64 protein-coding genes (2 of these 64 cut by a window edge) are annotated in these 53,324 nt (G+C 63.7%); 31 read left to right on the forward strand and 33 right to left on the reverse strand.

The genetic code is table 11. From position 1 onward, the window contains the following. From DS839_RS05685 to DS839_RS05705, 5 genes are all read right to left on the reverse strand, one after another. On the reverse strand, positions 1-247 hold the 5' portion of the coding sequence (locus DS839_RS05685) for an ArsR/SmtB family transcription factor (protein WP_119269298.1). It extends 83 nt beyond the left edge of the window; only the first 247 of its 330 coding nucleotides appear in the window; the start codon lies at positions 245-247; the stop codon falls past the left edge of the window. Positions 248-333: 86 nt separating this feature from the next. After that, positions 334-1,143, reverse strand: coding sequence for a DUF2182 domain-containing protein (locus tag DS839_RS05690; RefSeq protein WP_119269299.1), 810 nt, complete (start codon positions 1,141-1,143; stop codon positions 334-336). Then, entirely contained in the window at positions 1,140-1,928 is a 789-nt protein-coding gene (locus DS839_RS05695; protein ID WP_119269300.1) for a DUF899 domain-containing protein, read from the reverse strand. The genes DS839_RS05690 and DS839_RS05695 overlap by 4 nt, the downstream gene beginning before the upstream one ends. 110 nt (positions 1,929-2,038) lie before the next feature. Then, the gene (locus tag DS839_RS05700; RefSeq protein ID WP_119269301.1) at positions 2,039-2,782 is read right to left on the reverse strand and encodes a hypothetical protein; all 744 of its coding nucleotides are present in this window, start codon (positions 2,780-2,782) and stop codon (positions 2,039-2,041) included. Positions 2,783-2,817: 35 nt separating this feature from the next. Beyond that, entirely contained in the window at positions 2,818-3,351 is a 534-nt protein-coding gene (locus tag DS839_RS05705; protein WP_119269302.1) for an SRPBCC family protein, read from the reverse strand. Positions 3,352-3,442: 91 nt separating this feature from the next. On the opposite strand from DS839_RS05705, the gene DS839_RS05710 reads away from it, so the two are divergent. Both DS839_RS05710 and DS839_RS05715 read left to right on the forward strand, forming a co-directional pair. Next, positions 3,443-4,663 (forward strand): winged helix-turn-helix domain-containing protein, encoded by a 1,221-nt coding sequence (locus DS839_RS05710; RefSeq protein WP_119269303.1) that lies wholly within the window; start codon positions 3,443-3,445, stop codon positions 4,661-4,663. A gap of 10 nt (positions 4,664-4,673) precedes the next feature. After that, the gene (locus DS839_RS05715) at positions 4,674-5,330 is read left to right on the forward strand and encodes a Vgb family protein (protein WP_119269404.1); all 657 of its coding nucleotides are present in this window, start codon (positions 4,674-4,676) and stop codon (positions 5,328-5,330) included. Between the two features lie 111 nt (positions 5,331-5,441). Here the strand turns inward: DS839_RS05715 and DS839_RS05720 are convergent, their stop codons facing one another. After that, a complete protein-coding gene (locus DS839_RS05720) occupies positions 5,442-6,689 on the reverse strand; it encodes a flavin-dependent oxidoreductase (RefSeq protein ID WP_119269304.1) in 1,248 nt (415 codons plus the stop codon). 86 nt (positions 6,690-6,775) lie between these two features. Beyond that, positions 6,776-7,696, reverse strand: coding sequence for a LysR family transcriptional regulator (locus tag DS839_RS05725; RefSeq protein ID WP_119269305.1), 921 nt, complete (start codon positions 7,694-7,696; stop codon positions 6,776-6,778). Positions 7,697-7,843: 147 nt separating this feature from the next. On the opposite strand from DS839_RS05725, the gene DS839_RS05730 reads away from it, so the two are divergent. From DS839_RS05730 to DS839_RS05740, 3 genes are all read left to right on the forward strand, one after another. Next, positions 7,844-8,563 carry a GNAT family N-acetyltransferase gene (locus DS839_RS05730; protein ID WP_162918322.1) on the forward strand — a complete coding sequence of 240 codons (720 nt, stop codon included), beginning with the start codon at positions 7,844-7,846 and terminating at the stop codon, positions 8,561-8,563. Positions 8,564-8,610: 47 nt separating this feature from the next. Next, positions 8,611-9,534, forward strand: coding sequence for a cyclase family protein (locus DS839_RS05735; RefSeq protein ID WP_119269307.1), 924 nt, complete (start codon positions 8,611-8,613; stop codon positions 9,532-9,534). Positions 9,535-9,619: 85 nt separating this feature from the next. Further along, positions 9,620-10,843: a cytochrome P450 gene (locus DS839_RS05740; RefSeq protein WP_119269308.1), complete on the forward strand. Its 1,224-nt coding sequence runs from the start codon at positions 9,620-9,622 to the stop codon at positions 10,841-10,843. A 17-nt stretch (positions 10,844-10,860) separates the two neighbouring features. Here DS839_RS05740 and DS839_RS05745 read toward each other — a convergent pair whose 3' ends face one another. After that, entirely contained in the window at positions 10,861-11,199 is a 339-nt protein-coding gene (locus DS839_RS05745) for a winged helix-turn-helix transcriptional regulator (protein ID WP_119269309.1), read from the reverse strand. 46 nt (positions 11,200-11,245) lie between these two features. On the opposite strand from DS839_RS05745, the gene DS839_RS05750 reads away from it, so the two are divergent. Further along, complete coding sequence (locus tag DS839_RS05750) at positions 11,246-12,181, forward strand: NAD(P)-dependent oxidoreductase (protein WP_368911225.1); 936 nt, start codon at positions 11,246-11,248, stop codon at positions 12,179-12,181. A 93-nt stretch (positions 12,182-12,274) separates the two neighbouring features. After that, complete coding sequence (locus DS839_RS05755; protein WP_119269406.1) at positions 12,275-12,853, forward strand: hypothetical protein; 579 nt, start codon at positions 12,275-12,277, stop codon at positions 12,851-12,853. A 5-nt stretch (positions 12,854-12,858) separates the two neighbouring features. On the opposite strand, the gene DS839_RS05760 is transcribed toward DS839_RS05755, so the two are convergent. Then, positions 12,859-14,379, reverse strand: coding sequence for an MFS transporter (locus DS839_RS05760; RefSeq protein WP_119269310.1), 1,521 nt, complete (start codon positions 14,377-14,379; stop codon positions 12,859-12,861). A gap of 164 nt (positions 14,380-14,543) precedes the next feature. On the opposite strand from DS839_RS05760, the gene DS839_RS05765 reads away from it, so the two are divergent. Next, complete coding sequence (locus DS839_RS05765; protein WP_162918323.1) at positions 14,544-15,434, forward strand: LysR family transcriptional regulator; 891 nt, start codon at positions 14,544-14,546, stop codon at positions 15,432-15,434. A gap of 17 nt (positions 15,435-15,451) precedes the next feature. On the opposite strand, the gene DS839_RS05770 is transcribed toward DS839_RS05765, so the two are convergent. Beyond that, on the reverse strand, positions 15,452-15,736 hold the full coding sequence (locus DS839_RS05770; RefSeq protein ID WP_119269312.1) for a putative quinol monooxygenase: 285 nt from the start codon (positions 15,734-15,736) through the stop codon (positions 15,452-15,454). A 118-nt stretch (positions 15,737-15,854) separates the two neighbouring features. On the opposite strand from DS839_RS05770, the gene recQ reads away from it, so the two are divergent. Continuing rightward, entirely contained in the window at positions 15,855-17,651 is a 1,797-nt protein-coding gene (gene recQ / locus DS839_RS05775) for a DNA helicase RecQ (RefSeq protein WP_119269313.1), read from the forward strand. A 50-nt stretch (positions 17,652-17,701) separates the two neighbouring features. Next, the gene (locus DS839_RS05780) at positions 17,702-17,956 is read left to right on the forward strand and encodes a type II toxin-antitoxin system prevent-host-death family antitoxin (RefSeq protein ID WP_119269314.1); all 255 of its coding nucleotides are present in this window, start codon (positions 17,702-17,704) and stop codon (positions 17,954-17,956) included. A 75-nt stretch (positions 17,957-18,031) separates the two neighbouring features. Here DS839_RS05780 and DS839_RS05785 read toward each other — a convergent pair whose 3' ends face one another. Then, the gene (locus DS839_RS05785; protein ID WP_119269315.1) at positions 18,032-18,397 is read right to left on the reverse strand and encodes an MmcQ/YjbR family DNA-binding protein; all 366 of its coding nucleotides are present in this window, start codon (positions 18,395-18,397) and stop codon (positions 18,032-18,034) included. Further along, the gene (locus tag DS839_RS05790; protein ID WP_119269316.1) at positions 18,394-18,861 is read right to left on the reverse strand and encodes a MarR family winged helix-turn-helix transcriptional regulator; all 468 of its coding nucleotides are present in this window, start codon (positions 18,859-18,861) and stop codon (positions 18,394-18,396) included. The genes DS839_RS05785 and DS839_RS05790 overlap by 4 nt, the downstream gene beginning before the upstream one ends. A gap of 150 nt (positions 18,862-19,011) precedes the next feature. Between DS839_RS05790 and DS839_RS05795 the strand changes: the two genes are divergently transcribed. The 3 genes from DS839_RS05795 to DS839_RS05805 all read left to right on the forward strand — a co-directional run bounded on the left by DS839_RS05795 (position 19,012) and on the right by DS839_RS05805 (position 22,333). Next, positions 19,012-19,440, forward strand: a complete 429-nt coding sequence (locus tag DS839_RS05795) for an Ohr family peroxiredoxin (RefSeq protein WP_119269317.1) — start codon at positions 19,012-19,014, stop codon at positions 19,438-19,440. A gap of 222 nt (positions 19,441-19,662) precedes the next feature. After that, positions 19,663-20,664 (forward strand): glutaminase A, encoded by a 1,002-nt coding sequence (glsA, locus tag DS839_RS05800; protein ID WP_119269318.1) that lies wholly within the window; start codon positions 19,663-19,665, stop codon positions 20,662-20,664. A gap of 97 nt (positions 20,665-20,761) precedes the next feature. Continuing rightward, positions 20,762-22,333 carry an MFS transporter gene (locus DS839_RS05805; RefSeq protein WP_119269319.1) on the forward strand — a complete coding sequence of 524 codons (1,572 nt, stop codon included), beginning with the start codon at positions 20,762-20,764 and terminating at the stop codon, positions 22,331-22,333. 22 nt (positions 22,334-22,355) lie between these two features. Here the strand turns inward: DS839_RS05805 and DS839_RS05810 are convergent, their stop codons facing one another. Beyond that, positions 22,356-23,387 (reverse strand): AI-2E family transporter, encoded by a 1,032-nt coding sequence (locus DS839_RS05810; protein ID WP_119269320.1) that lies wholly within the window; start codon positions 23,385-23,387, stop codon positions 22,356-22,358. Positions 23,388-23,499: 112 nt separating this feature from the next. Between DS839_RS05810 and DS839_RS05815 the strand changes: the two genes are divergently transcribed. Then, complete coding sequence (locus DS839_RS05815) at positions 23,500-25,149, forward strand: alpha/beta hydrolase (protein ID WP_119269321.1); 1,650 nt, start codon at positions 23,500-23,502, stop codon at positions 25,147-25,149. 26 nt (positions 25,150-25,175) lie between these two features. Here DS839_RS05815 and DS839_RS05820 read toward each other — a convergent pair whose 3' ends face one another. Beyond that, entirely contained in the window at positions 25,176-26,327 is a 1,152-nt protein-coding gene (locus DS839_RS05820) for a lytic murein transglycosylase (protein WP_368911227.1), read from the reverse strand. 280 nt (positions 26,328-26,607) lie between these two features. Between DS839_RS05820 and DS839_RS05825 the strand changes: the two genes are divergently transcribed. Then, the gene (locus tag DS839_RS05825; protein WP_119269323.1) at positions 26,608-27,063 is read left to right on the forward strand and encodes a VOC family protein; all 456 of its coding nucleotides are present in this window, start codon (positions 26,608-26,610) and stop codon (positions 27,061-27,063) included. 94 nt (positions 27,064-27,157) lie between these two features. Then, entirely contained in the window at positions 27,158-28,501 is a 1,344-nt protein-coding gene (locus DS839_RS05830; RefSeq protein ID WP_162918324.1) for an MFS transporter, read from the forward strand. 2 nt (positions 28,502-28,503) lie between these two features. Here the strand turns inward: DS839_RS05830 and DS839_RS05835 are convergent, their stop codons facing one another. Both DS839_RS05835 and DS839_RS05840 read right to left on the reverse strand, forming a co-directional pair. Continuing rightward, entirely contained in the window at positions 28,504-29,523 is a 1,020-nt protein-coding gene (locus DS839_RS05835; protein WP_119269325.1) for an LLM class flavin-dependent oxidoreductase, read from the reverse strand. A gap of 56 nt (positions 29,524-29,579) precedes the next feature. Continuing rightward, positions 29,580-30,956 carry an FAD-containing oxidoreductase gene (locus DS839_RS05840; protein WP_119269326.1) on the reverse strand — a complete coding sequence of 459 codons (1,377 nt, stop codon included), beginning with the start codon at positions 30,954-30,956 and terminating at the stop codon, positions 29,580-29,582. A gap of 119 nt (positions 30,957-31,075) precedes the next feature. Here DS839_RS05840 and DS839_RS05845 point away from each other — a divergent pair, with 119 nt between their 5' ends. Continuing rightward, positions 31,076-31,636 (forward strand): dihydrofolate reductase family protein, encoded by a 561-nt coding sequence (locus DS839_RS05845; protein WP_162918325.1) that lies wholly within the window; start codon positions 31,076-31,078, stop codon positions 31,634-31,636. Here the strand turns inward: DS839_RS05845 and DS839_RS05850 are convergent. Then, positions 31,612-32,022 (reverse strand): GFA family protein, encoded by a 411-nt coding sequence (locus tag DS839_RS05850; RefSeq protein ID WP_119269328.1) that lies wholly within the window; start codon positions 32,020-32,022, stop codon positions 31,612-31,614. The genes DS839_RS05845 and DS839_RS05850 overlap by 25 nt on opposite strands. Before the next feature lie 85 nt (positions 32,023-32,107). Here DS839_RS05850 and DS839_RS05855 point away from each other — a divergent pair, with 85 nt between their 5' ends. The 5 genes from DS839_RS05855 (at position 32,108) to DS839_RS05875 (ending at position 35,248) form a co-directional block, all read left to right on the forward strand. Then, on the forward strand, positions 32,108-32,767 hold the full coding sequence (locus DS839_RS05855) for an antibiotic biosynthesis monooxygenase family protein (RefSeq protein ID WP_119269329.1): 660 nt from the start codon (positions 32,108-32,110) through the stop codon (positions 32,765-32,767). A gap of 139 nt (positions 32,768-32,906) precedes the next feature. Next, complete coding sequence (locus DS839_RS05860; RefSeq protein ID WP_119269330.1) at positions 32,907-33,911, forward strand: bestrophin family protein; 1,005 nt, start codon at positions 32,907-32,909, stop codon at positions 33,909-33,911. A 105-nt stretch (positions 33,912-34,016) separates the two neighbouring features. Further along, a complete protein-coding gene (locus DS839_RS05865) occupies positions 34,017-34,460 on the forward strand; it encodes a YybH family protein (RefSeq protein ID WP_119269331.1) in 444 nt (147 codons plus the stop codon). A gap of 141 nt (positions 34,461-34,601) precedes the next feature. After that, a complete protein-coding gene (locus DS839_RS05870) occupies positions 34,602-34,820 on the forward strand; it encodes a hypothetical protein (protein ID WP_368911229.1) in 219 nt (72 codons plus the stop codon). Beyond that, positions 34,817-35,248 carry a type II toxin-antitoxin system VapC family toxin gene (locus tag DS839_RS05875; RefSeq protein WP_119269333.1) on the forward strand — a complete coding sequence of 144 codons (432 nt, stop codon included), beginning with the start codon at positions 34,817-34,819 and terminating at the stop codon, positions 35,246-35,248. Before DS839_RS05870 ends, DS839_RS05875 begins: the two co-directional genes overlap by 4 nt. Positions 35,249-35,325: 77 nt before the next feature. On the opposite strand, the gene DS839_RS05880 is transcribed toward DS839_RS05875, so the two are convergent. Further along, complete coding sequence (locus DS839_RS05880) at positions 35,326-35,706, reverse strand: carboxymuconolactone decarboxylase family protein (protein WP_119269334.1); 381 nt, start codon at positions 35,704-35,706, stop codon at positions 35,326-35,328. Between the two features lie 150 nt (positions 35,707-35,856). Between DS839_RS05880 and DS839_RS05885 the strand changes: the two genes are divergently transcribed. From DS839_RS05885 to DS839_RS05900, 4 genes are all read left to right on the forward strand, one after another. Next, entirely contained in the window at positions 35,857-36,531 is a 675-nt protein-coding gene (locus DS839_RS05885) for a protein-L-isoaspartate(D-aspartate) O-methyltransferase (RefSeq protein ID WP_119269335.1), read from the forward strand. Positions 36,532-36,700: 169 nt separating this feature from the next. Further along, the gene (locus tag DS839_RS05890) at positions 36,701-37,474 is read left to right on the forward strand and encodes an alpha/beta fold hydrolase (protein WP_119269336.1); all 774 of its coding nucleotides are present in this window, start codon (positions 36,701-36,703) and stop codon (positions 37,472-37,474) included. Between the two features lie 3 nt (positions 37,475-37,477). Next, positions 37,478-38,203: an alpha/beta fold hydrolase gene (locus tag DS839_RS05895; protein ID WP_119269337.1), complete on the forward strand. Its 726-nt coding sequence runs from the start codon at positions 37,478-37,480 to the stop codon at positions 38,201-38,203. A 117-nt stretch (positions 38,204-38,320) separates the two neighbouring features. Beyond that, entirely contained in the window at positions 38,321-38,806 is a 486-nt protein-coding gene (locus DS839_RS05900; RefSeq protein ID WP_119269338.1) for a DUF6130 family protein, read from the forward strand. Positions 38,807-38,874: 68 nt separating this feature from the next. Here DS839_RS05900 and DS839_RS05905 read toward each other — a convergent pair whose 3' ends face one another. Both DS839_RS05905 and DS839_RS05910 read right to left on the reverse strand, forming a co-directional pair. Then, positions 38,875-39,276, reverse strand: coding sequence for a cupin domain-containing protein (locus tag DS839_RS05905; RefSeq protein ID WP_162918326.1), 402 nt, complete (start codon positions 39,274-39,276; stop codon positions 38,875-38,877). 32 nt (positions 39,277-39,308) lie between these two features. After that, the gene (locus DS839_RS05910) at positions 39,309-40,166 is read right to left on the reverse strand and encodes a LysR substrate-binding domain-containing protein (RefSeq protein WP_119269340.1); all 858 of its coding nucleotides are present in this window, start codon (positions 40,164-40,166) and stop codon (positions 39,309-39,311) included. Positions 40,167-40,258: 92 nt separating this feature from the next. On the opposite strand from DS839_RS05910, the gene DS839_RS05915 reads away from it, so the two are divergent. Next, entirely contained in the window at positions 40,259-40,717 is a 459-nt protein-coding gene (locus DS839_RS05915) for a DUF3237 domain-containing protein (RefSeq protein WP_119269341.1), read from the forward strand. Further along, a complete protein-coding gene (locus tag DS839_RS05920) occupies positions 40,717-40,905 on the forward strand; it encodes a YjiS-like domain-containing protein (RefSeq protein ID WP_119269342.1) in 189 nt (62 codons plus the stop codon). Before DS839_RS05915 ends, DS839_RS05920 begins: the two co-directional genes overlap by 1 nt. 13 nt (positions 40,906-40,918) lie before the next feature. On the opposite strand, the gene DS839_RS05925 is transcribed toward DS839_RS05920, so the two are convergent. The 3 genes from DS839_RS05925 to DS839_RS05935 form a co-directional block, all read right to left on the reverse strand. Further along, positions 40,919-41,899, reverse strand: coding sequence for an NAD-dependent epimerase/dehydratase family protein (locus DS839_RS05925; protein WP_119269343.1), 981 nt, complete (start codon positions 41,897-41,899; stop codon positions 40,919-40,921). A gap of 118 nt (positions 41,900-42,017) precedes the next feature. After that, positions 42,018-42,473, reverse strand: coding sequence for a carboxymuconolactone decarboxylase family protein (locus DS839_RS05930; protein ID WP_119269344.1), 456 nt, complete (start codon positions 42,471-42,473; stop codon positions 42,018-42,020). 23 nt (positions 42,474-42,496) lie between these two features. Further along, positions 42,497-42,907, reverse strand: a complete 411-nt coding sequence (locus tag DS839_RS05935; protein ID WP_119269345.1) for a cupin domain-containing protein — start codon at positions 42,905-42,907, stop codon at positions 42,497-42,499. An 87-nt stretch (positions 42,908-42,994) separates the two neighbouring features. Between DS839_RS05935 and pdxR the strand changes: the two genes are divergently transcribed. After that, on the forward strand, positions 42,995-44,407 hold the full coding sequence (gene pdxR / locus DS839_RS05940; RefSeq protein WP_119269346.1) for a MocR-like pyridoxine biosynthesis transcription factor PdxR: 1,413 nt from the start codon (positions 42,995-42,997) through the stop codon (positions 44,405-44,407). An 18-nt stretch (positions 44,408-44,425) separates the two neighbouring features. Here pdxR and DS839_RS05945 read toward each other — a convergent pair whose 3' ends face one another. The 7 genes from DS839_RS05945 to DS839_RS05975 form a co-directional block, all read right to left on the reverse strand. After that, positions 44,426-45,028: a L,D-transpeptidase gene (locus DS839_RS05945; RefSeq protein WP_162918327.1), complete on the reverse strand. Its 603-nt coding sequence runs from the start codon at positions 45,026-45,028 to the stop codon at positions 44,426-44,428. A 126-nt stretch (positions 45,029-45,154) separates the two neighbouring features. Further along, a complete protein-coding gene (locus DS839_RS05950; RefSeq protein ID WP_119269348.1) occupies positions 45,155-46,300 on the reverse strand; it encodes a fructose-1,6-bisphosphatase in 1,146 nt (381 codons plus the stop codon). 189 nt (positions 46,301-46,489) lie between these two features. Then, the gene (locus tag DS839_RS05955; protein ID WP_368911232.1) at positions 46,490-46,612 is read right to left on the reverse strand and encodes an SRPBCC family protein; all 123 of its coding nucleotides are present in this window, start codon (positions 46,610-46,612) and stop codon (positions 46,490-46,492) included. Beyond that, on the reverse strand, positions 46,609-46,872 hold the full coding sequence (locus tag DS839_RS05960) for an ArsR/SmtB family transcription factor (RefSeq protein ID WP_119269349.1): 264 nt from the start codon (positions 46,870-46,872) through the stop codon (positions 46,609-46,611). The genes DS839_RS05955 and DS839_RS05960 overlap by 4 nt, the downstream gene beginning before the upstream one ends. A gap of 43 nt (positions 46,873-46,915) precedes the next feature. Next, on the reverse strand, positions 46,916-47,677 hold the full coding sequence (locus tag DS839_RS05965; protein ID WP_368911233.1) for an alpha/beta fold hydrolase: 762 nt from the start codon (positions 47,675-47,677) through the stop codon (positions 46,916-46,918). Between the two features lie 22 nt (positions 47,678-47,699). Next, positions 47,700-48,440 (reverse strand): DUF899 domain-containing protein, encoded by a 741-nt coding sequence (locus DS839_RS05970; protein WP_438816498.1) that lies wholly within the window; start codon positions 48,438-48,440, stop codon positions 47,700-47,702. Positions 48,441-48,542: 102 nt separating this feature from the next. After that, the gene (locus DS839_RS05975) at positions 48,543-49,028 is read right to left on the reverse strand and encodes a cupin domain-containing protein (RefSeq protein WP_119269352.1); all 486 of its coding nucleotides are present in this window, start codon (positions 49,026-49,028) and stop codon (positions 48,543-48,545) included. 85 nt (positions 49,029-49,113) lie between these two features. Between DS839_RS05975 and DS839_RS05980 the strand changes: the two genes are divergently transcribed. Together DS839_RS05980 and DS839_RS05985 are read left to right on the forward strand one after the other, a co-directional pair. Then, a complete protein-coding gene (locus DS839_RS05980) occupies positions 49,114-49,899 on the forward strand; it encodes a class I SAM-dependent methyltransferase (RefSeq protein ID WP_119269353.1) in 786 nt (261 codons plus the stop codon). Positions 49,900-49,902: 3 nt separating this feature from the next. Next, positions 49,903-50,343, forward strand: a complete 441-nt coding sequence (locus tag DS839_RS05985; RefSeq protein WP_119269354.1) for a GFA family protein — start codon at positions 49,903-49,905, stop codon at positions 50,341-50,343. A gap of 3 nt (positions 50,344-50,346) precedes the next feature. Here the strand turns inward: DS839_RS05985 and DS839_RS05990 are convergent, their stop codons facing one another. The 3 genes from DS839_RS05990 to DS839_RS06000 all read right to left on the reverse strand — a co-directional run. Then, on the reverse strand, positions 50,347-51,957 hold the full coding sequence (locus tag DS839_RS05990; protein WP_119269355.1) for an FAD-dependent monooxygenase: 1,611 nt from the start codon (positions 51,955-51,957) through the stop codon (positions 50,347-50,349). A 66-nt stretch (positions 51,958-52,023) separates the two neighbouring features. Further along, the gene (locus DS839_RS05995) at positions 52,024-52,956 is read right to left on the reverse strand and encodes a YVTN family beta-propeller repeat protein (protein WP_162918328.1); all 933 of its coding nucleotides are present in this window, start codon (positions 52,954-52,956) and stop codon (positions 52,024-52,026) included. Between the two features lie 82 nt (positions 52,957-53,038). Then, positions 53,039-53,324 carry the 3' portion of a DUF8737 domain-containing protein gene (locus DS839_RS06000; RefSeq protein WP_119269357.1) on the reverse strand. It continues 212 nt past the right edge of the window, so the window shows 286 of its 498 coding nt (coding positions 213-498); the start codon falls outside the window, past its right edge — the gene reads right to left on this strand; the stop codon is at positions 53,039-53,041.

Raw genomic sequence — 53,324 nt, forward strand, 5'->3', positions numbered from 1 at the left:
CGAGCGGCGCCAGACCCTCGGGCTTGGCGTGGTAATAGACGTTGCGGCCCTGGGCGCGTTCGGCGACGAGGCCCGCCTGCTTCAACGACTTGAGATGCTGGGAGATGGCGCCTTGCGTCACCCCGCTGCCCCGCGTCAGCTCGACCACGGTGATCTCCTCAGCACTCGCCACCCGCTCGAACACGGCCCGCCGCGTTGGATCGGCAAGGGCGCGCATGACGGCATCGATGGCGACAGCTTCAAGCATGTAAATATATTAGTCATTGCTAATCAATTAGTCAATACTAATTTATTATCCTGACTTTATATACGACTGCACGCGGCTGCTCCCGCCTAACCCCATCCGGCGGCGCGCGCGATCAGCAACAGCCCTGCCCCGATAGTGACGATGCCGATGGCTCGCGCGGCACGCGCACCATCGGGTGCGAGACGTTCGAGCGTGATGCCCGCCGTCACCATCGCCATCGCGAAGAGATCCATCATCCCCAACACCAGGAGGATCGCCATCAGATTGGCGCAGCAGCCGGCACAGTGGAGACCGAGGCGCAGGCCGTGTCGCACCGCCGTGGCGCCGTCCGCCGCTATCGTGCGGCTGCCCGGTTCCTCGCGGCAGCAGGCCAGGTGACGGGCCTTCCAGCGCGTGAACTGGGCGGCGCCGGCGATGAGCACGATCACACCCGCCGCGATCGGAACGGCACGTGCAACTCCGTCCGCGCGCATCGTCACGTCCGCCAAGATCGTGCCCACGGGAAAGACCGCAAGACCAAACACGACCCATGGAGTGAAATAGCCAGCCCCGACGAGCATGGTCAGTCGGTCGAGGCGCACGCCGCCATTGCTGCCAATGGCCTGGCGGTAGCGTCGCAGCATCGGCAGCAGAGAAGGCAGCATCATCGCCACCATCATCACCGTCCACATGACGAGAAACGACATTGCGGCTTCATGCCAGGCCTGTCCCGGCATCCGCATCCACATCATCGACATCGTCCAGCCGCCGGGCATCGGCATCCCGTCCATCGCCGACATGGACACGCACCAGACGATGGTCGTGGTAACGCTTGCCGCGAAGAAGAGCGCCGCGACAACAAAAAAGGCATGCTCGGAGGCGCGCCCGGCTGGCGTGACCCCGTCACCGCTTGTCATGCCTGGCGCTCATATTCGTCGTGGCGGCGCCACCATGTGCCGCTCTCGTTGCGGCCCAGCGGCGCCCGGTCGAGCCACTGATACATGCCCCAGAGGCCGTCGAGGCCCCGCGCAAAAGCGGAATAGGTATGGTAGACGACACCATCCTCGCGCACGAACGCGCTCATGCCAGGCCTTTCACGCGTATAGGTGGCGACGTCCGTACCGGTCATGTCTGCATTCTCGGCGACAGGGCCTTCGCCGCGTTTCGTCATCGTGTCGCCGATGCCCTGTGCTGTCCACGCCGGCTCGCGCTGGTAGTTGTATTCGATGCCGCCGTCGCGCTGCTGCGCTTCGGTGAAGGAGACGTTGAAGTCGAAATTGAAATCGCCGCCCGACGAGGAGGCCCAGGGAAAGGTCCAGCCCATCCGCTTCTTGTAGGCCTGGATTTTCGCAAGCGGCGCCCGCGATACCGCCGAAAGCATCACACCGTGATGGGCGAGGTGGACGGCGAAGCCGTTGAAGCCGTCGGCGATCGTCGAGCAGGTGGCGCAGCCCGCCGTATAGTCGGGGCCGAACATGTAGTGATAGACGAGGAGCTGCGAGCGCCCGCGGAACAGGTCGGCGAGCGTCGCCGGCCCATCCTCGGTCTCGAAGCGATAGGCCTTGTCGACCTTGACCCAAGGCAGCGCCTGGCGCCTTTGCGCCATCTCGTCGCTGCGCCGGGTCAGCTCCTTTTCCGCCTTGAGCAAATCGAGGCGGGCTTTCAGCCAATCTTCGCGTGTTCCGGTCGGATGTGTGGTCATCGCTCTCTCCTCGCAGTTGTCGGTGGTCATGAGACAAGATTTAGCGCCGGTCGATGGAACGGCGAGAGTGACAACTATGTCGGGATTCCGATCTCCGCCGTTGCGTCAGCTCAGTGCGCATGCGCTAGGCAGAGAACATCGCGATAGGCGCAGAGTTCCTCGATCAGCGCCTTCTCCTCGGCGAGGATTCTCGCCTTCTCCGCTGCGCCGATGAGCTGGATCATATAGCTCTGCTCGGCATTGCCCTGCTTGTCGATGAAGGGATTGAGCAGGCTCTCAGGATTGTCGAGATCGGGCACGGCGCCGATGTCTTCATTGGTGGTGTAAGGCGCATAGAACATCAGATGCGGCATGGCCATGGTATGGACCTGCATGTCGGGAGGCCCGATCGTGCGCATGACCGGCCCGACCATGTAGGACAGGCCGGGCTTTTCCGGCACCTTGTAGGTCTTGTCCTTGTAGCGCTTCTCGATCTCGGCCTTGAGCGCTGCGGGGCTCAAGCCTTGCGCGCGCAAGGTCGCCGCATCCATGATGTATTTCAAGTAGGTTTGCGTGCCTTGAGCGTCATAGCAGAGCGGAATGTAGATATCGTCGCGAAAGTCGGCGAGCTCCCAGGCGGTGCGCTGGACGATGCAGGCGACACCGTTCGTTCCCTGCCGGTGCAGCGTGTAGCCGCTCCCCGGATCGAGAAGATAGACACTCGCCTGGTCGCGCAAGGCCTTGGGCGCCGCGCTCAAGGCAAAGCGGGCTTCGAGCTCGGACGGCATCGGTGCCAGCGTCGTGTCGCTCGCCTTTACCGGGATAATGCCCGCAAGGCTCAAGGCGATGAGGGCCGTGACCCATTTGATGTTCATAGGTTTCTCCAGTTTGCGAGGGGTGTGTCGTTCGTTCATGCAGGGATGCGCCGTTCGTATTCCTGCCTGAGGCGGCTCCAGCCGTCCCAGAACGGTTCCGGCTCGCCGCCACTGGCGCGAGTGACCAGGATGTCGAGATGCATGTGCCAGCCGGCCGAGATCGCGAGCATGGTCTGGCGATCGCTTAGGCCGCGATGGGTGACGGTCAGCAGCACCTTGTGGTCATGGGGCGTCAGCGCGAAAGTCGCATCGCCGGTGCCGTCCCAGGCGATCGAGAGCCGGCGCGGCGGATCGAGCTCGGTGATGCGGCTCCTCATCCTGATCTCCTCCGGAAATCCGGCGGGGCGGCGCGGCGATGGCCCGGAAAGCTCGTCATTGCGCCAGACGAATTCGAAAGGCGCGTCGAGCTTCATCGCCATGGCACCCGCCGCCAGCCAGTGCCGGCGCAGGTCACTGTCGATGAGAACGGCCCAGGCGCGCTCGATGGGTCCCGGCAACAAGCGCTCTATGGTGAGCGTCGCGGGCGCGGTCAGCATGCCATAGGCATTGCAAGGCGTGAGATCGTTCATGGGTCGTCTCCTTCCAGAGGCCGGGTGGTTGCCAGAAAGGATAACGGCGGCTATCGAACCTCAGGGAGTGACAAGTGTGGCGGCATTTTAGATGGACTCACTGATCACGGCTGCTGGGCGCGCCCTCGCCGCAGGTGATCCCCTGGGCGCGTTGAAGCGGGTCGCGCTGCGCGACGATGCGCCGGCGCTGGCGCTGCGCGGCATCGCGATGGCGCAACTCGGCGATCTCGATCGCGCCAAGGCGCTGCTCAAGCGGGCGGCACGCGCCTTCAGCCCGAAAGAGGCGGTGGCCCGCGCGCGCTGCATCCTCGCCGAGGCCGAGATCGCTCTCGCCGCGCGCGACCTCACCTGGGCACCCCAAGCGCTCGGCGGTGCGCGGGCGACGCTCGAGGCGCATGGCGATAGAGTGAACGCCGCGCATGCGCGCTATATCGAGGTCCGGCGCCTCCTCTTGCTGGGACGGCTCGATGAGGCCGAGCGCCGGCTCGCGCTCCTCGATCCGGCGCCCTTCCCGCCCGCTCTCTTGACTGCACATGAGCTGGTGGTCGCAGGCCTTGCGATGCGGCGTCTCAAGATAAAGACGGCGCGCGCGGCCCTCGCCCGGGCCCAAAGCGCCGCGCTGAAGGCGCGGATCCCGGCGCTCGCGGCAGAGGTCGAAAGCGCTGCGCGTCACATCGACACGCCCGCGGCACGTCTCATCACCAAAGGCAAGGAACGGTTTCTCCGCCTCGATGAGGTGGAGGCGCTCTTCGCATCCAACGCGCTCGTCGTCGATGCCTGCCGGCATGCAGTGCGGGACGCCAACACGGTGGTCTCGCTCGCGCGGCGTCCGGTGCTGTTCGCGCTCGCCCGGGCACTCGCCGAAGCGTGGCCCGAGGGTGCCCCGCGGGACAGGCTCATCGCCCGCGCCTTCGGCGGCAAGCATGCGGATGAATCGCATCGCGCGCGTTTGCGGGTCGAGATCGGAAGGCTGCGCCAAAAGCTGCGCAAGCTCGCAGAGGTGAGCGCCACGCCGCAAGGCTTTGCCCTCGTGCCACACATGACGCCTGAGGTCGTCGTGCTGGCGAGGCCGGTCGAGGAGCGGCATGCCGCGGTGCTCGCGTTCCTCGCCGATGGCGAATCCTGGTCGAGCTCGGCCCTGGCCCTGGCGCTGGGGGCCAGCCAGCGCAGCGTGCAGCGGGCGCTCGACCAGCTAGCGGAGGGCGGCAAGGTGCAGTTCTATGGCCATGGCCGGGCGCGCCGGTGGATGACCCCGCCGCTCCCCGGCTTCACGACAACCTTGTTACTCCCCGCCCCTCTGCCGAGCGACTAAAATGGCCCCCATGAAACGATCAACTGCCGAAATCATTCGTGAATATGGCCCCTTTCCGGGTGTCGACGAGGTGCATGGCGTGACCTTCGATGGCGAGCATGTCTGGTTCGCGGTCGGCGAGACGCTGAATGCCCTCGACCCCGAGAGCGGCAAGACGGTGCGCTCGCTCGATGTCGCCGCGCATGCCGGAACCGCCTTCGACGGGCGCTACCTCTATCAGATCGCCGAGGACCGCATCCAGAAGATCGATCCCAAGACCGGCAAGGTGATGGCGACGATCCCGGCGCCGGGTGCGGGCGGCGATTCGGGGCTCGCCTGGGCCGAAGGCACGCTCTGGGTCGGCCAGTATCGCGACCGCAAGATCCATCAGATCGAACCCGAGACGGGCAAGATCCTGCGCACCATCGAGACCAACCGCTTCGTCACCGGCGTCAGCTGGATCGACGGCGAGCTCTGGCACGGCACCTGGGAAGGTGACGAAAGCGATGTCCGGCGAATCGATCCCGAGACCGGCGAAGTGCTGGAACGCATCGACATGCCGCGCGGTACCGTCGTGTCTGGGCTCGAATCCGATGGCGGCGACCGCTTCTTCTGTGGCGGCGGTCCGAGCGGGAAGCTGCGCGCCATACGCCGGCTCAAGCGCGGCGCCAAGCTCAAGAAAAAATAGCCCTCATCACCTAGCGCATGATCCGGAAAAGTGGATACCGGTTTTCCGAAAAGATCATGCGCAAACAAAAGGATAAAGCGCGATGGCGACTCGATGTAAAGCCATCGCGCTTTAGCGCCGGTTGACCTGCTCGCGACTGTAGCCCGCCATCGACGCATAGCCCTTCACGATCGCCTCGCGTTCGGCATGGCTTGCGACGGTTTCGATATCGTCGAAACCGTGCGGCGCGCGGGCCTCGACCAGGTCGATGACGCCTTCCGGTCCGCCGCGGCGGTTGTTGCGCACGATGTCGGCGGTCATCGGCCGGCGCTCGGCATCATAGGCGGTGAAGGCCGCCGCCACCTCCGGCGTCGCGGTCAGATGGCGCGTAAGGGCGGCGGCATCGAGGATGGCCTGGCTCGCGCCATTGCTGCCGACCGGATACATGGGATGCGCCGCATCGCCCAAGAGCGTCACCCGGCCAAAGGACCAGCAGGACACCGGATCGCGGTCGCAATTGGGGTATTCATAGAAGGTCCCGGTCGCCGTGATGATCTCGGCCGGGTCGACGAAGCCCAGCCTGAAACTGCCTTCGACGAAAGCGCGTGCATCTTCCAGCCGCCCGAGCGAATTCCAGTCCTCGCGGCGCGGCGGCGGTCCCTCATTGTCGGTGATGCGCGCCATCACCGCCCAGTTGGTCAGGCGCTGATCGGGGCGCGTCTTATCGAAATGGATCGGATAGAAGACGAATTTTGCCGCATTGCCGCCGGCGATCACCATGGTGCGGCCATCCTCATGCACCGGCCAGTTGAGCGCGCCGCGCCACAGCATGATGCCGCTCCAGCGCGGCGGTCCTTCGTCCGGATAGAAGAAGCCGCGCACGCGCGAATGGATGCCGTCGGCGCCGATCAGCCCGTCGCCTGTGGCGGTGAAGCGCCCGCCTGCTGCGCGGCTTTCGAATTTTGCCGTGACGCGGCCGTCACGCTCTTCGACGTCGACCAGCCGGCGATCGGTATGAAGACGCGACGGACCGAGCCGCTCCATGACGGCGCGCAAGAGGACGCCGTGCAGCTTGCCGCGGTGGATGCTGAGCTGCGGCACTTCATAGCCCGCATCGAGGCCGCGCAATTCACGCCACACCGCCTGGCCATGCCGGTTCAGATAGATCAGCTCGCGGGTGCGGATACCGGCTTCGTCGAGCGCCGGCAAAAGATCGAGCCCCGCCAACTCCTTCACCGCATGCGGCAGCAGGTTGATGCCGACGCCAAGCTCGCGCAGCTCCTGCGACTGCTCGAAGACCTCGATATCGATGCCGGCCCGGTTGAGCGAGAGCGCCGTCGTGAGGCCGCCAATGCCGCCGCCGATAATCAGGAGCTTCATCCATATCTCCCTGGTTGGAGAATGTCCCGTGCCGTGGCCCTTGCCGATTGTACAGGGATGGACATCGATCTCAAGCTGACGGGCCGTCACCTGGCGCTCGTTCGTCCCCGCGGGCCGGTCGAGCGTTTGAGGAAGTCGACGAAGGCGCGCACGCTCGGCGCGGTGTAGCGCTGTTTTGGATAGCACAGGTACCAGCCGGGAAAGTTCCCGCACCACTCTTCGAGGAGCGGGACAAGCTTGCCCTGATCGATCAGTGAGCGCAGAAGCCCCTCCGCCCGGAATGCGAGTCCGACACCCTGGACCGCGGCGGTAACGGCCATGGCGCGATGCGAGACGATGAGCGGTCCGTCGACGGTGACGGAAAACCATCGGCCGTTCTTCACGAACTGCCATTTGTACAGGCCGGGACTTCCCGGCTGACGCCAATTGATGCAGCGGTGGCGGAGCAGATCGGCCGGCTCGCGCGGGCGTCCATGGCGAGCGATGTAGTCCGGAGAGCCGACGACGATTTCACGCTGATCGCCGCCGAGCTTGACGGCGACCATGTCGGCTTCGAGAGATTCACCGAGCCGAACGCCGACGTCATAGCCAGCCTCGACAATGTTGGGGACGGAATCATCGACCGTCACATCGAGAACAACATCCGGATATGCCGCATGAAACTTGCCGAGAACCGGCTCGAGAAAGGCGGCGGCAGGAGCATTGGGCACATGCACCCGCAACATTCCGGCCGGCCTGTCGCGCGAACTCACGGCATCCTGAACCGCTGCCTCCATCTCCATCATCGCCGGCTTGAAGCGCGCGTGGAGGCGCTCGCCGGCGTCGGTCAAGGAGAGGCTGCGCGTCGTGCGATTCAACAGACGCATGCCTAGGCGTTTTTCCAGCTCGCCGATCGTACGGCTGAGCGCCGATGCCGAAATGCCGAGTTCCGCCGCGGCCCGGGCGAAATTGCCATGCCCGACCACCGTCACGAATGCTTTCAGCTCGGCGTAATCGCTACCGCGCATTGTGCCTCGGAATCACAGGAATGTATTTGAATTGTACATCATTGTCTCCACAATGTGCGGGCGCCAATCTACGGGGGCATTCAGCGGAAGTGAAACGAAATGCGCTGTTTCTCCCGCGCGAAGGCAGATCTGAGACAGGAGCCAGCCATGCGTGAAGCCGCGCGTTTCATTGCCAGCCAGACTGAGCCCGCGCAAGATGGAACCCTGCTGCGCTTCGTCTATGCCGCCCTCGGTTCCCGGCCCGGCAAGCGGGCCGGATCCAATGACGATCTGCTCTGGCACGTCTCTGCGACGTGTCCGCGGCGGCTGGCTTCGACAGTTCCCATCCCCTTCCCTCAGGCGCGTTTCAGGCAATCCGAAATCGCGACCCTGATCGATGCGGCGCCTATTGCCGATCTCGTAAACGCAGCCTATCGGGGCGCCGGCGGCCGCCTCGGATGGATCCACGAGGCAAAGTTGCTCGCCGGTGACCGCGCCAGTTTGCGAGATGTTGTGGCCATGATCGACGACGTCTCGACAACCGTGTTGGTCCGACGTGGCGGCAGATCATCGGCATTGCTCGGCTGTGTCGCCATCCAGATGGATGGCGCGGATCGTTGCGTGATCTCGATGCTGGCCGTCGATCCGGAACTTCAGTCCGCCGGACTTGGTCGCGCCCTGCTCGCCGATGCCGAGCAGTTCGCAGCAAGCAACGGCGCGCGAAGCGCCGTGATGACGGTGATACGGCAACGGCAATCGCTCATCGCCTGGTATGAGCGTTGTGGCTACCACCGAACCGGTGCCGTTGCTTTTCCCTATGGCGCCAGCAAGGTCGGCACGCCGCTGCGCGACGATCTTGACTTCGTCATCCTCGAAATGGCTCTGTGAAGCCACGCCGGCGACGTCCCGCAGGCGACCAACCGAAAGGAGAAGTCATGAACAAGAACTTCGCGACTATCGTTTTTGCCCTCGGCCTGTCGGCATCGGGAGCGCACGCTCAGGACGGCAAAGGACTGTGGAGCGTCTATGACGCATCGCTCAAGGGCGCCAAATACATCGACCTGACGCATGTAATCGCGCCCGACATTCCCGTGTGGTACGGCTTCGGCCCGTCGAAATTCGCGCGCAGCAAGGCCGGCGGCGACATCGAGGGCTTCGCCAAGAAAGGCGATGAGTTCACCTATGAGAAGCACGGCTTCGAGGCGACGCATTATGACCTCGCGACCGATCAGCTCGGGACGCAGCTCGATCCCCCGGCGCATTGGGCGCCGGAATATCCCTCGATCGACGAGTTGCCGCCGACCTATTCCTTGCGCCCGCTGGCGGTGATCTCGATCGTCGACAAGGTGGCCAGCAATGCCGGATATCACCTGCAGGTCGCTGACATAGGGGCTTTTGAGAAGGAGCACGGCCGGATTCCGGAAGGCGCGGTCGTCTTCGTGCGCTCCGACTGGTCGAAGGACTGGCCCAAGCCTGAGCTCGCCACGCGCAAGCCCTTCCCCGGCGTGTCGCTCGACGCGCTGAAATTCCTGCACGAGCAGCGCCATATCCTGCTCCACGGCCACGAGCCGCTCGACACGGATACGACGCCCACGCTCGAGGGCGAGGCGTGGCTCATGCACAATGGCTACACACAGGCCGAGGGCGTCGCCAATCTCGACGGCGTGCCGGCGACGGGCTGTCTGGTAACCATCGGCTTTCCCCGATTCAAGGGCGGCACGGGCGGCTATGCCCGCTATGTGGCCGTTTGCCCGCCCGACACGCCGGTCGGCACGACCATCGGCGCGAGTGATGCGCCGCTGCCGAAATCCGAAAAGCCGCTCCATTGGGACGCGGCGGCAGGGACACGCGTCCGCTAGCATCGGCGAGCGCTGAAACATGCTGCGCCGGGAACGCGATCACCGCGACCCTCGCGCCCCTCGCGCAGCTTGTCGAGGAGGGAACATGGAAATTCACGAAGGTCATATCGCCATTGCACCGCCGCCCGGCGTGACGGCATGGGACGTCGACCCCTATGATGCGGAAATCCTCGCCGATCCGGTCGAATATTACCGGGAGCTCCGCGCCAAAGGCGCTTTTGCCTACATACCGAAATACGCCATTCTCGCCTGCGGGCGTTATGCCGAGACCAGGGAAGTCTTCGCCGACAATGAGCGCTTCGTTTCCTCGCGCGGCGTCGGCCTGCAGGATTTTCAATTGCAGGAGCCCTGGCGGCCGCCGAGCATCATTCTCGAGGCCGATCCGCCCTATCATACGAAGACCAGGACCGTCATGGCCCGGGCGCTGTCCGCTGGCGCCATCGCCGGCCTCAAGGATCAGTTCGAGCGCGCGGCCGAAACGCTCGTCGACGAGCTCCTGGAGAAAGGATCCTTCGAAGCCGTCACGGAACTCGCGGAGGCCTTCCCCGCACGGGTCTTCCCGCCAGCCGTCGGGCTTGCGGAGACCGATCGCCGGCGGCTTCTCGACTATGCAGCGATGGTCTTCAATGCGGTGGGTCCGGACAATGAGCTCCGCCGCGCCGCGATGGCGAAGGCCGCGGATGTCGTTCCGTGGATCACGGAGCATTGCAAGCGCTACAGGCTCAAGCCTGGCGGCTTCGGCAGAGCCATTTATGAGGCGGCCGATGCCGGTGAGGTAACGGAGACCGAAGCGGGCATGCTGGTGCGCTCGTTATTGTCGGCAGGCCTCGACACCACCGTGGCGGGGATCGGCAACGCTTTGTGGTGCCTGGCCTCGAACCCGAAGGAATATGAGGCGCTGAAGCGTGATCCGGCACTTGTCCGCGCCGCCTTCGAAGAGACGCTTCGATTTACGTCTCCCGTGCACTCCTTCTGCCGTACGGCCCAACACGGCACGACGGTCGCCGCCATTCCGATTCCCGCAGGAGCAAAGATACTTTGCGTGCTGGGCGCCGCGAATCTCGATGAAAGCCACTGGCCCGACGCCGATCGGTTCAAGGTTGCCCGAAGGACCGCCGGCCACCTCGCCTTCGGCACCGGCATTCACGGATGCGTCGGCCAGCAGCTGGCGCGCGCCGAGATCGAGGCGCTGCTCAAGGCGATCGTGGCCAAAGTCGGTCACATCGAATTCAACGGTGATCCAGTCTGGCGTCCGAATAATGCGATCCATGCGCTGGACAAGCTGCCGCTCGTCTTTCGGGCGGATTAGGCATCGCCGCTCCTGCCTTAGACCGCCGCAGGCGTCAGCTCCCGGGAAGCAAGAGCCTGGCGCTGGTACATTTCTCCCCACTGGCAAAGGCTTTCGACGCCGCCGGTGAGCGCCACGCCGTGATCGGTCAGGGAATAGACCACTTTGGGCGGGGAGACATCGTGAACCTGGCGATGGACAAGGCCATCCGCCTCCATCTCGCGCAGCTGCTGCGCCAGCATCTTCTCGCTGATCCCGGGAATCAGTTGCCGCAAACGGCCGAAACGGCGCGGCGCCGAATTGAGCGCGCAGAGAATATCGACCTTCCACTTCCCGCCGATGATCCTGACGGCTGTCGTGAAACCGCAGTCATCCATCACTGTTCTCCTTACCCAATGGTGAGCACTAACCTCGTGCTCCGTATTGCCGCCGCCCTGCCCCCGCACCAGCTACCGCAGATCAACGAAATGTAGGAGGCGGATCGTGAAAACACCAGTCAGCGTGATCGGCACCGGGCGGATGGGATCGGCGCTTGCGCGAGCCTTTATCAAAAACGGGCATCCGACCACGGTCTGGAACCGCACGCCGCACAAGGCAGAGCCTTTGGCAGCGCTGGGGGCCACTGTGGCGGAAAGCGTCGACCGGGCTATATCGGCCTCCGGCATCGTGGTCGTCAATGTGAGCGATTACGACGCCTCGGCGGCGCTTCTGCATAGGGCGGCCGGCACGCTGCGGGGCAAGCTGATTGTCGAGCTCACCTCCGGCACGCCGCAAGGGGCACGTGGTGCGGCTGAATGGGCGAAGGCGCAAGGTGCCGATTATCTCGACGGCGCGATCCTGGCGACGCCCAATCTGATCGGCAGCGCGCAAGGCGTGATCCTGGTCTCAGGTCCCCTTGCCGCCTTCACTGCGCATAAGGATACGCTTCTTTCACTCGGCAATGTTCGCCATGTCGGTGAAGATCCGGGGACGGCCAGCACGCTCGACAGCGCCGCGCTCAGCCAGATGTGGGGCGGGTTGTTCGGCACGCTCCATGCCATCGCTCTATGCGAGGCCGAGAAGGTCGACCTCGCCGCACTGGCGCAGCAGTGGACGGAGACCGCTCCCGTCATCGAAGGCCTCATCTCCGATCTGATCGCGCGGACGAAAGCCAAGCGCTTCGCCGGCGACGAGCAGACGCTGTCCTCGATCTCGGCGCATCACGGCGCCCTGCAGCATCTGATCGAGATCACCCAGATGCGCAATCTCGACCGCGGCCTGGTCGATGCCTATGACACGGTCTTCAGGCGGGCGGTCGCGGCCGGCCATCTGGAGGACGATTTCGCGGCGATGACGCGTTTCATGGAGAAGTCCGCATAAGCAAGGAACCCACCGCCGCGGTCCGTGTTGGTAACCAGCACCCTTCAGATTGTTCCCAAAAATCTACTGAGCTGGTGCGGAAAGGAGGCCGTCATGGCCGTGACATCGCTCCGTTCGATCGACCCTGGCGAACTATCCTTTGCGCATGTGCTCCACGCCGCCGGCCCTGATCGGGAACGTGCCGAGAAGCTTGCGCTCTTCGCATGGCTCGTGGGCGATTGGGAAATGGCCGTGACCACCTTCCCGGAAGACGGGCAAAGGCACGAAGGCCAGGGGGAGATTCATGCCGGCTGGATCCTGGAGGGGCGCGCAATTCAGGACGTGTGGATGATACCGCTCCTTCACAACCGCAAGCCCGGCATCGGTCAACTGCCCGGCGCGGGCAATTGGTATGGCACGACGTTACGCATCTACGATCCGGCCCTCGATGCCTGGCGTATCTTGTGGAATGACCCGGCGACCGGCTTCTTTACACAGCAGATTGGCCGGGCGCGGGGCGAGGATATCGTCCAGACGGGTCCCGACCCCCGAGGCGGCACGATGCGCTGGACTTTCACCGAAATCGATCGGGACACGAAGAGCGCGCCGGCCTCGTTTCACTGGATGGCCGAACGCAGCTTGGACGACGAGAATTGGCGCAAGGAAGTTGATATCCGGGCACGCCGTCGCTGATAGGCTCACTCTCCGAATTGAACTTTCGCCGGACGAACGACCTTCGCGTTGAAGATGAGGAAACTCAGGGCCGCCATGATCCAGACCCCTATTCCGGCATAGAGCATCACCCAGCCGAAGCCCTGCGCCAGCGCCGCATGGACGACCTCGCCGGAGAGGCCTCCAACCGACACGGCATTGCCGGCGGCGATCTTCTCGGCAACAAGACGCAATTCCGCATCGGGCAAGCCCAGAGACGACGCGCTTCTCAGATAGGCCAGCACGCCGCTCGCCAGGATGAAGCCCATCACCGCGATATTGATCGCCAGCGACACCATGCGCGCGCTGATGTCGATGCCGGACGCCATGCCGGCGCGGTCGCTCGACACCGCGCCCGTCGTGGTGTTGGTGACCGGCGTATTGGTGAGGCCGAGGCCGATGCCGGCGATGAGGCAGCCGGGCAGCATGGTGAGCCAGCTCGCTTGCGCCGCGGCGCTGCCGAATTTCATCAGGATGAAGCCGAGACCGATGGTGAAGAGGCCAACGGGAATGACGAGACCCGGCCTGAAGCGCAGCGACAGTCTTTCGCCCAGGGGCGGCATCACCAGCGTCGGCAGCGTATAGGCGAGCAGAGCGAGGCCGGCGGTGACACCGTCATAGCCGAGCCCGGCCTGGAACCAGATCGGCAGATAGATCATGAACGGCCAGAAGCTGATATTCATCGCCGCCGAGCCCAGGATCGCGCCCGAAAACTTTCGGATACGGAAGACCGAGAAGTCGAACATCGGTCGTGGGCTCACCTTCTCGGCGATCACGAAGGCGATGAGGCTCGCTAAGGCGACGCCGAGGAAGGCGAGCGCCATTCCACTGGCGAAGCCCAGATCCGGCCCCTGGGTGATGTAGAAAGCGAGGCAGAAGACCGAAAGCGACAGCGTCAGCATGCCGGGCCAGTCGAGATGGCTCGCCCCGGGATCCTTCGATTCATGCACGCCCGTCTCCGTGAGGACGAGCGCCAGCACGGCGAACAGCACGTGGATGAGGAACACCCACGCCCAGCCCAGGAAGGCCGCGATCGCGCCACCGATGATCGGGCCGAAGCCGAGACCGATGCCGAAGACGATGCCCCACCAGCCGAAGGCGATGGCGCGCTCGCGTCCGCCCTGGAATTCATGCGAGAGCACGGCGATCTGGCAGATCAGCATCGCGCCGCCGGAAAGGCCCTGGAGAAAGCGCGCCGCGATCAGCGCCGGGACATTCTCGGTCACGCCGCACATCAGCGAGGTGACGCCGAAGGCCAGGATCGCGATCATGAAGATGCGCTTGCGGCCATAGCGGTCGGCCAATGTCCCGGTCGCCATCAGCACGCTGGTCACGGCGATCGTATAGGCGTTCATGATCCACTGCAGCTGCTTGAAGTCGGCATGGAGCAGCTTTTCCAGGGTCGGCAGGATCGCCGGGATCGAGGAGATCTCCAGGCCGAACATGAGGCAGGAGAGGCAGATGGCGCAGAGGACGATGACGTTACGGCGTGTCACGGCGGCAGGCATGGTTCGGCCTTTCGACAAATCGGGTCGATGGAAGAGGATTCCAGGAATGATGAGCGCGCGCGGGGTCGCCCCGCATGTCGCTTATGCGGGAACGTAGTCGCCGCTTGATCATTTTATAACTGGATGATTGAATATATCAGAGACAACGATTTTGGATGAATAACATGACCACCTTGGATGTCGATGCGGTCCAGGCCTTCGTGGCGATCGCCGATCACCAGAGTTTTACCCGCGCGGCGGAAGTGCTGGGCACCACGCAAGGCGCCATCAGCGTGAAGCTGAAGCGGCTCGAAGACCGGCTCGGCCAGAAACTGATCGAGCGCACGCCGCGGCTGGTGCGCCTTTCGGCGCAGGGTGCGGTGTTCATCGAGTCGGCCCGCGATTTCCTCGCCGCCCATGACCGCGCCATCGCCGGACTGTCCTCGACCCGCCGCCACTTCGCTCTCGGCATCGCCAATCATGTGGTGGGGCCGGAGATCCCCACCTTGCTGGCGCGGCTCAATGCCCATGATCCGGCACTCACCATCGAGGTCAGGCTCGATAATTCGCGCGACCTGCTCGATGCTTTCGACCGCGGCGAGATCGATGCGGCGATCATCCGCCGCGAAGACGACCGCCGCGACGGCGAGGTGCTGGCGCCGGAGCATTTCGGCTGGTACGCCACGCCGGACTTCGTGCATCGGAAGGACGAGCCCTTGCGCCTCGCGGCATCATCGCCTTCCTGTCGCATCCGCGAACTCGCCACGCAGGCGCTCGATGCCAAGGGCATAAAGTGGCGAGAGGTCTTCCTCGGCTGCGGTTCCTTCGTCATTGCCGATGCGGTCGCGGCCGGCCTCGCCACCGCGGCCTTCCCAACCCGGATCGCGCCGGCCGGCACGGTCGAGGTCAGCAAGCGCTTCGGGCTCCCTGCCCTTCCTTCATCCGAGATCGTGCTGCTCACGACACTATCGGACGCGCGCTCCCGCGCGGCGCTCCGGACGCTGGCGGCGGCCTTCCGCGAGCATCCATCACCCGCCCGCCGTGTTTCAATTGAAAGCAAACACCCGGCGACCTGAAATGCGGGTCCGGCGCTCTAAAAGCCATCCATCAGGATGAAGGTTCCCGGCTTGCGCTGATGCGCATTGATGAGCGGCACCAGGCGGGTGAAATGCGGCGTGGCGCAATGGATATCGAGCGCCGCGCGATCCGGCCACTCCTCGATGAAGATGAAATGCCCGGGATCCTTCTGGTCGACGAAGAGATCATAAGCGATGCAGAGCGCTTCGCGGCGGGTCATGTCCACGAGTTCGCGATAGAGCGGACGCACGATCGTCACCGCCTCCGGCTTGATGAAATCCTCCGCGATCACTTTCAGCATGGGGCCTCCTGCACCGACTCGGGGAAAACCGCCCTTATAGTCCTTTCAGCCGCGATGGCGCATGGAAACCCGGTCCGGCATGGTCTAAAGAGTCGTTCTTCCCAGATTGATCCTCTCCATGCCGACCGACCCGCTCTCCATCCTGAACACCATCTATGGCTATGACAGCTTCCGCGGGCGGCAGCGCGACATCATCGAGCATGTGCTCGCGGGAAATCATGCTTTCGTCCTGATGCCGACGGGCGGCGGCAAATCGCTCTGCTACCAGATCCCGGCGCTCATCCGTCAAGGCCTGGGCCTCGTCGTATCGCCCCTCATCGCGCTGATGGAAGACCAGGTGGCGGCTTTGCGTCAGGCCGGCGTCAAGGCGGCGGCGCTCAATTCAAGGCTATGGGGCGCCGAAAAGGAACTTTTGTGGCGCGATGTCGAACAAGGCGAGCTCGACCTCCTCTATATGGCGCCTGAAACGCTCTTGCGGTCCGAGACTCTCGACCGGCTGAAGTCCCTCGACCTCGCGCTCATCGCCATCGACGAAGCCCACTGTCTGTCGCAATGGGGCCATGATTTCCGGCCCGAATACCGCGCCCTCGACTGCCTTGCGGACCTCTTCCCCAAAGTGCCGCGCATCGCGCTGACCGCCACGGCGGATGAACCGACGCGGGCCGAGATCGTCGCCCATCTCGACATCGGCGATCACAACAGCTTCGTCTCCGGCTTCGACCGCCCCAATATCCGCTATGGCGCCACCGAGAAGACGAACACGACGCAGCAGATCCTCCGATTCCTCAACCGTCGCAAAGGCGAGAGCGGCATCGTCTATTGCCTGTCGAAGCGCAAGACCGAGGACATCGCCCAGACGCTCAGCGGTCACGGCTTCACCGCGCTCCCCTACCATGCCGGCATGGAGATGAAGGCGCGCGAGGAAAACCAGCGCCGCTTCCAGCATGAGCAAGGCGTGATCATCGTGGCCACCATCGCCTTCGGCATGGGCATCGACAAGCCCGATGTGCGCTTCGTCCTGCATGCGGACCTGCCCGGCAGCATCGAAGCCTATTACCAGGAGACAGGCCGCGCCGGTCGCGACGGCCTGCCCGCCGAGGCGCTGATGTTCTATGGCGCCGAGGACATTGCGCTGCGCCGCCGCTTCATCGAGGAATCGGAGGCGCCCGATCAACGCAAGCAGATGGAGCGCCGCAAGCTCGATGCGCTGCTGGGCTTCGCCGAATCGAGCCGGTGCCGCCGCCAAGTGCTGTTGCGCTATTTCGGCGATGACGGTGCGCCTTGCGGCAATTGCGATGTTTGTCTCGATCCGCCAGAGACTTTCGACGGCGCCATCGCCGCCCAGAAACTTCTCTCCTGCGTCTACCGCACCGGCGAGCGCTTCGGCCAGGCGCATGTCATCTCGGTTCTCCTGGGTGAACCCGACGAGCGCATCGAGCGCCTTTCTCATGACAAGCTCTCGACCTTCGGCATCGGCAAGGAGCACGACCGCAATGCCTGGCGCTCAATCGTCCGCCAGCTCGTCGCCCATGGGCTGATCTCGGTCGATGTGGCGGGCCATGGCGGCTTGTTCATTTCTCCGCAGGGCCGGCAGTTCCTGCGCCAAAAGCCGGATTTGCGCCTGCGCGTCCTGAAGAAGGACGGCCGGAAGGCGGCTCGTCGCCAAGCCAGCGAAGCGCTTCCCGCCGGCGAGCGCGACCTGTTCGAGAAGCTGCGCGCCAGGCGGATGGAGCTCGCCAAGGCGCAGAACGTGCCGCCCTATGTCATCTTCCACGACAAGACGCTGGCAGAACTCACCCAACGCCGTCCGCGCTCCATTGTCGAGCTTGCGAATATCCCCGGCATCGGCGCGGCCAAGCTCGCGCGCTATGGCGAGGCGTTCCTGGAGGTGATCAATGGACACGCACCCTCTTGAAAAATACTCTGGCAATCCGTATGTTACGGAACATACGGAAAAGGTGCTACATGTCAAAAACAGCTTCTGCTTCCGAGGTCCAGAAGAATTTCGGCGTCTATCATGATCGCGCGCTTACGGAGCCGATCCGAGTGACGAAATATGGCCGGGAAACGGTCTATATCGTCTCGGCCGAGACCTTTCATGCGCTGAAGCAGGCGCAGCGAGAGGCAATCGCCAGCGCGGAACTTACCGATGCTGAGAGGAAGCTGATCGATAGTGCCGAGATTCCAGCCGAGCATCGATACAGCCTCGACAAATCATAAACCGGATGGCTCTGCCGAAAGGAACGCCGCCTGGGTCTGACGCCTCGGGAATGAGGCCAACCTCCGGTCACCGTTTCAATCGAACACCAGCCCCAGCGCCTTCTGCTTCTTCTTCGACAGCCCTTGCGCCACGATCCGGTGCGAGGCCTTGAGATATTGCTTGAGCTCCGGATCCTTAAGGCCGGGCTTGGCGTAATGCTGGATCCATTTCATCCCGCGCGAGGCGAGATAGGGTGCGGGGCGCAGGCCCGGCTGGTCCTTCAACACCTCATAGCCGATGTCGGAGACCTTGAAGGTGATGTGCGGCTCATGGCCCTCGTCCCAGCCGGCGACGGCGAAGACCTTGCCCCCCACTTTCCATACATGCGAACCGCCCCATTGCACGACATGGGTGGTCGCCTTGAGCGATCGGCAGAAAGCATTGTATTTATCGCGGGTCATTTTGGGGCCTCGAGCGAGCGCAGGAGATTGTCGCGCAAGCCCGCCACGGCCTTGCGCAGCGCGGGAAAGTCCTTGCCCAGCCCGGTCGCGTCGATGAGCGATGGCCCGGCCTCCTTCTCGATCCTCTCCAGTAGCCGGCGGCCTGACGGCGCCAATTGTACCCGCACCTGCCGTTCATCGGCCGGGTCGCGCTGGCGCCTGATCAAGTCCATCGTTTCAAGCTTCTTGAGGATGGGGGTCAGCGTATTGGATTCGAGGAACAGTTTTTCGCCGAGCGCCCCCACCGTCTGGTCGTCCTCGTCGCCCAGCGCCACCAGCGCAATATATTGGGTATAGGTCAGGCCGAGCTGGTCGAGGATCGGCTTATACACCCGGCCGAAGGCCAGATTGGCCGAATAGACCGCAAAACACAGGAAATCCGGGAGCTTAGGGTTTTCACTAGGGGTTTTCGGGGGATGGGGCATAGTGCATCTCCGGGTCTCGACAGGGTCCCTCCTATATATATCGTATCCGATTTAATCGGAAGGGCTTGACATCGGTTCGGCGTTTATATATTTACATCGCATCCGATTTAATCGGACACGATCTTAAACTAAACAGGAAAGGATACTCCCATGGCCGACAAGCTTTATTTCACCGGCAAGACCCACACCGTCGCCGGACACGACGGCTCGACCCGCAGCGTCGACGGCAAGCTCGACATCAAGCTGCCCGAGCCCCATCCAATGGCGGAAAACCTCTTCGCCGCCGCCTGGTCCGCCTGCTATCTGGGCGCCATCCAGCTCGCCGCCGACCAGCGCAAGATCAAGCTCGCCGCCGCGCCTGAGGTCGATACCGAGATCCAGCTGCTCCATGGCGGCCCCAAGGGCTTCTTCCTCAGAGCCCGCCTCGATGTCACGGTGCCGGGCGTCGACAATGAGACGGCGCGCATCCTGGCCGATATGGCGCATGAGATCTGCCCCTACTCCAAGGCTGTCCATGGCAATATCGACATCGAAACGACGGCGGTCGGTTCTGCCGCTGCCGCACAGACCGCGGCCTGATGCGGATGCTCTCGCGGGACTGGCCTGGCGCAGGTAGCGTCGGGCCAGTCGAAAACCCAACCCACATCGCCATTCAAACTTTGTCGCAATACAGCACCGACCGTTGGCCCAAGGTCCAATGGTTCAGGGTGCGCCTGATGCGCTAGCCTCGCATCACCAAGGCAAGTAGCCCTCTATGCGCTGCGACCGTATCCGTTAACGGAATGCGAGGGAGGCGAATGCATGAACCTACCGAAGCCCTTGCTCGACCCTGAAAGCGCGTATGTTTCGACAGGCAAGCTGCCGCAGCCGGATCATGTCGCGCGGCTGGTGACGGAAGCGCATGAACGCTTTGCATCCGTCACGCTCGGACAGACCTCCCAAGTTTATCCGGCCCTCGCCCGTGTGCCGGCCAATCTGTTCGGCATCTGCGTCGCGGGCGTGGATGGACGTGTCTTCGCCGTTGGCGACGCGGAGCACGAGTTCACCATCATGAGCGTATCCAAGCCGTTCATATTCGCGCAGGTCTGCAATGTGATCGGTGCGACCGGCGCGCGTGAGCGGCTTGGCGTGAATGCGACGGGCTATGCCTTCAACTCTCTTGCCGGCATCGAACGCAATTCGGACGGCCGCACCAACCCGATGGTCAATGCCGGGGCCATTGCCACGACCAGCCTGGTGCCGGGCGCCAATGAAGAAGCGAAGTGGCGTTTCATCCTCGAGGGCCTGTCTCGTTTCGCCGGCCGTGAGCTGGCGCTGAATGATGAGGTCTACGCCTCGGCGTCGGAAACGAATTTCCGCAATCGCAGCATCGCCTGGATGCTCGAGAGCCTGGGCCGCCTATATTGCGACCCCGCCGAGGCCACCGATCTTTATACAAGGCAATGCTCACTGAATGTGAGCGCAAAGGATCTCGCCATCATGGGCGCAACGCTCGCCTGCGGCGGCTTCAATCCCCTCACGCGAGAGCAAGTGGTCAATCCGGATGTCTGTCACTACGCATTGGCGGTGATGCTGACTGCCGGACTATATGAAACCTCCGGTGACTGGCTCTATGAGATCGGGCTTCCGGGCAAGAGCGGGATCGGAGGAGGAATTGTCACGGTCTCGCCTGGCAAGGGCGGGCTCGGCACTTTCGCGCCGCTTCTCGATGAAGCAGGCAACAGCGTCAAGGGTCAATTGGTGGCGCAGTTCTTGTCACAGCGGCTGGGGCTTGACCTGCTCATGTCATCGCCCGGCCGATAACCCTCGGCCTTGCCAGGCCGCAAAGAGGAGACAATCCATGACTGCGACAACATCCGCCCAACAAAACCATGCGGAAGAGCGAGCGTCATGGATCCCCATGATCGCGATCGCGTTCGGCCAAGCCATCATGTCGTTCAATGTGGCGTCCTTGCCGGTGGCGATGCGCGGCATGGTGGAAAGCTTTGGCGTGGCACCAACGGTCGTCGCCACGGGAATTGTCGCTTACTCCATGATCGTTGCGGGCTTTGTCATGCTGGGCGCCAAGCTCGTTCAGCGCTTCGGGGCGCTGCAGGTATTCCGCCTGGCCGTCGTCGTGTTCGGATTGTCTCAGGTGCTGATGACCTTCAGCCCAAACGCGACGGCGATGATCACCGCCCAGGCGCTGTGCGGGGCAGCGGCAGCCGTCATCGTTCCGGCTCTGGTTGCCTTGATTGCCGAAAACTACCATGGCACGCAGCAGGCGACGGCGCTCGGCACCCTGGGATCCGCCCGGGCGGGCGCCGGCGTGCTGGCGTTCCTCATCGGCGGCGTGCTCGGCACCTATATCGGCTGGCGGCCGGTATTCGGCATTCTGATCGCCGTTTCGGCGCTCGTGCTGCTGCTGAGTTTCCGGCTCAAGCCTGATCGTGGACGCCCGGAGGTGCAGATCGACTTCATTGGCGTCCTGCTTGCGGCGTTGGCCATCATCTTCATCAGCTTCGGTTTCAACAATCTCAACGGCTGGGGACTTATGCTGGCACGCCCGACAGCCCCCTTCAATGTGCTCGGCCTGTCGCCGGCGCCCATTCTCATCGTTGTCGGAATTGTGCTCGGCCAGGGCTTTCTGATGTGGACTCGCCGCCGTGAAGTCGCCGGCCGATCGCCCCTGTTGGCGTTGGCCGTACTGGATTCGCCCGAAGAGCGCGCGGCTGTCTATGCCATGTTTTCCGTCGTGGCGCTCGAGGCTGCGCTCAATTTCTCGGTGCCGCTTTACATCCAGATCGTCCAGGGACGTTCTCCCTTGGCGACTGCCGTTGCCATGCTCCCCTTCAACCTGACCGTTTTCTTCGCCGCCATGCTGATCGTCCGGTTCTACGGGAGATTCACGCCACGACAAATCGGTCGTTTCGGATTCGTGCTCTGCGCCGTGGCCCTCATCTGGCTCGCCTTCGTCGTCCGTAACGACTGGAGCTCGATCCCGGTGCTCTTCGGCCTGGTCGTGTTCGGCATCGGTCAGGGATCGCTCGTGACATTGCTGTTCAACGTCCTGGTTACGGCCTCGCCCAAGGAACTCGCCGGCGACGTCGGATCGCTGCGTGGTACCACGAACAATCTCGCATCCGCCTTGGGCACCGCCGTTGCCGGGGCCCTGCTCGTGGGCCTGTTGAGCTCGGCGGTCATGCGCCAGCTCGCGGAGAATCCGACCCTGCCGATCGATATCCAGTCGCAGGTCAATCTCGACAGCATCACTTTTGTGAGCAATGAGCAGCTCGAGACGATCGTTGCAGGCACCACCGCCACACCGGAGCAGAAGGCCGAGGCCCTTCGCATCAACACCGAGTCCCGGCTGCTGGCGCTCAAGATCGGTCTCCTGATCATGGCGGGGCTTGCGCTTTTGACGATACTGCCGGCCGGCAGACTGCCCGCTTATCGGCCGGGCGAGATCCCCGAAAAACTGAACGGTGGCTGAAGAATCAGCTCACAGCGTGCTCTTATGGATCTTCGGTTTTGGCGGGAGCGCCCGCGGACAGCAATGCCGCGAGCCAGCGACTGGACGGCTCTTGCGCGCAATAGATGACGAAGGCGATGAGGATGGGCACGCCGATGAAGGCGCCCGCCAGGCCCCACAGGAAGGTCCAGAAGAACACCGCGAAGATGACCGCGAAGGGCGATATTTTCAGCGAGGCGCCGGAGAGCAGCGGCTCGAAATAACTGCCGATGACGAATTGGATGATATTGAGGCTGATGAAGACGATCACCGCCATCTGCCAGGATTCGAACTGGGCGATGGCGAACAGCGTCGGAAACAGCGTGGCGATCAGCGGTCCGAGAAAGGGTATGTAGTTCAGCGCCAGCGCGATCGCGCCCCAGGCTGCGGCGAGCTCGAGCCCGGCGAGGAGCGCGAAGCCCCAAACGACGAAGCCCGTCAGCACGCTGGCCAAGCTGCGCACCACCATGAAGCGGCGCAGCTTGTGACCGATCTCCCGGTTTGCCCGCAACATCTTCTCGCCGAACGGTTGAACACCCGGCTGGCGCAGGCGCGCGTTGAAGTCGTCGACCTCGAGCAGCCCCAGCATGACGAAGATGAGCACGAGGACGGCGAAGCCGGTAAAGCTGTTGAGCCGGCCGGCGATGCCCTGAACGAAACCCAAGAGCCAGGCCACGTCGAAGCGGTCGGTGATGGGGCCGACGACGGCAATGCCGTGCTCCTCCAGCCAGGCGACCCAGTCGCGATAGATCGTCTGAAATCGGCCGGCATTGAGGAAAAGCCATTGCGCGAGCTTGCCGAACCCCCAGGCGCTCAGCGAGCCGACCGCGCCGATCACGAAAATCGTGCCGCTGAGCGTGATCAGCAAAGCGATCAGTTTCGGCATCCGCCGCTGCAGTGCCGCCTGGAGCGGCCAGACCAGGGCAATCACGAACAGCGCGAAAGCCAGTGGCACGAAAAACGATTGGGCGAAATAGAGCAGCGCTATGACGAGAATTGCGGTCGCCAAACGGCCGATCATCGGGCGATCGCTCATGAATTACCCCTAAAGGCCGCCAGGGAGCCGCGGTGACGGCCGACTCGCGATTTCATAGTATGAAACATTCCTTTGAGTCCCAAGCGGAAATGATGGTTAAGAGGATGCCTGGATGAAGAGAAACTGGCTTGTCAGGCTCTGGTACTCGCTGTCGGCCGGTGGCCTGCTCCTCGGAACGCTGTTCTTTGCCGCGTCGCTGACGCCGACACTGCTGCCGCGGACCTTCCTGACCCAGGGCGCGCTTTCGGGATGTTCTCTGGCCGTTGGCTACGGCATCGGCGTGTTCGGCCGCTGGTTGTGGACCTATTTGGAACTGCCCAGGCCGCAGGCTCGTGCCTTGCGCGTCGCCAAGCTCACAGCGATCATCATCTGCGCGGTCGTCGCGGTCTCGTTTCTCTGGCGAGCGGCACAATGGCAGAATTCGATCCGTGAGCTGATGGGTCTCGAACCCGTCGCGAGCGCGCAACCGCTCGAGGTCGGGCTGATCGCGCTGGCAACCTTCATCGTCCTGCTTGCATTGGCGCGCCTCTTCAAGCTGACCTTGAGCTTCATATCGGCAAAAGGCCGGCGCTTCGTGCCGCGGCGGGTGTCGAATGTCATCGGCTTCGTTGCAGCGGTCGCGCTGTTCTGGTCGGTTATCAATGGTGTTCTCCTCCGTGCCGCGCTGCACATGGCGGATTCGTCGTACCAGCAATTTGACGCCCTGATCGAACCGGAGACGGAGCAACCTTCCGATCCCCTCAAGACGGGAAGCAGCGCCTCATTGCTTGACTGGGAAGAGCTCGGGCGCGCCGGGCGTGAGTTCGTCTCTTCGGGGCCCAACGCCCGGGACATAGGCGCCTTTTCGGGCAAGGAAGCGCTCGAGCCCATTCGTGTCTATGCCGGGCTGCGATCCGCGGAGACGCCGGAACAGCGGGCGAAGCTCGCATTCGAGGAGTTCAAGCGCGTCGGCGGCTTTAAACGCGCCGTCATCATCGTGGTGACGCCGACCGGATCGGGCTGGATCGATCCGCCGGCGATGGACAGTATCGAATACCTGCATAGTGGCGACGTGGCGAGCATTGCCGTGCAGTATTCCTATCTCGCAAGCTGGCTGTCCCTGCTGACGGAGCCCGGTTATGGCGCTGACGCCGCGCGTGCCCTTTTCAAGGAAATCTACGGCTACTGGACGACGCTTCCCAGGGACAGTCGGCCACGGCTCTATCTCTACGGGCTCAGTCTCGGCGCGATGAACTCCGAGCAGTCGACCGATCTGATCGAGGTGCTCGGCGATCCCTATAACGGCGCGCTGTGGAGCGGCCCGCCCTATACCAGCCGGATCTGGAGGTGGATCACCGCCAACCGGAATCCGGACTCGCCCGCCTGGCTGCCGCGATTTCGCGATGGGTCATTCGTCCGGTTCATGAACCAGGACGGCGCTGCCATTGCGCAAGGCTCCGCCTGGGGGCCGATGCGGATCGTTTATCTTCAATATGCCAGCGACCCGGTTACCTTTTTCGACTATCACGACCTCTACCGCGCGCCGGCCTGGATGTCGTCGCCACGGGGCCCCGACGTCTCGCCGCAACTGCGGTGGTATCCGGTCGTGACCTTCCTTCAACTCGTGCTGGACATGGCCATGGCGACCACGACGCCGATCGGCCACGGCCATGTCTACGCCGCGGAGCATTACATCGACGCCTGGATGGCCGTGACGGATGTTGGCAACTGGTCGCCTGAGGACGTAGCGCGACTGAAGCGGCATTTGGCGAAGACGCCATGAGCGGGCGCCCTACTCAGACGACCCGCTCAACTCCCTGCGAGCACCTTCAAGATTCGCGCGCCGGGACGTCCCGTCGGCTTCAATCCGGCCTTCTTCTCGGCTTCCTTGATCGCGGCGGCCGTGAGCGGGCCCATCCGTCCGTCGGCCTCGCCCTTATAGAGACCTTGCGCGATCAACAGTTCCTGCAGGCGCTTGCGCTCGGCGCGCGATAAGCCCGGATCATTGGTCGGCCAGGCGGTCTTCAAGGCGCCCTTGCCGCTGAGGCGGTCGGAGAGATGCGAAATGGCGAGCGCATAGGATTCCGCCGCATTGTAGGAATAGAGCGCGTCGAAATTGCGCGACACCAGGAAGGCCGGCCCGCTCTTGCCTGCCGGCCGGAGCAGCCCATAGGAGCCCGATCTGGGCAACGCCCTGCCATCGGCGCGCGTGATGCCGCGCTTGGCCCAGGCGGCGATCGATGCTTTGCGCGAGCGCCCCGTCGGCCCCTTATAGGAACTTGGGACCCTCACCTCGAAGCCCCAGGGCAGGCCTGAGCGCCAGCCGGCTTTCTTGAGGAAATTGGCGCTCGAGGCGAGCGCGTCCGGAACCGAGTTGATCGTGTCGCGCCGCCCGTCGCGGTCGAAGTCGACGGCGAGTCTGCGATAGGTCGAAGGCATGAACTGCGTATGGCCGAAGGCGCCCGCCCAGGACCCGTGCAGGTCCTGAAGCTTCACATCGCCGGCGCCCACGATCTTCAGCGCATGGATGAGTTCGCCCTTGAACATCCCCGGACGGCGTCCCGCGCAAGCGAGGCTCGCAAAGGCCTGCGGCAGGAAGAAATCGCCCTCGATCTTGCCATAGTCGCTCTCGACGCCCCAAAGTGCGGCGAGGACGAACCGGTCGACGCCATAGGCCTTCTCGATGGCGCGGAGGGTCTTCTCCTCGACCTCCATCATCTGCTTGCCGTCGGCAATGCGCGCCGGATCGACCAGAAAGGCCATATAGTCCCAGATCGCCAGGCGGTATTCGGGCTGGTTGCGCGAGAAGCGCACCACCTTCTCGTCGAACTTGATGTCGCGAAAGGCGGCATCGGCGATATCGGCTTTGACGCCGGCCTTGATGACGTCGCCCCGAAGGCGCTTCACGCAGGCCTCGAAGGAGGCGGCGCCCGCCGATGGGGCGGCGAGGGTCGCGGCCATGGCCATCGTCAGGGCAGAAATCCAAAGCCTGAAACTGCAAATCATGCGGGCAATCCTGAAAGTCAGTGTTACGCTCCATCGCCCCCGATATGCGTCGTATTCGCCCCCGCCGATCCGATTCTGCCCCAATTGTTCCCTACCAAACAGGGAAAGACGACAAAGATGGGGCAGAAAATCGGCCCGGCCGTCCTGCCCGGAACCTTCGCATCCTCCAATGGTTGCAAGGGTGTACTGCTCGCCGCCCGCGCGAGCTCTCCATTCTCAGCAAAGGAGGCCTGCCATGGCCGTGAAGCCCATTCCTGAAGGATTTCACAGTGTAACCCCCTATCTGACTGTTCGCGGGGTCGACAAGATCATCGACTTCCTCCGCAAGGCTTTCGATGCGCAAGTCTCGCATGAGCCGATCAAGCGCCCGGACGGCAAGATCATGCATGCGCAGGTCAAGATCGGCGATTCATGCGTGATGCTTGGTGAGGAAAGCGAGCAGGCCAAGGCGACGGCATCCACTCTTTACCTCTATGTTCCGGACGTGGACCGGGTCTATCAGCAGGCGGTTAGAGCCGGAGGCCAATCGGTGATGGAGCCTGCCGACATGTTCTATGGCGACCGCTGCGGCGGGGTGAAGGATCAATCGGGCAACAGCTGGATGGTCGCGACCCACAAGGAAGACGTGGCGCTGCCCGAGCTGCAGAAGCGGGCCAATGAATTCATGAAGCAGCAGGGCAAGGCCGCCTGAGCCGATAGGCGCACGGACCGTCCAAAAATGCTCAGCTGACATATCCTCTGGGATACATTGAATCCGCCGTTCGTCGGGCCATAGAATGCGGACGATGCGCCGCTTTCCTCTATCCCAGAACGTGCTGACCATTGCTGCTGCCATCACGGGCAGCAGTGCCGTGATGCTGGGCGAGAGCGTGGTTTCGCTGGCGCTGCCCAGCATCGGCAAGACATTGAACGTGCCCTTCGCCAGCCTGCAATGGGTGGCCGACGGCTACAATCTGACACTTGCCTCATGCATTCTCTTTGGCGGGTCGCTCGGCGATGTCCTGGGCTTGAGGCGCGTCTATCTGTGGAGCGCCTGCGCGTTTCTGGCTCTCTCCCTCCTTTGCGCCCTGGCCTGGAGCGGCCTCACCCTCATCCTGTTTCGTGCGGTGCTCGGGATCGCCGGAGCGCTTCTCACACCGGTGAGCCTTGCCGTCCTCAATGCGCAACTGCCGAAGGACCTGCGCACGCGGGCTGTCGCTTATTGGACGGCGGCGACCTCGATCGTACTGGCGCTTGGCCCTCTGGTCGGCGGCTATCTCGTCGATGTGTTTTCGTGGCGCGCGATATTCCTGTTCAACGTGCCGCTCGCCCTCATTGCGCTCGCATTGGGCTACTCTGCCTTGAAGGACGCTCCGATGCGCAAAGACTTGCGGATCGACTGGGCCGGCGCCATCCTGGCCTTCCTCTTCCTTGCCGGCATCACCTTCGGACTGATCGAAGGGCCCGCCAATGACTGGCCGGTGCTGGCCATCGCCGCGATCGCAGGCGGCGTGGTGTGCTTTTTCGCCTTCATCTGGTGGGAGCGGCGTGCGTCGCGTCCGCTGGTCGATTTCGCGCTCTTCCGCAATCGGAATTTCTCGGCCACCAATGCCGCGACCTTGCTCCTCTATGCCGCGTTTGGCGGCTTCGGATTCCTGTTCTCGTACTTCCTGCAAACTGTCTCCGGCTTTTCGGCGACCGCGGCGGGTGCCGCCTTCCTGCCGGTCTCGGCGATGCTGGGCGTCGCGTCCGGCCAGGTCGGAAGCTACGCCGCGCGCTTTGGCCCGCGCTGGTTCATGGGCCTGGGTCCCTTCTTCTGTGCCGCGGGCATGGTGATGCTCCTGCCCTTGGGACCTCAGACGACCTATCTCACCGGTGTGCTGCCGGGCATCGTGCTGTTCGGCATCGGACTGACACTCACCGTGGCGCCCTTGACCGCGACGGCTCTCAATTCGGCGCCGGACGAGAAATCAGGCATCGCGTCTGCCATCAACAACGGATTGGCGTCCGCAGGCCCTCTCATCGCTATCGCCTTGCTCGGGCTTGGCGGACTCGAGCATGCCTATCTTCTCGGCGTGTGGATATGCGTGGTGCTTGCAGTGCTTGCCGGGCTGGTTTCCCTGACCTTTGTCCGTAAAGCCAGCGCGTGACCTCAGCGCCAGCCGAGCGCCGGGGCGACATGCTTCAGGATCGCCTCGATGACATGCGCATTGTACTCGACGCCGAGCTGATTGGGCACGGTGAGGAGCAGCGTGTCGGCCGCGGCGATCGCCTCGTCCTGCTTCAATTGCTCGATGAGGACGTCGGGCTCGGCGGCATAGGTGCGGCCGAAGACGGCGCGCCGTTCGGGCTCGATATAGCCGAAATGGTCCCGGCTCTCGCTGCCGCCGAAATAGGCGCGGTCGCGCTCATCGACAATCGCGAAAATGCTGCGGCTCACCGACACGCGGGGCTCGCGCTTGTGTCCGGCTTCCGTCCAGGCCGCGCGAAAGGCGCTGATCTGCTTGGCCTGCTGGATATGCAGCGGCTCGCCGCCCTCGTCGAATTTGAGCGTCGAGCTTTGCAGATTCATGCCAAGCTTCGCCGCCCACTGCGCCGTGGCGTTGGTGGCGGCCCCCCACCAGATCCGCTCACGCAAGCCTTCCGAGTGAGGCTCGACCCGCAACAGGCCGGGCGGGTTGGGAAACATCGGCTGCGGATTGGGTTGGGCAAATCCCTCGCCCTTCAGCAATTCGAGAAAGACTTCCGCATGATGGCGGGCCATGTCGGCATCGCTCTTGCCCTCGGGCGGGACGTAACCGAAATAGCGCCAGCCATCGATGACCTGCTCCGGCGATCCGCGGCTGATGCCGAGCTGCAGCCGGCCGCCGGCAATGAGGTCGGCCGAGCCCGCATCCTCGATCATATAGAACGGGTTCTCATATCGCATGTCGATGACCGCCGTTCCGATCTCGATGCGCTTCGTCCGGGCGCCCACGGCGGCGAGCAGCGGAAAGGGCGAGCCGAGCTGGCGGGCGAAATGATGCACGCGGAAATAAGCGCCGTCGGCGCCCAGTTCCTCGGCGGCGACCGCCAGGTCGATGGATTGCAACAAGGCGTCCGCCGCCGTCCGCGTCCGCGACTGGAGCGAGGGTGACCAATGCCCGAAGGAGAGAAAGCCGATTTTTTTCATGGAGAGAGGTATGTAGTGCGCGCTCCTGCGGCTTCAATAGGAGAAACGACGCAGGCTCACGTCAGCGGCTTGAGCTCGCCTAGCATCGTCGGGACGAACTCCGATACGGTCGGGTGGATATGCATCGCCCGCTGCATCACCGTATAAGGCGCCTTGGCATACATCAGGTCGAGAATGGAGTGGATCACCTCATCGCCGCCCGTTCCCAGGATCGAAGCCCCCAGGAACTGATTCGTCTCGCGGTCGATGAGGACCTTCATGAAGCCCAGCGTTTCGCTCTTTTCAAACGCCCGGCCGACATCCTCCATCGCCATCGTCGCGATCAATGCCGGCTTCCCTGATTTCCTCACCTGGGCTTCGGTAAGCCCGACGCGGCCGAGCGGCGGATCGATATAGAGATTATAGGCCGGGATGCGATCGCTCACGCGCCGCGGGTCGTTGTCGAGCAGATTGGCCGCGACGATCTCGAAGTCGTTCCAGGCGGTGTGGGTGAAGGCGCCCCGGCCGTTGCAATCGCCCATCGCCCAGATGCCCGGCACATTCGTGCGCAGCTCGTCATCGACCTTGATGTAACCCTTCTCATCCACGGCAACCGAGGCCTTGTCCAGTCCGAGGTCGTCGGTATTGGGACGCCGCCCGACGGCCAGCAGAAGATGGCTGCCCGCCACCTCGGGCGCTCCTTGCGTACATTCGACGCTGGCGGTGATGTCGTTGCCGCGTCTTCCGACAGCGAGGCATTGCGCGTTGAGGCGTATGCTGATCCCCTCGCGCTCCAGAACGTCATGGATAGCTGAGGAAACGTCCTCGTCCTCGCGCGGCACGAGGCGGGACGACATTTCGATCACCGTAACTTCACTGCCGAACCGGCGATAAACTTGAGCAAATTCGAGGCCGATATAGCTGCCCCCGACGACGATCAGGTGGCGCGGCAGGACATCGAGCTTCAGGATCGAGCTGTTGGTGAGATAGTCGACCTCGTCGAGCCCGGGCATGTCGGGCACCGATGCGCGGCCGCCGACATTGATGAAAATCTTGTCGGCGCTGAGCACCTCGTTTCCGACCGCGACCTCGCGCGATGACACGAAGCGGGCATGATCGTGATAGACGGTGCAGCGCTCGGTGTTCCGCAGGGACTTTTCGACGCCCTTGGTCGAAGGCGTGAATATCGCCTCCATGCGCGCCTTGACCCGCTTCATGTCGACGGTGACCGGCCCGCCGATATCCACGCCGAATTCGGCGGCGCGGCGCGCCATGTGGGCGGCATAGGCGCTCGCCACCAGGGCCTTGGTCGGCGTGCAGCCGGTATTGACGCAGGTCCCGCCGAAATGCTTTCGCTCGACGATCGCAACCGTCGTTCCCGATTCCGCGAGGCGCTTGGCCAGCGACGGCCCTGCCTGCCCTGTGCCGATGACGATGGCGTCATATTTTTTCATCTGGTCCCTCGCGGAAGCCCCAGCCTATATCAGCTTCGATGAGCATGCCAGTTCTGGTACCAAGCGCTATGATCTCCCGGCGACGGCCCGAGGATCATTCATGCAAGGAAAGCAATGCGATGAAAAGGCTCAAATTGCAGATGCAGGTCAGCGCCGACGGCTTTGACGCGAGCGGCCCCGCTGACGACAAGGCCTGGAGCGAGATGGAGCCCCATTCCCGCGACCTCCTCGATGGCGCCGACACGATCGTTATCGGCCGGAAAACCGCGGTCGACTTCATTCCCTATTGGGACGAGAAGGCGACGCAGCGCGAGGATCCCTGGCACGAGATCGCCAGGCGCATCGCCGAAGCAAGGAAGGTCGTCTTTTCCAAGACGCTCGCCAAGTCCGAATGGACCAACACCGATGTCGAGAACGGAGACCTCGCCGAAGCGATCGGGCGGCTCAAAAGCACGGCCGGGAAGGACATCATCGTTTATGGTGGCGTCTCCTTCGTTTCCGCCCTGGTCAAGTCGAGGCTGATCGATGAGTTTCATCTGTTCGTCAATCCTATCGCCCTGGGTGCGGGGAAAAGCATATTTGCCGGCCTCGACGAAGCGCAGCGGCTCAGGCTGAAAAAGTCGGTCGCCTACACCAGCGGGGTCGTGCTGTTGAATTACGAAGCTTTCCCCGCCGAATAGCGTTCGAAGGCCGGCAGCTCATGGACATGCGCCATCCATCCGATGCGCTCTGCGGTCTGGATATGAGCCCGGGCCGGCACGGCGTCCGGATTGTCGAAGCTGGCGCTCCTGATATTGATGCGCCCGGCCAAGATTTTCTCATTGGTATAGAAGAGGCCGGTGCCGCAATCGGGGCAGAAATGCCGCCGGCCGTGTTCGGAGGAGCCGTAGGTCTTCGCCCTGCCCTTCGTCACCTTGAAGGCCGCAAGCGGATACATCGCCCAGCCGACCATGGGCGCTCCGGCGCTGCGCCGGCAATCGGCGCAATGGCACAGCGCATGCGTCAGTGCTTCGCCTTCTGCTTCGTAGCGAATTGCGCCACAGTGACAGCCGCCGGTGATTGCCATGTCGTCGCTCCTCTTTGCCGTCAGATGGGCAATCTAGGATCCGGCGAGCGGCCGCGCCAGGGGATCCCGAAAGACTGGAGATCATATGTTCATCGTCATTTTCGAGGTGCAGCCCAAGCCCGATCGCTTCGATGACTATCTCGCCTTGGCCAAGCAGTTGAAGCCGAAGCTCGAGGCCATGGAAGGCTTCATCGACAATGAGCGCTTCAGGAGCAAGCGCGATGATGGCCGCTTATTGTCCTTGTCGACCTGGCGCGACGAGAAGGCGGTCGTCAGATGGCGCACGCAAAGCGAGCATCACGCCGTCCAGGAAAAGGGACGCTTCGAGATTTTTGCGGATTATCATTTGCGCATCGGCGAGATCACCGCCGATACGGCGCCGCCCGATGGTCTGGCTGTCACGGAGAGTCGCTTCGACGAGACGGAAATCGGCAAGGCCAAGGCAGCGACCATCACCGAACTGACGCCGGCCGGAGATGAGGCGCTCGACCCAGTGCTTGCCCGGCTCGGCCTTGCGCCGGCGCAGCAAGGGATCGTCGCACTCGAGGTGTTCGAGAGCATCTACAAACGCGGCAAGCTCGCCCTCCTGGCGTCCTGGATGGATGCCGAAGCCGCCTCCGCCTGGTCGCCGCCGAAGCCCCTATCCGTCGCATCGATCCGGCACCGGCAGGTGCGGATCATTCGCGACTACGGCATGTTCGAGCGCCGCGAAGCCCCGCAATTCTATCCGGATGTCAAGACTTGAGGCCTAATCTCCGCGTTCAGGTGAACCTATCCTTCAGCGCGATAGCAACGAAGTCCCGGAACAGCCGATCATGGTCCGATATGACCGGTGACAACACCCGGCGTCTTTCGGCGCCGCGATTACGCTTTCGGAGCACGCCATGCATGTCGGGAAATCCTATCGCGCGCGCGAATTTCTGTCCTGGTCGCGCCGAAGCCTGTTCGCGCTCCTGATCGTCAGCACGGCCTCGGTGCTGCTCTATCGCCTTGTGGGCTTCAAGGGGCTGTCGCTGCCGTGGTCGGTCATCCTGCTCCTGGGAACGACCGTCACCCTCGTCGCGGCATTCAAGAACACCCAGACCTACAGCCGCAGCCTCGAGGCGCAGCAGGCCTGGTCGGCCATCTCGACGAGCAGCCGCCTGTGGGGGGCGCTGTGCCGCGATTTCCTCAACCCGGAGGCGGCACGAAAGCTCATCTACCGCCACATCGCCTGGCTCACGGCCTTGCGCTTCGCCTTGCGCAGCCCAAAGCCCTGGGAGACCGTCGATCGGAAAGCCAATGCCGAGTTCAAGCGGCACTACTATGTCCTCGAGCAGGAAACCCGGCTGCAGGACGAACTCACAAGCAGCGTTTCGGGCGAGGACGCGCAGACCATCTTGGGCGCCGCGAATCCCGCCGCCCGCGCCTTGCAGCTGCAAGGCACAGATCTGAAAGCGCTGCTCGATCAGGGCGCCTTGTCGGTCCAGTCCTATCTCGAGATGCTGAAGGTCCTGCGCGAGCTCTATGATCAGCAATCGCGCAGCGAGCGCATCAAGAACTTCCCTTATCCAAGGCAATATGCGGTGGTGAGCGCCATGTTCGTCACCATCTTCTGCTTTCTGCTGCCCTTTGGGATGATCGGCCAACTCGCCGGCCTCGATGCCGAGATCGAGGGCGTCATGAAGGGGAACATGGTGTGGCTGGTCGTTCCGCTCAGCATGCTCATCGGCTGGATGTACGCCTCGCTGGATCAGGTCGGAGAGAGCACGTCCAACCCCTTCGAGGGCGGCGCCAATGACGTGCCGATTTCCCAGATCAGCCGCCAGATCGAGATCGAGCTGCGCGAGCTCTTGGGCGAGAACGACCTGCCCGCGCCCTTGCAGCCCGCCAACGGCATCGTGACGTAACGCTATGGTCTCATGAGGCTCCGCTAGCTTCGCCTCATTAGGAACCTATTGGTCAGCGCCTCCATTACCGCAAGATGCTTCGCTGGTTCTCGAATGGAGGACGCAATGGCTTCCGCGCAGTCAGAGGTTACCGCACTCTTGGACAATCGCGTTGAGGCCTGCCGGGCAAAGGACATTGATCGCCTCATGTCGCTCTACTCCTCCGACATTGTCTATTTCGACTGTGTGCCCCCGCTTCAAGGCTTCATTGGTTCCGCTGCCGTGCGGGGTAATTTCCTGCGCTGGTTCGATGAATATGAAGGCCCGATCGGCCTGGAAACCCGCGACATGGATATTGCGCTGAGCGGGGATGTCGCCTTTGCCCATATGCTCAACCTGGATCAAGGAAACCTCCATTTGGCAAAGGCCGGGCTTCAAGAAGCCTGGGTGCGCTCGACCGTTTGCTGTCAACGATCGTCCCGCGGATGGCTGATCACGCACGAGCATGTCTCATGGCCGTTCGAGTTCAACAAGAAGGGCGGGAATGTGGTCATGAAGCTTGCCGCCTGACATCGCGGGTTGGGAATGCCACACGACACGCCGCCGATGGAGTTGACACCTTTCGCAGCCTGAGGCATCATGACAGCAATTTTTCTGGCATCGTGATGTATCATGCGAACCACTGTCACACTGGATCCGGACGTTGAGTCAATGCTGCGCAAAGAGGTGCAGAAGCGCGGTGAACCGTTCAAACAGGTATTGAACAACGCGATTCGCGCCGGACTGCGCGGTACAAAGCGGCGCGGCGAAGCGTTCGAACCCCTCACCTTCGATATGGGCCAGCCGCGGTTGGACCTCACCAAGGCTGGCGCGCTCGCCGCCGAGCTGGAGGATGAAGAACTCATCAGTCGGTACCGGCGCAGCCGATGATCTTGCCGGACGTCAATGTACTTCTCTACGTCGTCAACAGTTCTAGCGACCAGCATGCGGTTGCGTTGAGAGCCCTGCGGCAGGGTTTCGATGATCCACGCGGCGTTGCCTTTGCGTGGACGGCGCTTCTGGCGTTTTTGCGTCTCGCCACGCGCCGGGGCATCTTTCCGAGGCCTTTGTCGATAGAGGACGCCCTGCATGTCATCGAGCGTTGGCTTGGACATCCCCAGGCACAAGTCATACATCCGGGAGACCGGCACGCCGAGATTCTTGGGCGATTGCTGAAGTCTGCTGGCACCGCCGGCAATCTGACGACGGATGCACATCTTGCCGCGCTGGCGATCGAGCACGGAGCGGCGGTCTTGAGCTTCGATCGTGACTTCGCACGTTTCGACGGCGTGCAATGGACGCTGCCTTCCGCTGACTGACCGCCACATTCTCAGTAGCACCAAAAGAGCCAACGTGATGATACGTTAGAGACTGCTGTTCCCCCCAATGCGCGGGATCAGCCCTTTGACGGCTTCAGCGCCTCATGCGCCGCCAGGAAGGCTTGGCGGCCTGCCGGCGTCCCGCAATAGACGGTGACATGGATCAACGCTTCCTTGATCTCGTCGACCGTCACACCGTTCGAGACGGCAGCCTTCGTGTAGATGCCCAGCTCTTGAAAGCGGCCCAGCCCGGCGAGGATGCCGAGCGTCAGAATAAACCGCGTCCTCTGGTCAAGTCCGGGACGGCTCCACGCATAGCCCCAGGCCAATTCGGTAACGGCGCGCTGAAACGTCATCATGAAGTCATCAGCGCCCGCAAAGTTCGCGTCCAGATATTCGGACCCGAGCACTTGCCTGCGCTTCTCGAGGCCCTTCTCAAACAACTCGTTGTTCGCCATCGCCTGCGCTCCTCCGTCTTCGCCCCGGATCGCATTTGAGGCGATATTGCTTCACGACTCAAGGCATCGTTCCCCAGGGGGACCTGGAGCCGGTTCGTCGGACGGTATAGACTGTCCGGCAGCGAAGTCGGTTGAGGAGTGCCCGCCGTCATGAAGCCCATGGAGGAAAGGCATCTCGCGGTTCTGCGCAAACACATGGTCGAGATGATCGAGATTCTTGCCGATCTCGCCAGCGAGGATATCGGCAAGGCAGCGCTCGATGAACGGGTGATGGCCGTGATGCATGAGGTGCCGCGGCATCTCTTCGTGCCGGACCAGGTGGCGCCTTATGCCTATCAGGACATGCCGCTGCCGATCGGCTTCGACAAGACCATCTCGCAACCCTTCATGGTGGCTCTCATGACCGACCTGCTGGCGCCTCAGCCGCACGACGCCGTGCTCGAGATCGGCACCGGCTTCGGCTATCAGACCGCGATCCTCGCGGAGCTTGCGCGCCAGGTCTGGAGCGTCGAGATCATCGAGGAATTTGCCAGCGGTGCCGTGGCCCTTCTCGAGGCCCTGGGCTACGCCAATGTCGGCATTCGTGTCGGCGACGGGTCGCGCGGCTGGCCCGAGCATGCCCCCTTCGACAAGATCATGGTCACGGTGGCGGCCGAGCGCACGCCTCAGGCTTTGCTCGAGCAGCTCAAGCCCGGCGGGCGGATGGTGTTGCCTGTCGGCGCCGAAGAGGCACAGGTCCTGACCGTCATCGACAAGGACGCGACCGGAAAGCTTGCCGAGCGAAAACTCATCCCCGTCCGGTTCAGCCCGCTCGAAACGGTCTAGAGCATCGGCGTGCGGTTTTCGATAAGCCGATGCCAAAAAAAAGAGGTAGACGCCAACGGATCGCGAAGATGAAAAAGAGTCAATCCTGGCTCCGTAACGAAAGTGGCAGCGCGCTCGTAAGTGCTGGTAGGTTCAGTATCGAAACTCTCCCTCAAAGGAAGCAAAAGTCATGAACAGGCGCATGTTTTCGGCCGGTCTCGTCGCCGGCGCCGCCGCTTCGCTGATCTCAACCCGCGGCATGGCCGCCGCCACTTCTCAGACCGCGGCCCGCAATGTCGTTCTCGTGCACGGCCTCTTTGCTGACGGATCATGCTGGTCCGAGGTGATCGCCCGGCTGCAATCGGCGGGGATCAATGCGACATCGGTGCAGAACCCGCTGACGACGCTTGCCGAAGCCGTGGCTGCGGCGAAACGCGTGCTGGCGCGGCAGGATGGTCCCACGGTCCTGGTCGGGCATTCCTTTGCCGGGATAATCGTCACCGAGGCCGGCATGCATCCGAATGTCTCGGCACTCGTCTATGTGGCGGCGCGCGCGCCGGATGCGGGCGAAGATTATGCAGCGCTCGCCAAGACATTTCCCGCACCCCCGGCATCCGCCGGCATCGTCTTCGATGGCGATGAAGGGCGGCTCAGCGAGGAGGCATTCTTGCGCGATTTCGCGGGCGACCTGCCGGAAGCGAAGGCCAAGGTGCTCTATGCGGTTCAGGAACCCTTCCAGAAAGCCCTCCTCACAGGCAAGACGAGTGAGGCCGCATGGCGTTCGAAGCCCGCCTTCTATGCCGTCTCGACGGAGGACCGCACGATCAATCCCGATCTCCAGCGCTTCATGGCGAAGCGCATGGCGGCCCGGACCATCGAAGTGAAGTCGAGCCACCTGTCGCTCATCTCCCATCCCGACGAGATCACCCGGCTGATCCTGGAAGCCGCCGGACAAGCGGCCTAGCCTATGGCGACACCAAGCCTTACCTTTGTCCTGGTCCATGGGGCCTGGCATGGCGGCTGGTGCTGGGCGCGGGTCGCCGAGCGGCTTCGTGGGGCGGGTCATCGTGTCCTGACACCGACGCTGACCGGTCATGGCGAGCGCGCTCATCTGCTGACGCCCGAAGTGGGCCTCGATACCTTTATTCAGGACATCATCGCCGCTCTCGAAACGGACGAGGTGACCGACGCCGTTCTGGTGGGTCACAGCCTGGCCGGTGGGCCGATCACGGGTGCTGCAGACCGGGTGCCGGAGCGGATCGCGCATCTTATCTATCTCGACGCGGCCTTGCCGCAGGATGGCGAGAGCGTGTTCAGCCGCTACGCGCCTGAGATCGTGGCGGAGCGGCGCAAGCTGGCGCAGGAAACGAGCGGCGGGCTGACCTTGCCGGCGCCGCCTCCCGCCAGTTTCGGCGTCACGGCAAAGGAAGACGCCGCATGGTTGGCGCACAATCTCAGGCCCGAGCCGTTCCGGGGATTCGAGGACAGGCTGCATCTCCAGCACCCTTTCGGCAACGGACGCAAGATCACCTACATCGCCTGCGTGAAGCCCACCTACCCTCCCGCCGCACCGGCGCACGACCACGCCCGCCGCCAGCCGGGCTGGCAGTATCTGGAGCTCGCCACCGGCCATGACGCCATGATCCTTGCCCCTGTCGAACTCTCGGACATGCTGCGGCACATGGCGTCGTGAGTTATCCTTCCATTGACTGGAAGGATAACTCTTAAAATTACCGGCTGCTCACAGAAATTGAAAAGGTGCATCCTTTGTGCATCGGCAAATTGAACGCCGTTCGAAAGGAGAAATGCAATGACCACGCTCATCAAAACCCTCGCCGCCATCGCGGCCGGCACCGTGCTGATCACCAACGCCTTTGCCCAAGACGCGACCCCCAGCGCCCGGGACATCCGCGGCCCCACACCCTATCTCGCAATCGAGAACGAGCCCGCACCCAAGCTGATCGTCGATCCCCCGCTGGCGGAAGGACTGGCAATCGGCGTCTTCTGGGCCCAGTACCGGGTCGAGAATTTGCGCATCGCTCCCGTGTTTGGAGAAGGTGCGCTTCAGGTGTCTCCGCGCATCGGGCATCTGCATGTCAGCGTCGACGACCTTCCCTGGTGGTGGGCGGATGCAAGCGACAACAACACGGTCGACATCGCGGGATTTGCGCCTGGCCCGCACAAGGTGAAGATCGGATTGGTCGACGCCAATCACAACCCCATCCCGGGACAGCTGGTGACGGTGAACTTCACGGTGCCGGACTCGGCGCCGAAGCATGCTCATCCCACGAACTGACTCGTGAGCGGCGTGCAGCGAGTGTTTGTACCGGGCACGGTTGAGATCTCATCCGCGCCCGGACCGATTCACTGCCGCAGCGTCTTCCATGGCGCGTCGCTGGCGACATCGACCAGCTCGTACCCGGCTGGTCCGACACAGGGTCCGAGGATGGCGGCGAGCTTCACGGGCTCCCCGCTCGTGTTGAACGAGGCGTGCACGACGTCGGCCGGAATGAAGGCGCAATCGCCCGGGCCAAGCATGCGCTTCTCGCGATCGATCCACTGCTCGACCCTTCCCGCGATAACCAGGATCACTTCTTCCTGATCGGGATGCTTGTGGAAATTATGCCCCTGGCCCGGACCGAGATTGACATCGATCACAGTGAGCTGCTTGGCCCCGGTATTGGGCGGCGTGCTGAGCCAGAAGAGCGTGCCGAAATCACCGACTTGGGGCTCGACGTCTTTCGCGATAACGAATTTTCCAGGCATTGGACTCCCATTTGCTGATTTGACTGAGTGGATCATTGGGCGGCGCGCGCTTGCTCGCAAAGCCAGGCGCGGAAATGCTGGGGTGCGGGGCGGGTGTCGTCGCTGCGCATCAGCGCGAAATGCCAGGCGGGTCCGCTCAAGACGCAAGCGAAGGGTGCGACCAGTAATCCTTCCTGCAAGAGCGGCCGGAACAAGGACGGCGACAGCAGCGCTACGCCGGCGCCCGCCAGTGCCGCATTGGCGTTGAGCTCATGCGTCGGATAATCGACGGAAGCAAAGCGCAAGCCCTGCGGGAGTTTGCATCCTGCTTCCGCGAACCAGGGCTCCCAGTCGGGATGCGGCAGAAGCGTGAAGTCGCTGAGCTCCTCGGGCGCCACGAGGCGCCGCGTTCCGAGCAGTGAAGGTGAGAGCATCGGCGTCACTTCCACTGGTGTCAGCGGATACTCCTCGAGCCCGGGCCAGCCGCCGGCGCCCGTCCTTATGGCGACGTCGAAGAGATCCGGATCACGTATGTCGGTCGAGACATCGAGCTCGATGCCGAGCGCCCCTTGCGCCGCATAGCGCGAAAGGCGCGAAGCGAGCCAGCGCGCGGCAAAGGTCGGCGGTGCGGTGACCCTGAGCAGCGGCAGTGCTGCCTGGAATTCATCGAGCGCCGCGCTGATGCCGGCCAAGGCCTCGCCCACCCGGTCGGCCAGCTGGACGGCGGCAAGCGTCGGGATGACCCGCCTTCCGGCGCGGATGAAGAGCGCCTGATCGAGTTCGGCCTCGAGGGTGCGGATGCGCAAGCTGACCGCCGCCGGCGTCAGGAACAGGCGTTCGGCGGCGCGCGCGAAGCTGCCGGCCGAGACACACGCTTCCAATATGCGCAAAGACTCCAAAGACGGCCGCATGATCAGTTTTCCTTGTGATGACGACAAGCAAAGCGCGTTTTGAGGGTGAAGCGCCCCAGCGCAGTGTCGGGCTGAAGAATAGGAGATTTGCCTTGACCCTGCAATCGCGCCACCTGCTGACACTCTTCATAGACCTTCACCCGGCGCTGGAGCTGGGGCGGACGCCCGCTGGCGGCCGGCGCATTTTTCCCGTCTCGGGCGGACATTTCGACGGCGAGCGCCTCAAAGGAAAGGTATCGCCGCTGATCGGCTCCGACCTCCTGCTCGAACGCGCCGATGGGACGTTCCAGCAGGATGTCAGACTCCTCCTCATCGCGGAGGACGAGAGCCTCATCCTCATGACCTATCGCGGCATAAGGCGTGCGTCCGCGGCCGCCTCCCTGCGTCTGGCGAAGGGCGAAGCGGTCGCGCCTTCCGAATATTACCTGCGCACGACGCCCTGTTTCGAGACCGCGGCACCCGTTCATGCCTGGCTCAACGGCATTGTCGCCGTGGCGACAGGCGAGCGCCGTCCGGGCGGCGTCACTTACGAGGTCTTTGAGATTCTCTGATGCCGCTGCAGCGATCGCTCTTCGAACTTCTGTCGATGATCTTCGGCTGGACTGACCTGCGCCTCGAGAAACGCCGCCGCCGGCTTGCGCTGCTGCGGCTGACCGACGAGCAGCTCAAGGACATCGGCCTGTCGCGCCGCGAGATCGACGGGCGGATAGATCGCCTGGATCCGCGGCATTATCGCTGAGCTGCACTCCCGCTCACCCCGGATACCAGACCCGCCGCGGGTCGCTTGGCTGACGTTGATAGTCCCAGGCGGCATCGATGAGCTTTCGCGTGTCATAGGCCGGACGCCAGCCGAGCTCGGCCTTGGCGCGAGAGTTGTCCATCCAGTTGCTGACGAAGGAGCTCCGGATCGGCTTGGCCGGAAGGCCGCGCGTCCGGGCCAGATGATCGGCGACGAGCTGATAATCGACCGGCTCGTCCATCGAGATATTGTAGAGACGCTGCCGCGCCGCCTTGGCGGTGAGCGCCAGCAGGATGGCCTCGACCAGGTCATCGACATGGACGAAGTTGCGCTTGATGGGTGTCCCGTCCATCTCCTGGAGCAGCGGCACCGCGCCACTGGCGCGGCAGGCTTCCGCTTCCTCGGGCGTCACCATGGTCTTCCACTCCGGCCCGCCGAACACATCATCGCCGAAGGAGAGCGTGTAGCGGAAATCGTCCTTCTCCATGATCCAAGGCGCTCTGAGACAGCACCAGTCGATGCCGTACTGGATGCCATATTGCTCGAGCATCACCTCTTCCAGCACTTTCGACAGCGCATAACAGCCGGGATAGGCCATATGGGGCGCATCCTCGGTGATCGGCGCCTTATGGCGGTGGAAGAAATGGCCGACCGCCGCATCACCGCCGATCAGCACGAATCTTTGGGCCTTACGGCTCAGGCGGAATTCCTCGAGCAGCCAGAACAGGCCCTTGACCGTCACGTCCATCACATCTTCGGGCGTCTCCTTGCAGGTCGCGAGATGGACGACATGGGTGACATCGCGGAGGGCCGCGCGGCAGACCTCGCGCTCGGCGATCGATCCCTTCATCACCGAGAGGATCGCCGTTTCGGGCAGCACGCGGTTATGGCACAGAGCGCGGATCTTGAGCGGCGCCGCGACCGGCCCGCGCGCCATCCGGGCAATGAGCGCCTGGCCGACCTTGCCGGTGGCCCCTGTCACCAGAACCAGCATTTTCCATCCTCCCTTTTGGGAAAGCTCAAGCGCAGAGCGAAGGAGGCGTCAAGTTCTTTTGTCTGACAAAAGAAGCATCGCCCGAGGCTCATGGCTCTCGGGCGATCGCTGCATGGGCTCACTTCTCGATCGCCGCCTGGGGCGTGTTGCGGAAGCTGATGGCCATCCGGTTATAGGCATTCATCAGGCTGATCGCGATGGTGAGATCGACCAGCTCCTTTTCCTCGAACACGGCGCGCGCCGCCGCGAAGGCTTCATCCGGCACGTTCGTGTCCGCCACGCGCGTCACCGTCTCGGCCCAGGCGAGGGCCGCCCGCTCGCGCGCGCTGAAGAGGTGGCCAGCTTCCGCCCACGCTTGGATGAGCGCCAGCTTTTCGATCTTCACACCCATCTTGGTGAGCTCGCGCGTGTGCATGTCGAGGCAATAGGCGCAGTTGTTGATCTGCGAGATGCGCTGATAGACGAGAGTGACGAGCTCGGGCTCGAGGCCGCTCTGCATGACATAGCCATAGACGGAGCCCAGAGCTTTGACGCCGCTGGGCGCGATCTGGTTGTAATCGATACGCCTGGTCATTGTTCTTCTCCTGGATGATCGGTCTATTTGAGATATCTGGTGAGGTCCTTGTCGCCGGTGTCGGCGACGAAGACGGCGAGCAGCCTGGCGGGCTTGGTCTGGCTGGCATTGCGGCTGATGGAATGGGTGGCGCCGGGGGGCTCCGACCAACTCTCGCCCGCTTTGTAGACGTGGGCTGCGCCGTCATTCACCTTGGACTCGATTGAGCCTTCGATGACATAGGCATAGACGAAGCCGGTCTTGCTGTGGACATGGGGGGCCGAGGCCGCGCCCGGCGCATAGTCGACGACGAGTGCGGTGAGCGTCTTGCCCGGGATATTGGGGATCGCCTGCTCGAAATTGGGCGTGACCTTGTCGCCCGTGTCATGGGCGGAGGCGGTGGTGACGAGCGCCAGGCCGGCAAAGGCTGCGCCGAGGATGGTTTGCTTCAACATGGTGGGTCTCCTTTCGCCCCAAGAGATGCCCCTTTTCTGGGCCTGAAAAAAGCACCAAGAAAGTACAAAAATCGTGTACTACGAACCATGGCCAAGACTTTCCAGCTAAAGCTCGATCGCTCCGCCAAGACGCCGCTCGCCGAGCAGATACGCAAGGCGATCGGCGGGGCAATCGAGAGCGGCGTGCTGGCGCCGGGGGCGCGGCTCCCCTCCTGGCAGGACCTCGCCGCCCAGCTCGGGGTCGCGCGCGGCACCGTGCGCACCGCCTATGAAAGGCTGTCCGCGGCGCAGCTCATCGTGGCCTCGCGCGCGACCGGGACCCATGTCGCCGAGCGGCCGCGCCCCCTCGCCCGCGCCGAGCCGCCGCCCGATCCCGGCTCCTTCATGGAAATGTATCAGGAGATGAACCGTGGACCGGCCGTCTTCCAGATGGGGGTGCCGGCGGCGGAGATCTTTCCGGCCACACTCTTCGCGCGCATCCGCGCCCATGCCGTGCGCGCCGAAGCGGGCGCGGCGCTCGTCTATCCGGATGCGCGCGGCGAGCTCGAGTTTCGCCGCGAGATCGCCGCCTATCTCGCCATCGCCCGCGGCATCGACTGTTCGCCGGCGCAGGTCATCATCACCTCGGGCTTCGCCGGCGGGCTCGGATTGGCGCTCCGGGCGCTCGGGCTCGAAGGCGCAAAGGCCTGGATGGAGGAGCCGGGCTTTCCCTTCACCCGCCGCGCCATCGAGCTCGCGCGCTTGTCGTTGGCCCCCATACCGGTCGATGCCGGCGGCATCGATGTCGATCACGGGCTGGCGCAGGCGCCGGACGCCAAGCTGGTGGTCGTAACGCCAGGCCAGCAGGCGCCGCTCGGTGTCACTCTGTCGCTCGAACGGCGCCTGCGCCTCCTCGATTGGACGGCGCAAGAGGGCGCGTGGGTGATCGAGGACGACTATCTGAGCGAGCTGCAGCTCAAGGGCCGCGCGGCGCCGGCGCTCGCCTCGCTCGATCGCGATGGCCGCGTCATCCATATCGGCTCGTTCAGCAAGACCATCAGCCCCACTTTGCGGCTGGGCTTCCTCGTCGCACCCCTGCCGCTCCTCTCGCGCTTTTCGGAAGTCGCGGCCTGTCTCGCGCCGGCGCCCGGTCCTTCGGTGCAGCTGGCGACCGCCGAGTTCATGCGCGATGGCCACTATATCCGCCATCTGCGGCGCACCAAGCGGGCCTATGCGGCGAAGCGCGACGCGTTGCTCGACGGCCTTCAGGCAGAGGTGAAAACTCGCGGCGTCACGATAGCGGGATTGTCGGCCATCCTGCCTTTGCCCGACGGCGTGCCGGATGTGGCCATCGCCCGCGAGACCTTTGCCTTCGGCATGGCGCCCGTCCCCTTGTCGGCCTGCTATAAGCGGCCGGCCGCGGGGCGATCGGGTCTCCTTCTCGGCATCGCGACGGTGCCGCAGAAGCATCTGGCGCGCTCCTGCGACCGTCTCATCGAGATCATCGAGCGTTTCATCTGAGCAATGGCGGCGCGGCGATCAGGCGGGCGACAGGATCACGACCTTGGTGCCGAGCTCGACGCGCTCATAGAGGTGGATCACGTCGATATTGAGGAGGCCGATGCATCCCGCCGTGACTTTCTTGCCGATCATGGAGGGTTTCAGCGTGCCGTGGATGCGGATCACCGTGTCGACCTCGCCCTGATAGAGATAGAGGGCGCGCGCGCCCATCGGATTGTCGCGGCCCCCCGGCATGCCATGGATGAATTTGGCCATGTCCGGGAATTCGGCGAGATGCTCAGGCGTCGGCACCCATACCGGCCATTTCTCCTTGCGCTTGATCTCCGCTTCGCCGTACCAGGACCGGCCGGCTTTTCCGACCGACACGCCATAGCGTGTCGCCTCTCCGTTGCCGAGCACATGATAGAGAAAGCGCGCCTCGGTATCGACGATCAGCGTCCCCGGCGGCTCGCTCGTCTTATAGTCCACGCTGCGCCGCCGGTACTTGTAGGGTATCTGCTGCGCATCGGATTCGAACACCGGAAACGGCTCGCCCGCCAGCGCCAGCGCCTTCTGGTGCTGCACCAGTCCCCAACCGAGCCCGAGCCCGGACGCCAGCAGCGCGCGGCGTGAAATCCCCATCGGCATATCCCTTCTGTCGAGCCCGATTCCTAACGTCCCGCGCCCGGCAGATCAATAGTCGCACGCCCCCCGCGTGTACGGCTTCGGCACGCGGCAATGGAAGGCTTCGGTTATGATGCGGCAGTTCTACTCGGCGGCTTGCGGCCGGCGCTCGTCACGCATCTTGAAGCGCTTCATGAGGCCGCCGACCGTGTCGCGGAAGCCGCCATATTCGAGCTCCGAATAGGGCAGCATGGCGGCACCGGACCAGCCTTGGCTGCGCATCTCGATCGCCTTGCGCTGGGCCGACCGTCTGACCTCGTCCCAGGCCGGGTTGTCGAAGAAGTCGGTATGGGATTCGGAGAAGCGGCCCTCTCTGTCGATGGAGAAGCCGACGCAGGAGACGATGGGCAGGCAGTAGAGACCGGTCACGGCCGTGTTGATGGGCACGGGCATGAGCGGCATGACATGCGAGCCGCGCGCGTCGCCGCCCACGAAATGCGCCTTGGCGAAGGGCGAGACGATTTCTTCCGGCGCCGGGAATATCCCCTGGTTCCTGAGGATCGCGACAGGATCATCCTTGCCGGTATACTTGCCGGCGATCGAATGGAGCCGCTGCGCCGACACGGAAGCGGCGGGCTCTCCATGGGTACGCGAGACGATGCGATCGATGCCGAAGCGCTCATTGTCGCGCAGCAATGCGGCGATGCGGTAGCCCTCTTCCGGCGCATCGAGTTCGATCACGCTGTCGCCCGCCGTGTTGTCCATGTCGATGATGTGGAAGCTGAAACCCTTGATCATCTGGGGCAGCATGAGGCCGGCGCAATACATGGGGTCGGCGAAGGCCAGATAGAGCGGCAGGTTGTAGGCGCCGGGGCCGCATTTGTCGGCGGCGAACACCATGAAGGACTCGGCGGGCCGGACACCTGAGAGGCTGTGCTCGAAAGTGAGCTCGGCGACACCGGGTCCGGCGCCGCGGATGTTTCCCGACGGCGCGTCGACCAGGAGATCCTGGCCGGCGCCATAGAGCCCGGCGGCCTTGGCGATCGACGTTGCCTTGAGAAAACTGTTCCAAGCGAATTGGTGCACCTCGCGGCTCCCCTCGCCCTGGGTGTGGGTCATGAGGATCGCGATATCATCGCCCGTGTGGCAGACGAAGCCGTCGATCAGGAGGCCGGTATCGATCGCTCTTGCGACCTCGCTCCTCACACTGTCCAGCATGGCTGTGGATGGCTTCGTATGCCCGCCGATCGAGCCGACATCGGCCTTGATGACGGAAACGGTCATTCTCATGGCATTTCCTCCCCGACCTGACTCGCGAGCCGCGCAACGGCCCTCGCTCCGCCGGGGCGGCGGCGCGGCTCTTTCTCCAACCATATGAAACGCCGTGCGTTGCGAGTGGTTCCACGCGCTCACCGGCGCGGATCGCAAAACAATGAATGCCCGCCCAACCTAGGTATCATCTTCCAGCCTTCTGGGGTTTCAGGCCTGACGCGCCACCAGCTCGGCGTACCGCTGCAGATACAGCGGCCAGCCTTGATCGCCGGCAACACCGTCGCGCACGCTTTCCCAACCTTCGACGTGTCCTTTTACATGCGTGCTCATTGCGACTTCTCCGGTGGTTGCTCGACGGCGAGCTTGTAGGCCGCGAGCGTCTTGCTCCAGAACCGGTCGAGTTCCGCGCGAAGGCGCGCCAGCCCCTCGGGATCGACCCGGTAGATGCGTTGCTTTCCGGCCCGCATGTCGACCACGAGACCGGCATCCTTGAGCACCTTCAGGTGCTGCGAGACCGCCGGCCGGCTCACCGGCAGGGCACGAGCCAGTTCGCCGACCGAGCACGGATGCTCGCTCAGCCGCTCGAAGATCGTGCGTCAACCTTGTCCGATGCGCTTCACTGCGGGCTTCGTTCTACTCCTCGCCGACAGCGCGGGCCGCTTTTTCGATGACGCGCGCAACCGCCTCGGGCTCAGAGATGTAGACCAGGTGGCTGCCCTTGATCTCGGTTATCTGGGCGCCCGAGCGCTCATACATCCAGCGTGCAAGCTTGGGATTGAGCGCCCTATCCTCGGTGGCGATGATCCCGTAGCTCGGCTTGTCGCGCCAGGCGGCGACCGTCGCCGGCGCATCGAAAGCGGCGGCGGCCACCGGCGTCTGTGCGTTCGCCATGTAGCCTGCCAGCGCCGGCGGCAGATCGGCCGCGACGTCGGCAGCGAATTTGGCCGAGTCGACGAAGATGAAGCCGTCCTTGGTCAGCTTCAGGTCGCTCGCCGGCACCTCTCCCGGCATCGACGAGGCGAGCCCGCTGGTCGTTTCGCCTATGTCGGGCTGCACCGCCGCGACATAGACCAGCGCCTTGACCTTGGGATCCGCGCCCACAACCGTGATGATGGCGCCGCCATAGCTGTGGCCGACGAGGATGACCGGTCCTTCCTGCCGGTCGAGGACGCGTTTCGTCGCCGCCACATCATCGGCGAGGCCGGTGAGCGGCTGCTGGACCACGCTCACGCGGTACCCGTCCTTTGTCAGAATGTCATAAACGCCGCGCCATCCCGAACCGTCGGTATTGGCGCCATGCACGAGCACGATGTTTTTCGCCGGCGACCCGGCTTCGGCAGCCGGGCCGATGACGAGTACTATGACCGCGAAGACAATGCCGAGCGCCAATCCCATGGTCCTCATCGTCTGACGGGCCTCAGCAGCATGAAGCGGCGGCCGTTCCCGGCTCATAACGGTCGTGGTGGCGCACCCACTCCATCTTGTGATCGACGTCGCGTTCGTCGCGGCCCTTGGGCATGAGGTCGAGCATGTTATAGGTGCCCATCATCACTTCCACGCCGCGCGCATAGGTCGAATAGCTGTGGAAGACATCGCCCGCATCATCCTTGATGAACGCGCTGATGCCGGGCAACTCCTCTTCATTATGGGGCGAGGTGCCGTAATTGTAGCCGATAGCGCCTTTGGCCACCTCTTCCGGCGTGAAGCTGACGCCGAAATCATAGTTGAAGTCGCTCTCATGCGACGACACCCAGGTGAACTGCCAGCCCATGCGCCGGCGGAAGCGCTCGATCTCGGCGAGAGGTGCGCGCGAGACGGCGACGAACGTGACGTCGCGCTCCGCCAGGTGGGCCGTCATGCCGTCGCTGTGATCGGCCATATAGGAGCAGCTCGGGCAGCCTTCCTCCCATCCGGGGCCGAGCATGAAGTGCTGCACCAGGAGCTGGCGGCGGCCGTCGAACAGCTCGGCCAGCGTGCGCCGGCCGTCCGGCGTCTCGAAAACATAATCCTTGTCGATGCGCACCCAGGGCAGCGCGCGGCGCTCGCGGGCGACCTGATCTCTGAGGCGCATCGCTTCCTTCTCGCGCGCCAGGAGCTTCTTGCGTTCGGCGATCCATTGCACCCTGGGAAGGACACGATGGTTCCCGGTGTTCGTCATATTGGTCATGGCTTCGCCTCCTTCGTCTCGCTGCTCTCACCGTCTCACACGAGAACACTTAAGGCGGAACCCGGAACGGCGGGAGTGACAAATGTGACGTGATTACCGTTCAGTCGGCGGCAGCTCGATCGTCACGCCATATTTGGCGCCGATGGCGATGAGCTTGGCGAAATCCGGCGTGCCTTGGATATGGGCGGCTTCGAATTCGGCGAACATCTGGTCGAGGCCGACGCTGGGCGCGCTCAGGATCAGCACGCGGGCAGGCTTGTCGCCCAGATTGCGGACCGCATGGCGCACGCCCCGTGCGCCGAAGAAGAAGCCGCCGGGTGCCACGCGCTGGGGCGCCGTTCCGCCCTCGAAGTCGAAGGTGAGCTCGCCCTCCAGCACATAGAAGGCTTCATCTTCCCGCGAATGGGTGTGCGGCGGCGCGCCCGAGCCCGGCGGGAGCACCGCTTCCCAGAGCGAGAAGGATCCGCCTGTCTCGGCAGCGGTCGCCTTGTAGAGATGGGTGACGCTGAGGAAACTGATCGTGGACCCGGCATTGGGCGCTCGCACGAAGGATCGGGCTGCCGCGGCTTTGTCATCCATGGTCGGTCTCCATTGTGTGTTCCTCGTCACCGCTCGAGTATAATCAGATTTTGTGGCGCAAGATGAGCCGGCGAAAGGCTATTGCATGAGCGAACAGAAAATCCGTTTCGATGATGGTGCGGCCTATGAGCAGATGATGGGGATCTGGAGCGGGCTTGCGGGAAAAACCTTCCTCGACTGGCTGGCGCCGCCCAAAGCTTTGCGCTGGATCGATGTGGGCTGCGGCAACGGCGCCTTCACCGAGCTCCTGGTCGAGAACTGCGCCCCCTCGGAGGTTCAGGGCATCGACCCCTCGGAAGGACAGCTCGCTTATGCCCGCACCCGTCCGGGCGCGCGCCTGGCGGAATTCCGCCTCGGCGATGCGATGGCGCTTCCTTTCCCCGCCGACAGGTTCGATGCCGCCATCATGGCGCTCGTCCTCGTCTTCGTGCCGGAGCCGGCGAAAGCTGTCGCGGAAATGCTGCGCGTGGTGCGGCCGGGCGGCATCGTCGCGGCCTATATGTGGGATATGCCGGGTGGCGGCTTTCCCTTGGAACCGCTCCTCATCGAGATGCGCGCCATGGAGATCACGGCGCCACGCCCCCCGCAAAGGGAGGCATCGCGCATGGAGGCGATGCTGGATTTGTGGAACGGGGCGGGGCTCGAGAACGTCGAGACGCGCGAGATCACCGTGCACCGGACCTTCGCCGATTTCGACGACTGGTGGATGACCGGCATGAAGTCGCCCTCGCTTGGCCCCACCATCGCGGCGCTCTCCCCGCAAGACCACGCTGCGCTCAAGAGCCGGGTGCGCGCGCGCCTGCCCGCGGCGAGCGACGGGCGGATCACCTATGCCGCGCGCGCCAATGCGATCAAAGGATCGAGGAGTTGAGCCATGACCGACGCGACGAGGACGGCCACCTGCCGCTGCGGACAGCTCACGGCTGAATGCACCGGCGAGCCGGTGCGCGTGTCGGTGTGCCACTGCCTCGATTGCCAGAAGCGCTCGGGCAGCGCCTTTGCCGTCCAGGCGCGCTGGCCGGAGGACCAGGTTCGGGTTACGGGCGAAGCGAAGATTTGGGAGCGCGTCGCCGACAGCGGCCATCGCGCCACCTATCGCTTCTGTCCCCAATGCGGATCGACCGTCACCTATGTGATCGAAGGCTGGCCGGGTCTCGTCGCCGTGCCGCTCGGCGCCTTCGCCAATCTCCAATTTCCAAAGCCCCGCTTCTCCGTCTACGAGCATCGCAAGCATGACTGGGTCGCGATCGTCGGCGACGACATCGAGCATTCATCGACGCCCGGCGTCCCGCGCATGCCGGACCATCGCCACTGAGGCTTAGGAGGGACGCGCGAAGATCCGTCCGAAATATTGGGCCAGGCCCGGTGATCGCCAGGACGCGCCGCGCCAGCCAATGTATCCGTCCGGCCGCACCATGACGGCGCGAGCATCGCTTCCATAGGCTTTGGCGAATCCGCCCTCGGCGTCGAGATAACCGGGGAGCTGCGGCATGTCGGGCACCGCCGTCCGGGTGATCGCCGCGGCACGAACCGATGGTCCCCATTGCTTTCGCAGATCACGCGCAAAGGCGGCCGCATCATCCGTTTGCGCCCGATCGTCGATCTGGATCAGCAGGACGTGGCCGGTTCCCTTGATGATGTCGAACAGGCGCAGCGGAAAGCCGAAGCCCGACCGGACCAATCCCTGCACATCGGGCGCGCGGTCGCCGGCCAAAGGTCCGTCCGTCGCCAAGGACGGCTCGTCGGCGACGAAGGGCGTGCCGCGATAGGAGACCAGGATCTGCGTGTCGGCCAGGCGGTCGGGCGCCTTGCCTTTCTCGCGGCCGTAATTCTCGCTCGCCGCCTGGGTGCGCTTCACCACATCGGCGCCGACCGGGCGGCGTTCGGCATCATAGCTGTCGAGCAGCTCGCTGCGGCCTGAGCCCTGCACCACCAGCGCCAGCTTCCAGGCGAGATTGTAGGCGTCCTGGATGCCGGTGTTCATGCCCTGCCCGCCGGTCGGGGGATGGATATGGGCGGCATCGCCCGCGATGAAGGCGCGGTCCTTGCGGTACTCGGACGCCAGCCGCATGCTGATACGGAAGACCGACGACCAGCGCAGGTCGGAGAGCTTTGGCTTGGCGGGAACCATATCGTCGGCAACGGCCTGCAGGTCGGAAAGCGACGGCCCTTTCAACTCGGCCTGGATGCCGTGTTCCGTGCCGCCTTCCGGATTGAGCGAGGCCGGCGCCAGCATGGAAACGCGATATCGTCCGGCCTCCGGTAGCGGAATGGCGATGAACATGTCGGGCGGCCCATCTGGCCTCGGCCTTACCGCCCGGAACGCCATGCCGTAAGGAAGATCCCAGGCGATGTGCACGTCGCCCAGCATGAAAGGCCAGGGATAAGCCTCGCCGTCGAAACCGATGTCGAGCGCCTTGCGCACCGCGCTATGAGCGCCGTCGCAGCCCACGACATAGCTGAAGCGCGCCTCTTCCGTCGCCCCCTCCCCCTTGCGCAGCGTGACGGCGACGCCGTTGCTGTCCTGCGTCAAGGCGACGAGCTCGGTGCCGCGTTCGATGTCCCCGCCGAGATTTTGAAGATGCTCGGTCAGCAGGCGTTCCGTCTCGTATTGGGGCAGGCCCAGCTGGGCGAAGGGCAGGCCGAGCGGCGGCGCAACAACTTCCTGCGCCGGCTTGCCATCTATCACCGAACGCAAGCCCGTGATCCACAGCCCGCTGTCGATCATCTCGCGCACGATGCCCATATCCTCCCAGACTTCGAGCGTGCGCGGCGTGACGCCGATGGCGCGGCAAAAGGGAAGCGCCTCTTGAGCGCGGTCGATCAGGCGGCAGCGCACCCCATGGCGCCTGAGCTCGCTCGCCATGGTCAGTCCCACAGGACCCGCGCCCACGACGAGGATTGGTTTTTGCGTGCTGTCACTGGACATGGTCTTCCCCCGGTTATCCGCGCCTAGCCTCATCGACCATAGCAGGCACCGATAGAGCTGACGACCCTATGCCGCCACCGGCGCCGGCGGGGTGATGGCGATCGCGAAGGGCTTGTTGCCGACCGTGATCTCCGCCACGACCTTGTTGGTGGCGGTGGCGATGACCGAAACAATGTTCGATGTCGCGGCGGCATTCGTCACATAGGCATGTTTCCCGTCGGCGGTGATCGCCACGCCGAAAGGCTCCGCCCCCACGGGAATCGTGGCCGATACCGTGTTGCCGGCGGTATCGATCACCGACACGTTGCCCGCGCCATGATTGGTCACATAGGCGTGTTTGCCGTCGGGCGTGACGGCCACGCCGACCGGGTCGGCGCCCACGGCGACCGTGGCCGATACGCTGTGGGCCTGGGTGTCGATCACCGAGACCGCATTGGCGCCGCCATTCGTCAGATAGGCTTTCTTGCCATCCGGGCTCAAAGCTATTCCCCGTCCCGTCGTGCTGGTGGAGCCCTTGGGGACCTGGATGGTGGCCACCACCGTGTTGGTGCTCGTGTCGATCACCGTGACGCCTTGGAAACTCGTCACATAGGCGTGCTTGCCGTTCGGCGCGACGGCCACATCGATCGAATTGTCCATGTCGATCGTGGCCGTCACCTGGCTGGTCGCGGTGTCGAGCACCTTGACGGCGTGGTCATTGCCGGAATTGGCGATATAGGCGTGCTTGCCGTCGCGGGTCAGCGCAATGCCGGCGATGAAGAAATCCGTCACATCCGGGATCGTCTCCGTGACGGTGTTGGTGGCGGTGTCGAGCACCGAGACGAAGGAGCCGGTCGCGGTCTGCCGGCTCGTGATAAAGGCGCGTTTGCCATTGGGGGTCAGCGCCACGCGGATGGGTGCCCCGGTCGTCGCGGGCGTGGCCACCACCAGGTTGGTCGCGAGATCGATCACCGAGACAGTGCCAGAACCCGTATTCGTCACATAGGCGAACGGTGCCATTTTGAAACACCTCCTGTGATTTGCGAATGACATTAGGCGCGGCGAGAGAGTGATACTTACGTGGCGGAATATCAAGTCACCATCAGGACGGCGCCTTGGCTCGAGGATGCATCAGCAAAGTGAAGGCGACGCCATGCGTGATCATCAAGAGGGGCACGTAGATGATCGGGATCGCATAGGCGGCACCGAACTCTCCTGCTTGCGCCGGAAGGCCGACCGCGATCGCGTGATAATAGTTCAAGATGAGATCGGCCGTCCCCACCAGGTTGAAGGCGACGACGAACAACCAGAAGAGCGGACGCATCCGGACCGTGAGCAGCGCCAGCATGGCGAGAAGGCCGGTCGCCAGATCGCCATAGGCGGCGAAA

It is taken from the genome of Taklimakanibacter deserti (assembly GCA_003574785.1).

Bases quoted from the DNA above. Each gene is read 5' to 3' on its own strand.
- DS839_RS05785 (WP_119269315.1), bottom strand. From the start codon at position 18,397: ATGACCCGCGATAAATACAATGCTTTCTGCCGATCGCTCAAGGCGACC.
- DS839_RS05780 (WP_119269314.1), top strand. From the start codon at position 17,702: ATGTCAAAAACAGCTTCTGCTTCCGAGGTCCAGAAGAATTTCGGCGTC.
- DS839_RS05845 (WP_162918325.1), top strand. From the start codon at position 31,076: ATGAAAAGGCTCAAATTGCAGATGCAGGTCAGCGCCGACGGCTTTGAC.
- DS839_RS05815 (WP_119269321.1), top strand. From the start codon at position 23,500: ATGAAGAGAAACTGGCTTGTCAGGCTCTGGTACTCGCTGTCGGCCGGT.
- DS839_RS05810 (WP_119269320.1), bottom strand. From the start codon at position 23,387: ATGAGCGATCGCCCGATGATCGGCCGTTTGGCGACCGCAATTCTCGTC.
- DS839_RS05965 (WP_368911233.1), bottom strand. From the start codon at position 47,677: ATGGGATTGGCGCTCGGCATTGTCTTCGCGGTCATAGTACTCGTCATC.
- DS839_RS05895 (WP_119269337.1), top strand. From the start codon at position 37,478: ATGGCGACACCAAGCCTTACCTTTGTCCTGGTCCATGGGGCCTGGCAT.
- DS839_RS05930 (WP_119269344.1), bottom strand. From the start codon at position 42,473: ATGACCAGGCGTATCGATTACAACCAGATCGCGCCCAGCGGCGTCAAA.
- DS839_RS05975 (WP_119269352.1), bottom strand. From the start codon at position 49,028: ATGGATGACAAAGCCGCGGCAGCCCGATCCTTCGTGCGAGCGCCCAAT.
- DS839_RS05880 (WP_119269334.1), bottom strand. From the start codon at position 35,706: ATGGCGAACAACGAGTTGTTTGAGAAGGGCCTCGAGAAGCGCAGGCAA.
- DS839_RS05795 (WP_119269317.1), top strand. From the start codon at position 19,012: ATGGCCGACAAGCTTTATTTCACCGGCAAGACCCACACCGTCGCCGGA.
- recQ (WP_119269313.1), top strand. From the start codon at position 15,855: ATGCCGACCGACCCGCTCTCCATCCTGAACACCATCTATGGCTATGAC.
- DS839_RS05770 (WP_119269312.1), bottom strand. From the start codon at position 15,736: ATGCTGAAAGTGATCGCGGAGGATTTCATCAAGCCGGAGGCGGTGACG.
- DS839_RS05740 (WP_119269308.1), top strand. From the start codon at position 9,620: ATGGAAATTCACGAAGGTCATATCGCCATTGCACCGCCGCCCGGCGTG.
- DS839_RS05820 (WP_368911227.1), bottom strand. From the start codon at position 26,327: ATGGCCGCGACCCTCGCCGCCCCATCGGCGGGCGCCGCCTCCTTCGAG.
- DS839_RS05835 (WP_119269325.1), bottom strand. From the start codon at position 29,523: ATGAAAAAAATCGGCTTTCTCTCCTTCGGGCATTGGTCACCCTCGCTC.
- DS839_RS05830 (WP_162918324.1), top strand. From the start codon at position 27,158: ATGCGCCGCTTTCCTCTATCCCAGAACGTGCTGACCATTGCTGCTGCC.
- DS839_RS05720 (WP_119269304.1), bottom strand. From the start codon at position 6,689: ATGAAGCTCCTGATTATCGGCGGCGGCATTGGCGGCCTCACGACGGCG.
- DS839_RS05995 (WP_162918328.1), bottom strand. From the start codon at position 52,956: ATGGCACCGTTCGCCTATGTGACGAATACGGGTTCTGGCACTGTCTCG.
- DS839_RS05735 (WP_119269307.1), top strand. From the start codon at position 8,611: ATGAACAAGAACTTCGCGACTATCGTTTTTGCCCTCGGCCTGTCGGCA.
- DS839_RS05700 (WP_119269301.1), bottom strand. From the start codon at position 2,782: ATGAACATCAAATGGGTCACGGCCCTCATCGCCTTGAGCCTTGCGGGC.
- DS839_RS05860 (WP_119269330.1), top strand. From the start codon at position 32,907: ATGCATGTCGGGAAATCCTATCGCGCGCGCGAATTTCTGTCCTGGTCG.
- DS839_RS05790 (WP_119269316.1), bottom strand. From the start codon at position 18,861: ATGCCCCATCCCCCGAAAACCCCTAGTGAAAACCCTAAGCTCCCGGAT.
- DS839_RS05850 (WP_119269328.1), bottom strand. From the start codon at position 32,022: ATGGCAATCACCGGCGGCTGTCACTGTGGCGCAATTCGCTACGAAGCA.
- DS839_RS05695 (WP_119269300.1), bottom strand. From the start codon at position 1,928: ATGACCACACATCCGACCGGAACACGCGAAGATTGGCTGAAAGCCCGC.
- DS839_RS05745 (WP_119269309.1), bottom strand. From the start codon at position 11,199: ATGGATGACTGCGGTTTCACGACAGCCGTCAGGATCATCGGCGGGAAG.
- DS839_RS05875 (WP_119269333.1), top strand. From the start codon at position 34,817: ATGATCTTGCCGGACGTCAATGTACTTCTCTACGTCGTCAACAGTTCT.
- DS839_RS05935 (WP_119269345.1), bottom strand. From the start codon at position 42,907: ATGTTGAAGCAAACCATCCTCGGCGCAGCCTTTGCCGGCCTGGCGCTC.
- DS839_RS05870 (WP_368911229.1), top strand. From the start codon at position 34,602: ATGCTGCGCAAAGAGGTGCAGAAGCGCGGTGAACCGTTCAAACAGGTA.
- DS839_RS05690 (WP_119269299.1), bottom strand. From the start codon at position 1,143: ATGACAAGCGGTGACGGGGTCACGCCAGCCGGGCGCGCCTCCGAGCAT.
- DS839_RS05840 (WP_119269326.1), bottom strand. From the start codon at position 30,956: ATGAAAAAATATGACGCCATCGTCATCGGCACAGGGCAGGCAGGGCCG.
- DS839_RS05970 (WP_438816498.1), bottom strand. From the start codon at position 48,440: ATGACGAACACCGGGAACCATCGTGTCCTTCCCAGGGTGCAATGGATC.
- DS839_RS05865 (WP_119269331.1), top strand. From the start codon at position 34,017: ATGGCTTCCGCGCAGTCAGAGGTTACCGCACTCTTGGACAATCGCGTT.
- DS839_RS05765 (WP_162918323.1), top strand. From the start codon at position 14,544: ATGACCACCTTGGATGTCGATGCGGTCCAGGCCTTCGTGGCGATCGCC.
- DS839_RS05760 (WP_119269310.1), bottom strand. From the start codon at position 14,379: ATGCCTGCCGCCGTGACACGCCGTAACGTCATCGTCCTCTGCGCCATC.
- DS839_RS05805 (WP_119269319.1), top strand. From the start codon at position 20,762: ATGATCGCGATCGCGTTCGGCCAAGCCATCATGTCGTTCAATGTGGCG.
- DS839_RS05920 (WP_119269342.1), top strand. From the start codon at position 40,717: ATGCCGCTGCAGCGATCGCTCTTCGAACTTCTGTCGATGATCTTCGGC.
- DS839_RS05910 (WP_119269340.1), bottom strand. From the start codon at position 40,166: ATGCGGCCGTCTTTGGAGTCTTTGCGCATATTGGAAGCGTGTGTCTCG.
- DS839_RS05715 (WP_119269404.1), top strand. From the start codon at position 4,674: ATGAAACGATCAACTGCCGAAATCATTCGTGAATATGGCCCCTTTCCG.
- DS839_RS05925 (WP_119269343.1), bottom strand. From the start codon at position 41,899: ATGCTGGTTCTGGTGACAGGGGCCACCGGCAAGGTCGGCCAGGCGCTC.
- DS839_RS05990 (WP_119269355.1), bottom strand. From the start codon at position 51,957: ATGTCCAGTGACAGCACGCAAAAACCAATCCTCGTCGTGGGCGCGGGT.
- DS839_RS05905 (WP_162918326.1), bottom strand. From the start codon at position 39,276: ATGCCTGGAAAATTCGTTATCGCGAAAGACGTCGAGCCCCAAGTCGGT.
- DS839_RS05945 (WP_162918327.1), bottom strand. From the start codon at position 45,028: ATGGGGATTTCACGCCGCGCGCTGCTGGCGTCCGGGCTCGGGCTCGGT.
- DS839_RS05725 (WP_119269305.1), bottom strand. From the start codon at position 7,696: ATGCGCGGTAGCGATTACGCCGAGCTGAAAGCATTCGTGACGGTGGTC.
- DS839_RS05825 (WP_119269323.1), top strand. From the start codon at position 26,608: ATGGCCGTGAAGCCCATTCCTGAAGGATTTCACAGTGTAACCCCCTAT.
- DS839_RS05855 (WP_119269329.1), top strand. From the start codon at position 32,108: ATGTTCATCGTCATTTTCGAGGTGCAGCCCAAGCCCGATCGCTTCGAT.
- DS839_RS05755 (WP_119269406.1), top strand. From the start codon at position 12,275: ATGGCCGTGACATCGCTCCGTTCGATCGACCCTGGCGAACTATCCTTT.
- DS839_RS05730 (WP_162918322.1), top strand. From the start codon at position 7,844: ATGCGTGAAGCCGCGCGTTTCATTGCCAGCCAGACTGAGCCCGCGCAA.
- glsA (WP_119269318.1), top strand. From the start codon at position 19,663: ATGAACCTACCGAAGCCCTTGCTCGACCCTGAAAGCGCGTATGTTTCG.
- DS839_RS05705 (WP_119269302.1), bottom strand. From the start codon at position 3,351: ATGAACGATCTCACGCCTTGCAATGCCTATGGCATGCTGACCGCGCCC.
- pdxR (WP_119269346.1), top strand. From the start codon at position 42,995: ATGGCCAAGACTTTCCAGCTAAAGCTCGATCGCTCCGCCAAGACGCCG.
- DS839_RS05900 (WP_119269338.1), top strand. From the start codon at position 38,321: ATGACCACGCTCATCAAAACCCTCGCCGCCATCGCGGCCGGCACCGTG.
- DS839_RS05980 (WP_119269353.1), top strand. From the start codon at position 49,114: ATGAGCGAACAGAAAATCCGTTTCGATGATGGTGCGGCCTATGAGCAG.
- DS839_RS05710 (WP_119269303.1), top strand. From the start codon at position 3,443: ATGGACTCACTGATCACGGCTGCTGGGCGCGCCCTCGCCGCAGGTGAT.
- DS839_RS05950 (WP_119269348.1), bottom strand. From the start codon at position 46,300: ATGAGAATGACCGTTTCCGTCATCAAGGCCGATGTCGGCTCGATCGGC.
- DS839_RS05985 (WP_119269354.1), top strand. From the start codon at position 49,903: ATGACCGACGCGACGAGGACGGCCACCTGCCGCTGCGGACAGCTCACG.
- DS839_RS05885 (WP_119269335.1), top strand. From the start codon at position 35,857: ATGAAGCCCATGGAGGAAAGGCATCTCGCGGTTCTGCGCAAACACATG.
- DS839_RS05890 (WP_119269336.1), top strand. From the start codon at position 36,701: ATGAACAGGCGCATGTTTTCGGCCGGTCTCGTCGCCGGCGCCGCCGCT.
- DS839_RS05955 (WP_368911232.1), bottom strand. From the start codon at position 46,612: ATGAGCACGCATGTAAAAGGACACGTCGAAGGTTGGGAAAGCGTGCGC.